51 protein-coding genes (1 of these 51 cut by a window edge) are annotated in these 56,416 nt (G+C 69.0%); 29 read left to right on the plus strand and 22 right to left on the minus strand.

What is annotated here, in order from left to right; genetic code table 11:
• Positions 1-277: 277 nt before the first annotated feature.
• The 4 genes from AC2DFQ_RS08115 to AC2DFQ_RS08130 all read left to right on the plus strand — a co-directional run bounded on the left by AC2DFQ_RS08115 (position 278) and on the right by AC2DFQ_RS08130 (position 3,798).
• Positions 278-949 carry a glutathione S-transferase family protein gene (locus tag AC2DFQ_RS08115; protein WP_484510229.1) on the plus strand — a complete coding sequence of 224 codons (672 nt, stop codon included), beginning with the start codon at positions 278-280 and terminating at the stop codon, positions 947-949.
• A 36-nt stretch (positions 950-985) separates the two neighbouring features.
• Positions 986-1,960 carry a glutathione synthase gene (gene gshB, locus AC2DFQ_RS08120; RefSeq protein ID WP_484533547.1) on the plus strand — a complete coding sequence of 325 codons (975 nt, stop codon included), beginning with the start codon at positions 986-988 and terminating at the stop codon, positions 1,958-1,960.
• Positions 1,961-1,966: 6 nt separating this feature from the next.
• Positions 1,967-2,899, plus strand: coding sequence for an AraC family transcriptional regulator (locus tag AC2DFQ_RS08125; RefSeq protein WP_484510231.1), 933 nt, complete (start codon positions 1,967-1,969; stop codon positions 2,897-2,899).
• Positions 2,900-3,048: 149 nt separating this feature from the next.
• The gene (locus AC2DFQ_RS08130; RefSeq protein WP_484510232.1) at positions 3,049-3,798 is read left to right on the plus strand and encodes an SDR family oxidoreductase; all 750 of its coding nucleotides are present in this window, start codon (positions 3,049-3,051) and stop codon (positions 3,796-3,798) included.
• 21 nt (positions 3,799-3,819) lie between these two features.
• Here the strand turns inward: AC2DFQ_RS08130 and AC2DFQ_RS08135 are convergent, their stop codons facing one another.
• Together AC2DFQ_RS08135 and AC2DFQ_RS08140 are read right to left on the minus strand one after the other, a co-directional pair.
• On the minus strand, positions 3,820-4,779 hold the full coding sequence (locus tag AC2DFQ_RS08135; RefSeq protein WP_484510233.1) for a helix-turn-helix domain-containing protein: 960 nt from the start codon (positions 4,777-4,779) through the stop codon (positions 3,820-3,822).
• Complete coding sequence (locus tag AC2DFQ_RS08140) at positions 4,776-5,918, minus strand: LLM class flavin-dependent oxidoreductase (RefSeq protein WP_484510234.1); 1,143 nt, start codon at positions 5,916-5,918, stop codon at positions 4,776-4,778. Before AC2DFQ_RS08140 ends, AC2DFQ_RS08135 begins: the two co-directional genes overlap by 4 nt.
• A gap of 153 nt (positions 5,919-6,071) precedes the next feature.
• Here AC2DFQ_RS08140 and AC2DFQ_RS08145 point away from each other — a divergent pair, with 153 nt between their 5' ends.
• The 4 genes from AC2DFQ_RS08145 to AC2DFQ_RS08160 are packed head-to-tail and all read left to right on the plus strand — an operon-like array spanning position 6,072 to position 9,620.
• Positions 6,072-6,926, plus strand: a complete 855-nt coding sequence (locus tag AC2DFQ_RS08145; RefSeq protein ID WP_484533548.1) for an IclR family transcriptional regulator — start codon at positions 6,072-6,074, stop codon at positions 6,924-6,926.
• A 46-nt stretch (positions 6,927-6,972) separates the two neighbouring features.
• Positions 6,973-7,497, plus strand: coding sequence for a flavin reductase family protein (locus AC2DFQ_RS08150; protein ID WP_484510236.1), 525 nt, complete (start codon positions 6,973-6,975; stop codon positions 7,495-7,497).
• 3 nt (positions 7,498-7,500) lie between these two features.
• Positions 7,501-8,646: a zinc-binding dehydrogenase gene (locus tag AC2DFQ_RS08155; protein ID WP_484533549.1), complete on the plus strand. Its 1,146-nt coding sequence runs from the start codon at positions 7,501-7,503 to the stop codon at positions 8,644-8,646.
• A complete protein-coding gene (locus AC2DFQ_RS08160) occupies positions 8,643-9,620 on the plus strand; it encodes a substrate-binding domain-containing protein (protein ID WP_484510238.1) in 978 nt (325 codons plus the stop codon). Before AC2DFQ_RS08155 ends, AC2DFQ_RS08160 begins: the two co-directional genes overlap by 4 nt.
• A 4-nt stretch (positions 9,621-9,624) precedes the next feature.
• On the opposite strand, the gene AC2DFQ_RS08165 is transcribed toward AC2DFQ_RS08160, so the two are convergent.
• Entirely contained in the window at positions 9,625-10,848 is a 1,224-nt protein-coding gene (locus AC2DFQ_RS08165; protein WP_484533550.1) for an MFS transporter, read from the minus strand.
• Between the two features lie 145 nt (positions 10,849-10,993).
• On the opposite strand from AC2DFQ_RS08165, the gene AC2DFQ_RS08170 reads away from it, so the two are divergent.
• From AC2DFQ_RS08170 to AC2DFQ_RS08190, 5 genes are all read left to right on the plus strand, one after another.
• On the plus strand, positions 10,994-11,842 hold the full coding sequence (locus AC2DFQ_RS08170; RefSeq protein WP_484533551.1) for an ABC transporter permease: 849 nt from the start codon (positions 10,994-10,996) through the stop codon (positions 11,840-11,842).
• Positions 11,839-12,648, plus strand: coding sequence for an ABC transporter permease (locus AC2DFQ_RS08175; RefSeq protein ID WP_484533552.1), 810 nt, complete (start codon positions 11,839-11,841; stop codon positions 12,646-12,648). Before AC2DFQ_RS08170 ends, AC2DFQ_RS08175 begins: the two co-directional genes overlap by 4 nt.
• The gene (locus tag AC2DFQ_RS08180; RefSeq protein WP_484510242.1) at positions 12,641-13,441 is read left to right on the plus strand and encodes an ABC transporter ATP-binding protein; all 801 of its coding nucleotides are present in this window, start codon (positions 12,641-12,643) and stop codon (positions 13,439-13,441) included. Before AC2DFQ_RS08175 ends, AC2DFQ_RS08180 begins: the two co-directional genes overlap by 8 nt.
• Before the next feature lie 26 nt (positions 13,442-13,467).
• On the plus strand, positions 13,468-14,451 hold the full coding sequence (locus tag AC2DFQ_RS08185; RefSeq protein WP_484510243.1) for an ABC transporter substrate-binding protein: 984 nt from the start codon (positions 13,468-13,470) through the stop codon (positions 14,449-14,451).
• A gap of 61 nt (positions 14,452-14,512) precedes the next feature.
• A complete protein-coding gene (locus AC2DFQ_RS08190; protein WP_484510244.1) occupies positions 14,513-16,000 on the plus strand; it encodes an aldehyde dehydrogenase family protein in 1,488 nt (495 codons plus the stop codon).
• An 89-nt stretch (positions 16,001-16,089) separates the two neighbouring features.
• Here the strand turns inward: AC2DFQ_RS08190 and AC2DFQ_RS08195 are convergent, their stop codons facing one another.
• Both AC2DFQ_RS08195 and AC2DFQ_RS08200 read right to left on the minus strand, forming a co-directional pair.
• The gene (locus tag AC2DFQ_RS08195) at positions 16,090-16,983 is read right to left on the minus strand and encodes a fumarylacetoacetate hydrolase family protein (protein ID WP_484510245.1); all 894 of its coding nucleotides are present in this window, start codon (positions 16,981-16,983) and stop codon (positions 16,090-16,092) included.
• A 4-nt stretch (positions 16,984-16,987) separates the two neighbouring features.
• Entirely contained in the window at positions 16,988-18,175 is a 1,188-nt protein-coding gene (locus AC2DFQ_RS08200) for an FAD-dependent oxidoreductase (RefSeq protein WP_484510246.1), read from the minus strand.
• A gap of 398 nt (positions 18,176-18,573) precedes the next feature.
• On the opposite strand from AC2DFQ_RS08200, the gene AC2DFQ_RS08205 reads away from it, so the two are divergent.
• Genes AC2DFQ_RS08205 through AC2DFQ_RS08245 form a run of 9 tightly spaced genes read left to right on the plus strand, consistent with a single transcriptional unit; the run spans position 18,574 to position 28,880 of the window.
• On the plus strand, positions 18,574-19,413 hold the full coding sequence (locus AC2DFQ_RS08205; protein ID WP_484533553.1) for an SDR family NAD(P)-dependent oxidoreductase: 840 nt from the start codon (positions 18,574-18,576) through the stop codon (positions 19,411-19,413).
• Positions 19,406-20,269, plus strand: a complete 864-nt coding sequence (locus AC2DFQ_RS08210; RefSeq protein WP_484510248.1) for an alpha/beta fold hydrolase — start codon at positions 19,406-19,408, stop codon at positions 20,267-20,269. The genes AC2DFQ_RS08205 and AC2DFQ_RS08210 overlap by 8 nt, the downstream gene beginning before the upstream one ends.
• Positions 20,270-20,271: 2 nt before the next feature.
• Entirely contained in the window at positions 20,272-21,222 is a 951-nt protein-coding gene (locus AC2DFQ_RS08215) for an ABC transporter permease (RefSeq protein ID WP_484510249.1), read from the plus strand.
• A complete protein-coding gene (locus AC2DFQ_RS08220; RefSeq protein ID WP_484510250.1) occupies positions 21,219-22,103 on the plus strand; it encodes an ABC transporter permease in 885 nt (294 codons plus the stop codon). Before AC2DFQ_RS08215 ends, AC2DFQ_RS08220 begins: the two co-directional genes overlap by 4 nt.
• Positions 22,096-23,760 carry a dipeptide ABC transporter ATP-binding protein gene (locus tag AC2DFQ_RS08225; RefSeq protein ID WP_484533554.1) on the plus strand — a complete coding sequence of 555 codons (1,665 nt, stop codon included), beginning with the start codon at positions 22,096-22,098 and terminating at the stop codon, positions 23,758-23,760. The genes AC2DFQ_RS08220 and AC2DFQ_RS08225 overlap by 8 nt, the downstream gene beginning before the upstream one ends.
• Positions 23,757-25,352 (plus strand): ABC transporter substrate-binding protein, encoded by a 1,596-nt coding sequence (locus AC2DFQ_RS08230; protein WP_484510252.1) that lies wholly within the window; start codon positions 23,757-23,759, stop codon positions 25,350-25,352. The genes AC2DFQ_RS08225 and AC2DFQ_RS08230 overlap by 4 nt, the downstream gene beginning before the upstream one ends.
• A complete protein-coding gene (locus AC2DFQ_RS08235) occupies positions 25,337-26,398 on the plus strand; it encodes a ketopantoate reductase family protein (protein WP_484533555.1) in 1,062 nt (353 codons plus the stop codon). The genes AC2DFQ_RS08230 and AC2DFQ_RS08235 overlap by 16 nt, the downstream gene beginning before the upstream one ends.
• Positions 26,399-26,410: 12 nt before the next feature.
• Complete coding sequence (locus AC2DFQ_RS08240) at positions 26,411-27,667, plus strand: dipeptidase (protein WP_484533556.1); 1,257 nt, start codon at positions 26,411-26,413, stop codon at positions 27,665-27,667.
• A 25-nt stretch (positions 27,668-27,692) separates the two neighbouring features.
• Positions 27,693-28,880 carry an LLM class flavin-dependent oxidoreductase gene (locus tag AC2DFQ_RS08245; protein WP_484533557.1) on the plus strand — a complete coding sequence of 396 codons (1,188 nt, stop codon included), beginning with the start codon at positions 27,693-27,695 and terminating at the stop codon, positions 28,878-28,880.
• 84 nt (positions 28,881-28,964) lie between these two features.
• On the opposite strand, the gene AC2DFQ_RS08250 is transcribed toward AC2DFQ_RS08245, so the two are convergent.
• The 3 genes from AC2DFQ_RS08250 to AC2DFQ_RS08260 form a co-directional block, all read right to left on the minus strand.
• On the minus strand, positions 28,965-29,888 hold the full coding sequence (locus AC2DFQ_RS08250; protein ID WP_484533558.1) for a MarR family winged helix-turn-helix transcriptional regulator: 924 nt from the start codon (positions 29,886-29,888) through the stop codon (positions 28,965-28,967).
• A 99-nt stretch (positions 29,889-29,987) separates the two neighbouring features.
• Entirely contained in the window at positions 29,988-30,887 is a 900-nt protein-coding gene (locus tag AC2DFQ_RS08255) for an SDR family oxidoreductase (RefSeq protein WP_484533559.1), read from the minus strand.
• A 1-nt stretch (position 30,888) separates the two neighbouring features.
• On the minus strand, positions 30,889-31,620 hold the full coding sequence (locus AC2DFQ_RS08260; RefSeq protein WP_484510258.1) for an SDR family oxidoreductase: 732 nt from the start codon (positions 31,618-31,620) through the stop codon (positions 30,889-30,891).
• Positions 31,621-31,733: 113 nt separating this feature from the next.
• Here AC2DFQ_RS08260 and AC2DFQ_RS08265 point away from each other — a divergent pair, with 113 nt between their 5' ends.
• The 4 genes from AC2DFQ_RS08265 (at position 31,734) to AC2DFQ_RS08280 (ending at position 34,838) form a co-directional block, all read left to right on the plus strand.
• Positions 31,734-32,423, plus strand: a complete 690-nt coding sequence (locus AC2DFQ_RS08265) for a TetR/AcrR family transcriptional regulator (RefSeq protein ID WP_484533560.1) — start codon at positions 31,734-31,736, stop codon at positions 32,421-32,423.
• A gap of 95 nt (positions 32,424-32,518) precedes the next feature.
• Positions 32,519-33,619 carry a cupin domain-containing protein gene (locus tag AC2DFQ_RS08270; protein WP_484533561.1) on the plus strand — a complete coding sequence of 367 codons (1,101 nt, stop codon included), beginning with the start codon at positions 32,519-32,521 and terminating at the stop codon, positions 33,617-33,619.
• Positions 33,616-34,146 (plus strand): maleylpyruvate isomerase N-terminal domain-containing protein, encoded by a 531-nt coding sequence (locus AC2DFQ_RS08275; protein WP_484533562.1) that lies wholly within the window; start codon positions 33,616-33,618, stop codon positions 34,144-34,146. Before AC2DFQ_RS08270 ends, AC2DFQ_RS08275 begins: the two co-directional genes overlap by 4 nt.
• Positions 34,143-34,838 carry a polysaccharide deacetylase family protein gene (locus AC2DFQ_RS08280; protein WP_484533563.1) on the plus strand — a complete coding sequence of 232 codons (696 nt, stop codon included), beginning with the start codon at positions 34,143-34,145 and terminating at the stop codon, positions 34,836-34,838. Before AC2DFQ_RS08275 ends, AC2DFQ_RS08280 begins: the two co-directional genes overlap by 4 nt.
• A 19-nt stretch (positions 34,839-34,857) precedes the next feature.
• Here the strand turns inward: AC2DFQ_RS08280 and AC2DFQ_RS08285 are convergent, their stop codons facing one another.
• Together AC2DFQ_RS08285 and AC2DFQ_RS08290 are read right to left on the minus strand one after the other, a co-directional pair.
• On the minus strand, positions 34,858-35,379 hold the full coding sequence (locus tag AC2DFQ_RS08285) for a hypothetical protein (protein WP_484533564.1): 522 nt from the start codon (positions 35,377-35,379) through the stop codon (positions 34,858-34,860).
• A gap of 162 nt (positions 35,380-35,541) precedes the next feature.
• The gene (locus AC2DFQ_RS08290) at positions 35,542-36,873 is read right to left on the minus strand and encodes an alpha-amylase family glycosyl hydrolase (protein WP_484533565.1); all 1,332 of its coding nucleotides are present in this window, start codon (positions 36,871-36,873) and stop codon (positions 35,542-35,544) included.
• Between the two features lie 241 nt (positions 36,874-37,114).
• On the opposite strand from AC2DFQ_RS08290, the gene AC2DFQ_RS08295 reads away from it, so the two are divergent.
• Positions 37,115-38,065: a manganese catalase family protein gene (locus AC2DFQ_RS08295; protein WP_484510265.1), complete on the plus strand. Its 951-nt coding sequence runs from the start codon at positions 37,115-37,117 to the stop codon at positions 38,063-38,065.
• A 43-nt stretch (positions 38,066-38,108) separates the two neighbouring features.
• Here the strand turns inward: AC2DFQ_RS08295 and AC2DFQ_RS08300 are convergent, their stop codons facing one another.
• Positions 38,109-38,666: a TetR/AcrR family transcriptional regulator gene (locus AC2DFQ_RS08300; protein WP_484533566.1), complete on the minus strand. Its 558-nt coding sequence runs from the start codon at positions 38,664-38,666 to the stop codon at positions 38,109-38,111.
• Positions 38,667-38,771: 105 nt separating this feature from the next.
• Here AC2DFQ_RS08300 and AC2DFQ_RS08305 point away from each other — a divergent pair, with 105 nt between their 5' ends.
• Positions 38,772-39,647 carry an alpha/beta fold hydrolase gene (locus tag AC2DFQ_RS08305; RefSeq protein ID WP_484533567.1) on the plus strand — a complete coding sequence of 292 codons (876 nt, stop codon included), beginning with the start codon at positions 38,772-38,774 and terminating at the stop codon, positions 39,645-39,647.
• Between the two features lie 83 nt (positions 39,648-39,730).
• Positions 39,731-40,861, plus strand: a complete 1,131-nt coding sequence (locus AC2DFQ_RS08310; protein WP_484533568.1) for a glycosyltransferase — start codon at positions 39,731-39,733, stop codon at positions 40,859-40,861.
• 26 nt (positions 40,862-40,887) lie between these two features.
• Here AC2DFQ_RS08310 and AC2DFQ_RS08315 read toward each other — a convergent pair whose 3' ends face one another.
• The 11 genes from AC2DFQ_RS08315 to AC2DFQ_RS08365 all read right to left on the minus strand — a co-directional run.
• Positions 40,888-42,516, minus strand: a complete 1,629-nt coding sequence (locus AC2DFQ_RS08315; RefSeq protein WP_484533569.1) for a PucR family transcriptional regulator — start codon at positions 42,514-42,516, stop codon at positions 40,888-40,890.
• A gap of 17 nt (positions 42,517-42,533) precedes the next feature.
• Complete coding sequence (gene menC, locus AC2DFQ_RS08320; RefSeq protein ID WP_484510270.1) at positions 42,534-43,640, minus strand: o-succinylbenzoate synthase; 1,107 nt, start codon at positions 43,638-43,640, stop codon at positions 42,534-42,536.
• Positions 43,637-44,449 carry a GNAT family N-acetyltransferase gene (locus AC2DFQ_RS08325; protein ID WP_484533570.1) on the minus strand — a complete coding sequence of 271 codons (813 nt, stop codon included), beginning with the start codon at positions 44,447-44,449 and terminating at the stop codon, positions 43,637-43,639. The genes menC and AC2DFQ_RS08325 overlap by 4 nt, the downstream gene beginning before the upstream one ends.
• Positions 44,437-45,585: a M20/M25/M40 family metallo-hydrolase gene (locus AC2DFQ_RS08330; RefSeq protein WP_484533571.1), complete on the minus strand. Its 1,149-nt coding sequence runs from the start codon at positions 45,583-45,585 to the stop codon at positions 44,437-44,439. Before AC2DFQ_RS08330 ends, AC2DFQ_RS08325 begins: the two co-directional genes overlap by 13 nt.
• Positions 45,585-48,947, minus strand: coding sequence for a serine hydrolase (locus tag AC2DFQ_RS08335; protein WP_484533572.1), 3,363 nt, complete (start codon positions 48,945-48,947; stop codon positions 45,585-45,587). The genes AC2DFQ_RS08330 and AC2DFQ_RS08335 overlap by 1 nt, the downstream gene beginning before the upstream one ends.
• Positions 48,948-48,967: 20 nt before the next feature.
• Complete coding sequence (locus tag AC2DFQ_RS08340; RefSeq protein WP_484510274.1) at positions 48,968-49,717, minus strand: ABC transporter ATP-binding protein; 750 nt, start codon at positions 49,715-49,717, stop codon at positions 48,968-48,970.
• Entirely contained in the window at positions 49,714-51,528 is a 1,815-nt protein-coding gene (locus AC2DFQ_RS08345; RefSeq protein ID WP_484510275.1) for a dipeptide/oligopeptide/nickel ABC transporter permease/ATP-binding protein, read from the minus strand. The genes AC2DFQ_RS08340 and AC2DFQ_RS08345 overlap by 4 nt, the downstream gene beginning before the upstream one ends.
• Entirely contained in the window at positions 51,528-52,523 is a 996-nt protein-coding gene (locus tag AC2DFQ_RS08350; RefSeq protein WP_484533573.1) for an ABC transporter permease, read from the minus strand. Before AC2DFQ_RS08350 ends, AC2DFQ_RS08345 begins: the two co-directional genes overlap by 1 nt.
• A 34-nt stretch (positions 52,524-52,557) precedes the next feature.
• A complete protein-coding gene (locus AC2DFQ_RS08355; protein WP_484533574.1) occupies positions 52,558-54,144 on the minus strand; it encodes an ABC transporter substrate-binding protein in 1,587 nt (528 codons plus the stop codon).
• Positions 54,141-55,583 carry a serine hydrolase domain-containing protein gene (locus AC2DFQ_RS08360; protein WP_484533575.1) on the minus strand — a complete coding sequence of 481 codons (1,443 nt, stop codon included), beginning with the start codon at positions 55,581-55,583 and terminating at the stop codon, positions 54,141-54,143. Before AC2DFQ_RS08360 ends, AC2DFQ_RS08355 begins: the two co-directional genes overlap by 4 nt.
• A gap of 241 nt (positions 55,584-55,824) precedes the next feature.
• Positions 55,825-56,416, minus strand: the 3' portion of a protein-coding gene (locus AC2DFQ_RS08365; RefSeq protein ID WP_484510279.1) for an SDR family NAD(P)-dependent oxidoreductase. It continues 146 nt past the right edge of the window; 592 of the gene's 738 nt are visible here — the last part of the coding sequence; its start codon lies off the right edge, out of view — the gene reads right to left on this strand; its stop codon occupies positions 55,825-55,827.

A 56,416-nucleotide genomic window follows, 5' to 3' on the forward strand; every position in this document is an offset into this window, starting at 1 on the left:
CCTCCAGATACCGTCCGCGAACTGAGCGCCTTCCGGTCGCTCGTGTCAGAACGTCAACAACCTTCTGGCCAGCAACATCTAGCTCCTCCAAGTCGTGACGGTGCGGGGCGGGCCGCCGGCGGATGATCCGCCACCGGGCGGACGTTCGCGCAACAGACGCGAACGTCCGCGCATGGTGGCCCGGCGGCCGCCGCCATAGCGTCGAAAGCTCGACGTCGCGCACGGACCGAGCCGGCGTCACCGATCCGACGCCGTAACGCTCCGAGGAGAATCACGCATGATCTTGTACGACGCCAACGCACCGGGACCGAACCCCACGACCGTGCGACTGTTCGCCCACGAACGCGGCGGGCTCGACTTCGACGTGGTCACGATCGATCTCGTCGGCCTCGAGAATCGCAAGCGCCCGTACCTCACCGAGGTGAACGCGCGAGGAGAGGTTCCCGCACTCCGCCTCGACGATGGAAGCGTCATCACCGAGATCACGGCGATCTGCGGCTACTTCGATGAGGTCGCGCAGGGCGGACGGCGGCTGTTCGGAGACACACCGCAAGAGCGAGCGGTGATCCACATGTGGACCCGACGGGCGTATCTCGACGTCGTCCTCCCGTTTGTGAACCATTGGCGGGGCAGCGAAGCGGCCGAGAACGCCTACCGCGGTCACCGCATCCTTCAGCCCGAAGCGAGGCGGAGCAACCGGCTGCTGGCCGAACGCGGACTCAATCAGTTCGACCAGGACCTCGAAGGAAAGAGCTTCCTCGCGGGCGATGACATCACGATGGCCGACATCATCCTGTACGCCTTCATGGCGACCAACATCGAGGGTGAGGGTACCGAGTGGCTCAACGTGCCACAGCGACCCAGCGTCGCCGCCTGGTACGAGCGCATGGCCGGTCGGGAGGCGAGCGGGAAGATGCTGGTCTCCCTCCCTGCGCACTTCCAGAACTGAACCGTCGATTCCACCGCTGGGCGCCCGGGGGTTGTCATGCGATTCGTCTTCATCATCGACCCGATCGAGGGGCTGGCCCCACACCATGACACGAGCGTGGCCCTCATGGAGGCGGCTCAACGGTTCGGCGCCGAGGTGTGGACGGCCGGTGCAGCCGATCTGGTCATCGACGGCACGCGAGCGGCAGCCTGGGCGCGACCGGTTCGGGTAGTTCCGGCCCAGCGACAGGACGGCCGCTGGGTGGTTGCGGCGGACTGGTGGCAGGCCGGCGAGGTGGAACGGATCGATCTGGGCCCCGGCGTGGCCGTCCTGATGCGCCTGGACCCGCCCGTGGACAGCGCGTACCTGCGGGCGACGTTCGTTCTCGACGTCGCCGTTCGCGGGGGTGCGCTCGTGATCAACGACCCGCGTGGGCTCCGCGAGGGGAACGAGAAGCTCCTGGCGCTGGCGGTGCCGGACCTCACCCCGGACACGATCGTCACGGCCAACGGCCGCGATATCCGCGCCGCGCTGGAGAAATGGGACCTGGCGGTGGCCAAGCCGCTGGACGGGGCGGGCGGGCGGGGCATCATCATGCTGCGCAGAGGCGACCCGGGAGGAGCTGCGCTCATCGACCTCGTGACCGACCAGGGGACACGTCAGGTCGTCGTCCAGGAGTATCTGGCCGGAGCGGCGGAGGGCGACAAGCGGATCGTCCTGCTGGACGGTGAACCGATCGGAGCGATCAACCGCCGCGCGTCCGGGGAGGACTTCCGATCCAACCTCGCGCTGGGCGGGGTTGCGGAGGAGACGTCGGTCACGCCCTCCGATCGGGAGATCTGCCGTCGCCTCCGGCCGGAGCTTCGGCGACTCGGACTCGCCCTGGTCGGGATCGATGTCATCGCCGGGCACCTCACCGAAGTCAACGTCACCAGTCCGACCGGGCTCCGCGAGGTCGAACTGCTGACCGACGAGCGGCCCAGCGAGCGCGTCGTCGGGTGGATCGCCGCCGCGGTGGAGGACGCGGGATAATGAAAAATGCTCTCCGACCGCGTGTCAGAAGTGCTCGACCTGGTACGAGTGCGCGCGACCCTCTCGGGGGCGTTCGCGGTGGACAACAGTTGGATGACCCGTGCGACGCTCTGCGATCAACTGAAGATCATCGGCGTGGTTCAAGGGCGCCTCACCCTGCGGACGAACGGCGCGGAGCCCCTCGAGCTGGAAGCGGGGGACGTGGCCGTCCTCAATGGCCGAGAGTGGTTGGAACTGGAAGGCGGGGTGGGTTCGGGGCCGGTACGCGAGGTCGCGCCCCCTGAGGGTTACGACGAGCACCTCGACCTCGATGGGAGCGGATCGGACATCGTGTTGGGCGGTCACATCGAGCTCGACCGAGCCGGCCGGGCCTTGCTGTCCGAAGCGCTTCCGACACTGGGGTGCCTCCGGGGGAGCCTCCCACACGCCCGGAACATGCGTCACAGTCTCAGGCTGCTCTTCGAAGAATCCTCCGATGCCAGCGCAGGTGCTTCCTTCGCCGCACGTCAATACAGCGAGTTGCTGCTGCTCGAGATCATCCGTGCGTCCGCGCAGATGGCACATCTGCCCCCCGGATGGCTCCGCGCCCTGGCGGATGACCAACTTCATCCTGTGCTCGCGGCGATACACGCCCACCCTGACAAGCAGTGGACCCTGGATGATCTCGCCCAGGCTGCGCGGATGTCGAGAACCACCCTCGCCGAGCGCTTCCGCGCTGTCGCCGGTGTTCCCCCGCACGCGTACCTGACCCGGTGGCGCATGCTGCTGGCGCGTCGCGCGCTGACCGAGGAGGGTGCCACTGTCGCAGCTCTCGCAGCCCGGTTCGGCTACGGCTCCGAGAGCTCTTTCTCCCACGCCTTCAAGCGCGAGGTGGGGGAATCGCCGCAGCGTTACCGGATGCGGGCGAGCAGAGCGACGTCCGCGCAGGGCGTCGCGTGACGCGAAGCGGCACCGGAGCACATCTCGGTATGACCGGCGCTGCCAGGCGCCCCGCTTGATCCGGGGCGTCACGCCGGGAGCAATATTCCGACGGAATCCCCGCAAGAGCCGGGCGGTGTCGTGCGCGTCCTCATTCGTATCGTTCACGCATGAGCACACTTACAGGCAAGACCGTCATCATCACCGGAGGCGCTAACAATCTGGGCGGCGCGATAGCTCGCCGGATCGGAGAGGAGGGCGCGAACGTCGTCATCCACTACAACAGTGAGGCGACAGCCGGGGCCGCGGAAGAGACCGCGGGAGCCGTCGAGGCTTCGGGTGGTGCCGGGGTGGTCGTCCAGGGCGACCTGACGGATTCTGCGCAGGTGGATCGCGTCTTCGCCACCGCTCTGGATACGTACGGAAGCCTCTACGCGGTGGTCAACACCGCTGGCCGTGCGGTGGGCACGAACATGACGTCGTTCGAGGAGAAGGACGCCGACGAGATGATCGCCGTCAACACCAAGGCCGCGTTTCTCGTGCTCCGCGCCGCGGCGCGGCAGGTCGAAGAGGGCGGCAGGATCCTGAACACCGTGACTTCTCTGGTCGCCGGGTTCACGCCCCTCTACTCGGTGTACGCCGGAACCAAGGCATCCAACGAGCACTACGTCCGGGCGCTCGCGAAGGAATTGGCCGGCCGGAGGATCTCGGTCAACAACGTCGCGCCGGGGCCGATGGATACCTCCTTCTTCTGGAACGCCGCGCATGAAGGCGAAGCCGAACTGGTCAGCAGCCTGGTGATGGAGGGCCGGCTCACGCGCATCGAGGACGTCGTCCCGTGGTTCCACTTCCTGTTGACCGATGGCCGGTGGGCCAGCGGCCAGACGTTCTTCGTGAACGGCGGATTCACAACGAGGTGATGGACCTCGCGTCCTCGCCTCCTACCCGGACGCCACGGCGGAGCCCTGCGCGTCCGGGTCGGCCGCAGGGGTCGTCCGGAACTCCCGTCGGAACACGCTGGGCGTCACACCGTAGCGCCGGCGGAACGCCGCCGTGAAATGCGAGGGCGTGGCGAATCCTGCACGCACCGCGACCGCGGCGACGCTCTCATCCGTCTGGCGCAACGCCGCGCAGGCGGCGGACAGGCGGCTGTCCAGCACGTACTGCCACGGCGTCTGCCCGACGGCGCGACGGAACGCGCGGGAGAAGTGATACACGCTGAGCCCGGCGATCGTCGCGAGGTCGCTGAGCGAGATCGGGGCGCCGGGGTCGGTTCTGATGTACTCGATCACGGCGCTGAAGTCGGAGGCTTGTGGTCCCGGCTCCTGCAGGCGCCTGGTGCTGTGGCGAGCGAGAATGTGGACGGCCATGAACCGGGCGGCCGACTCGGCGTAGAGAGCATCGGCTCCCTCACGAGCTGCTCGATCGAGTGCGCGGACACAGGCCTCCAGGAGCGGGTCGTTCGTCGCGAGAAGATCGGGTAGCTCGTCCGCGGAGAACGCCGTGTCGCCTCCCAGCGGTTCAGCGAAAAGCCCTTGGGGGAACTCGGCGTGTATCGTCCGCAGCCCGAGGGGGAGCGCGGACGTCCAGCGCAGGTGGGGCGCCCGGCCCGCGGGGGTCATGCCCAACCTTCCGGGCACGTAGAACGCGCGGCGGTTGAACGGAGTGAGCGACTGGATGGACGCCTCCCCCTGGGTGACGAGGACGACCTTGAAGCGATCGGAAGCCTCGAGGCGCGCATCTTCCGCGTTCGGGGGGTGAGCGAACTCCGCAACGCGCACATCGCGCCACGAGGCGTGGCCGTCGCTCGTGAACAGCCGCGTCTCCCAATCGGCAGGGGACTCGGAGGATCGCAGTGGACGCCCCTTCGCGTCGTCGGAGCGGGGAGTGGACAGCGTCACCGCAAGCCGGCCTGGACCAGGAGCGGGTACACCTCTTCGTGAAATCGCCCCATGTCCTGGACGTACCGCGGCCACGACAGCAGGATGCCATCCACGCCGGTCGTCGACAGCGCCGCGAGCGTATCGACGATGTGCTCGGTATCTCCCACGATCGGGTAGCCCGCCCATCCGGCGATGAAGTGGAACTGCATCTCCCGCAACGTCTCCGGCGCAAAAGACGTGCTCGTCGCGATCATGTTGGTCACGAGATTGTTCGCGGCGACCCAGTCGCCCTTCTGGTTCACGTAGTAGTCGAGGTAGGAGCGGGCGTCGGCATCCGTGTCGCCGTGCACCACGTACGCGTTGATCCACACCTGGATCTCGCGGCCGTATTCCTCTCGCGCGAGACGCTTGAAGTCGTCCACCTTCGCCTTGATGCCCTCGATGGAGTGCTGCCCGATGTCGGTGCTGACAAAGGCGACGTCGCAGTTGCGCGCCCCGAAGTGCCGCCCCGCCGACGAGCTGCCGGCGTTCATGAGGACGGGGTGCGGGTCTTGAACGGGCCGCGGCTTCAGGAGGGCATCGGTGACGGTGAAGTGCTGTCCTTCGAAACTGAACGGCTCGTCGCGCGTCCACAGATTGCGGACGATGTCCACCCACTCCTGAGCGACCTCATAGCGCTGGTCATGGGGAAGCAGCGGGGCGCCGAACATCTCGATCTCCGGTGCGTTCCACCCCGTGACGATGTTCAGCGCGAATCGCCCCCCGGAGATGTGGTCGATCGTGGTGGCCTGCTTGGCCGCCATCACCGGGTGAATCGTCGGCACGTGCGACGTGACGAACACCCCCGCACGCTCGGTGGAGGCGGACACGCCCGCCGCCCACGTGAAGCACTCGAACCCTGCGCCGTTGAAGTCGGTCTCGCCGCCGAATCCGCGCCACCGGCCGACGGGAACGAGCGCCTCGAACTCCATCGCGTCTCCGAGCCGGGCCAGTTCGACCGTGCTGTCCCAGTCCGCTTCCAAGACACCCTCAGCGGTGGAGATCGCACATCCGCCGCTGAGATTCGTCGAGAACGTCCCCAGCTTCAGGGCTCGGTCGTTCACGACCGGATGCTTCGCCGCGCGCAACTGCTCGCTCCTGCTATCGGTTCTCGCCATCGTGTCCTCCTCGACCGCGGGGAAAATATAAGACGTATACGGACGGTTACCGTAGCATTCGGAGTGCAGGTATGGGAAAGAGAATTTTCCCGCCTCACTCCGTATACGCATTTTTGTCTCGCGGATCGTGCGGGAGACGCCTACGATCCCCCCATGACCAACGATGGCCCGGGGGTGCTCAAATCCGTCGACAACGCCCTCCGCCTCCTTCACCTCCTGCGGGATCAGGGACACATCGGCGTCGTGGAGGCTGCGGCCGCCCTCGAGGTATCGACGTCGGCCAGTCACCGGCTGCTCACCAGCCTCGTGCGGCGCGGGTTCGCTCTCCAGGACGAAAGCAGGGTGTACACGCCCGGCCCCGCCCTGACCCTCACAGCGAGCGAACACCCGCTGCTCTCGCTGCGCGACGCTGTCCTGCCTGACATGGCGCGGTTCGCCTCGGATATCGGGGAGACGATGAGTCTCGGCATCCTGGTCGAGACGCGGTGGCGTGTCGTCGCGACGGTCGAGGCCAGTCGTCGCTTGCGCGTCAGCGATCAGGAGGGCATGGTTCTGCCCGCGCGTCTCACAGCAGGGGGCAAGGCCGCTCTCTCTCAGTTCGACGACGCGGCCGTCGTCGACAGGTATCGCCGCGACCGGCACGAGCGGGCGGGAAGCGAGGATCTGCGACGCCTCCTCTCGGAGCTCAACGTGGTGCGTGAGCGGGGTGTCGCCATCAACCACGGCGACGCGGAGGAGGGGATCTCAGCCGTCGCCGTCCCGCTGTCGTCGCTGGGCGCGGGCACCCCGGCGGCGCTCGCCGTCGTGCTGCCGAGCATCCGGTTCTCGCCCGGCTCCACCGCCGATCTCGCCGCAAAGCTCGGTGAAGTCCTCGCCCACGCGGGGCCGGCGCTGGACCGGGTCGCCCGAGTGGCGGCGCGCACCCGCCACCCCGACGGGGTCGAAGAGGGAACTTTGCCGCATGGCGGGAAGCTCCTCGACGCCGGCGGGCCGAGGAGGTCACGCTGAGCGCGAGCAGGCGAAGGGCGAGATCACGTAGGCGAAAGGCGAGATGATGGCACCGCGAAAGAGCACGGAGTTCCACACGATCTTCGACGACGGCCGGCTCAGACGGGTCTTCGCGCAATTTCCCTCGGGCTTGGCGGCGGTCTGCGCCGAGGTCGACGCACAGGTGACCGGATTCGTCGTCGCCTCGCTTCAAGTGGGGATCTCGCTGGATCCGCCCCTGGTGGCATTCGCCGTGATGCGGGAATCCCGCACCTGGCCGCAGCTACGTGCGGCGGAGCGTCTCGGGATCTCCGTTCTCTCGCAGTCGCAGAGCCCCATCGTGCGTCAGCTCGCGTCCAAGTCGGGGGATCGTTTCGCCGGCGTCGAGTACGAGGTGCTCGAGGGCGGCGGCGCGGTGGTGCTGGATGGTTCGATCGCGACCTTCAACACGTCCCTGGAGCACGAGCACGAGGCCGGTGATCACCTCCTGATCGTCCTGCGCATCCACGGCCTGGACGTCGAAGAAGACCTTGATCCCCTGATCTTCCATCGCTCCTCCTTCCACGCGCTGAGCCCTCTCGACTTCGCCTGAGCCATGAGCTTCGCCACCAGTGCGGCCGCGCTCCTCGTGGAGTACGGCCGGCCCGTCGAGGTCTCCGAACTCGAGGTCCCCGACCCCGAGCCCACGGCCGTCATCGTCGAAGTGCTCGCAACCACCATGTGCGGAACCGACGTGCACATCCATGCGGGCGACTTCGACGGCGGCGCATCCCACCTTCCGGTGCTCCTCGGACACGAGATCATCGGGCGCGTCGTCGCCATCGGATCGGCCGGTCGGTGGGATGTGGCAGGCGGCCGCGTGCGTGTCGGTGACCGGATCGCCTGGTCCTACGCATGGTGCGGCGAGTGCTACTGGTGCGCGATCGCCAAGCAGCCGACGTTATGCGCCCGGGCGCGCCAGTACGGATGGGGTCCTGCCGATGTGTTCCCCTTCGTCACGGGGGGCTACAGCCGCTACGCGTACGTCATGCCCGCGTGCCGAATCGTGCGCGTCCCCGACGCGCTCCCCGACGCCGTTGCGGCGTCACTGACCTGCGCGTTCCGCACGGTCGTGCACGCGTTCGAGCGGGCCGGGGGAGTCGAACCGCTCGACCGCGTCCTCGTCCAAGGCAGCGGAGCGGTGGGGCTGTACGCACTCGCCTACGCCCTGGGCAGCGGCGCACGCGAAGTCGCCGTCATCGGCGCGCCCCGCCGCCGATTGGACATCGCGACCTCGTGGGGGGCGGTGGAGACCCTCGATCTCGAATCGTCGTCGGCACAGGAGCGGGCGGAATGGGTGCGCGAGTGGACCGACGGTCGCGGCGCCGACCTGGTCGTCGAGGCGGCGGGGAGCAGGTTCGCCGTCGAGGAAGGGCTGGGTCTCGTCCGTCGAGGCGGGCGCTACCTCGTGGTCGGTCAGACCGATCCGGTTCCCGCCCAGATCCCGGCGACGCGGATCAACCTCGATCAGATCACTCTCGTGGGCTCCGTCAGCGCCGACGTTTCGCACTACTGGCGCGCCTTCGACTTCGCCGTCACCCACGCGGACAGGTTCGACTTCTCCGCCCTGCTGGGGTCGGAGTACGGTCTCAACGAGGTGGACGACGCGTTGTCGGCGATCCGCTCGGGCGCGGAGATCAAGCCGGTCATCGTCCCGGGTCGTTCGGCCGTCCACGCCGACCCTGCAGGAGGAAGCGAATGATCGAGATCTCCGTGGCGGCGAATGCGACCGACCGCATCGCCGCGATCGCGGACGGTCGCGTGCGCGTTCCGGGTGTCAACCTCACCACCCTCCTCCTGCCCGTGGAGGAGATCTTCCTGCGGGCGTTCCGGTCGGCGGAGTTCGACGTCACCGAACTGTCACTGTCGTCGTACGCCGTCTCCGTCGACCGGGGCGAGGCCGCCTATGTCGCTCTGCCGGCGTTTCCGTCGCGAGCGTTCCGGCACAACGGAATCTGGGTGGGAGAGGATGCCGGCATCCGTGAGCCGGCGGATCTGGCCGGAAAGATCGTCGGGGTCCCCGAGTACCAGATGACGGCGGCCGTGTGGATCCGCGGAATGCTGGAGGACGAGTACGGGGTCCCGCACGACAGCGTCTCGTACCGCACCGGGGGCCTTCGAGCCCACGGCCGGTCGGAGAAGATCCCGGTGGCACCCCCCGGCGTGGAGATCGCCCCGCTCGCTCGCGGATCGCTGTCAGAAGCCCTGGCGGACGGGACGATCGATGCTCTGTACTCGCCGTATCCGCCTACGGGTGCCGGCGAGGGACGGATGCGGCGGTTGTGGGCGGACCCGTCCACGGTCGAGGCGGACTACTTCCGGCGAACCTCGATCTTCCCGATCATGCACGTCTTCGCGGTGCGCAAGGACGTGGCCGAGCGCCACCGATGGCTCCCCGGCGCGCTTCAGGATGCGTTCGAGAGTGCGAAGAACCTCGCGCTCGGGGCCCTCGGCTCGGGCGGGTCGCTCGCGGTGGCTCTGCCCTTCGCCTTCAGTGAGGCAGATCGGACGCGCGACGTGATGGGCGAGGACTACTGGCCGTATGGCGTGGAGGCCAACCGCGGAGTGCTGGAAACGGCCACCCGGTATCTGCATCGTCAGGGTTTGACGGGCCGGCAGCTGTCGCTCGAGGAGCTCTTCCCCACCATCGGCGGATCGGCTCGCGCCATCATCTGACGCATCAGTAGTGGCGGGGGAGCCGGCGGTCGGCCACCGTGAGCACGAGCGCCGCCGCTGCGCAGGCGATCATCGCGTACGCGAGGACGTGCAAGCCGGCCGTCGTCGGAGTATCGCCGTACGCGCTGCCGATCAGCCACGCGGAAGTGGCAGCGCCGGCGTACATGAAGGTGCGGCCGATGCCGGCCACGCGTCCGGTCTTGCCCGCGGGGGCCTGGAGGTACAGAGAGTTCTGGGTCGCGCCGAAGCCGAGGCCCTGAGCGAGCCCGAGAACGGTCGACGCGACCAGCACCACCCAGAGCGGTGAATCGTCGTGCAGGAGCGAGAGGACGAGGGACCCGACGATCGCACTGACCGTCGCCAGGATGAGGAGCACCCGGATGCGGCGAACGCGCGCGAGCGCGAAGCCGCAGCCGATGGATGCGAGGGCGAAAGGTAGCTGTACGAGCCCGCTCGCCGCGACGTCCAGACCGTACGGGCCCTGTATCCACGGGACGAATCCGAAGACGAACGTGTACACGCCGGTGAAGATCAGCACGATGCGTGCGTAGGTGCGTGCCAGGGGCGCCCACGCGCGCTCGCCCTGCGGCGCGGGCGCATCGAGGGGGGACCGGTCGCTCGCGATGGGGGGATGCGAGCGAGCTCTCCGCCAGTCCGGTGGCAACCACCGCCATGCCATCAGGCATCCGATCGCAGCCAGCGGGATGTTCGCCCAGAAGATCGACTGCCAGCCGAAGACCAGGATGAGCGGCCCGGCCACCGTCGGTCCGACGGCCGTCGCCACCAGTGCCGACACCGAGACGGTGGCCAGCGCCGCAGGCGGCGCCGGCCGCTCCGATCGCTCGGCCTGCTGGGCGATCATCGCGAGGGCCGAGGGGATGGCCGCGGAGGTACCCACCCCCAGAAGGGCTCGCGCGGTGACCGCCGCCTCCAGCGTGGGCCAGATGGTGGGGATCACCGCCCCCGCGATCACGGTCGCCAGCCCGGCGACATAGACCCGTCTCGGCCCGATGCGATCTGCGAGGGCTCCCAGGGTGGGCAGCGCGATCGCCGAGGCGACGTACAACGAGATGACCAGCCAGACCGTGGAGCGCAGCGGCACGTCGAGTGCGGTTGCCACCGGCTGGAGGGCAACGGCCACCATCGTCGAGTTCAGCGGGTTCAGCGCCGGCCCGATGGTGAGCGCAGCGAGAAAGCGGGCGTCGAACGGCTTACGGGGCGAGCCCATGTCATCCTCTCTGGCCGGCATCCACTACGTACACGGATCAAATACCCGATCCTTGGTGGTCAGCAACCCCCTGGGGCTTGACGCATCCAGCAGGATGCTGCATAGTCTAATGCTACGTGTACGGAGTAACTTCGAGGAGGAAGTGATGAGTCCCGCTGATGTGATCGAGAGGCGGTCGCCGGATGCGGCGCCGACCGAGCAGGTCGCGTCGCGCACCGTTCCGCGGGGCCTCATCGCCGTCCTCAAGGGCGCGGGCGGATTCGTCTGCGCGGCTCTTCTGTGGGAGCTGCTTCGCGTTCTGAACATCCTTCCCCCGGCCTATGTGCCGTCGATCGCGGACATCGCCCGCGCCTTCGGTGAGGGCTTCGCGAACGGAACCTGGGCGCGGGTGCTTGCGCCGACGCTGTTCGCCTGGCTCGGGGGTCTTCTCGCGGCGATCGTCCTCGGCGTCGTCTGGGGATCGGTGGCGGGAGCCTCGTCGTGGGTGCGCGCCGGCTCGAGCGTCGTGATCAGCTTCCTGCGTACCGTGCCCGCGATCGCGCTCGTTCCGGTCGCCGTCCTCGCGTTCGGGCTGCGGCCGGCGATGGTGCTCTCGCTCGTCGTCTTCGGATGCGTGTGGCCCGTCCTCTTCAACACGCTCTACGCGTTTCGCGAGCTGCCGGAGCAGTACGCCGAGACCGCGCGGGTGCTGGGGTACAACCGACTGCACATCTTCTTCCGTGTGTCGATGGTCGCCGTCCTCCCGGGCGTGGTGACGGGCATCAGGGTGGCAGCCGGAATCGGCCTGGTGATCACCGTGTCCACCGAGCTGATCGTCGGCAGCGCGGGGCTGGGGGGCTTCATCCTGCAGTCCCGGGGGAGTGCCCAGGTGGCCGCGGGATATGCGGGCATCGTATGGGGAGGTCTGCTCGGAGTCGCGGTGACGGGACTCATCGGTGTGATCCAGCATCGCGCCCTGGGCTGGAGCCCCGACAACCGGAAGGTCGAATCATGACGACGGCGTCCGTCCCGCGGCGATCGGGTGTCATCGGCATCCGGGGGCTCAAGCTCGGCATCGGATGGTTGGTCCTGGCCGCGCTGCTCATCCTGTGGCAGGTCGCGGCGACCGTCTCGGCGACATCCTCGACGACGACGTTCACACGCGCGCTCGAGTCGATGATCGGGTATCTCACGGGGCCGTCCCTGGTCGAGGATGTCCTCCCCTCGATCGTCCGCGTGATCGTCGGGTTCGCCATCGCGGGAGTCCTGGGCGTGGTCGTCGGACTCATTCTGGGGAGCCTTCGTCGCCTCGACGCGTGGGTGCATCCCCTCATCTCCTTCATGAGATCGATCCCGCCCGCGTTGATCGTGCCCGTCGCGCTGCTCGTCCTGGGTCTCGGTCCGCAGCTGGTCATCTCCGTGATCGTCTTCGGTGCATTCTGGCCCGTGCTCCTCAACACCTTCGACGGCGCTCGTCGCATCGATCCGATGTACCTGGAGGTCGCGCGCGCAGCCCGCACGCCCTACGGGGTGCGCCTTTCCCGTGTCATTCTTCCCGCATGCCTCCCCACGATCATGGCCGGCCTGCGGACCGCCTTGAGCATCTCGCTCATCCTGATGGTCGTCTCGGAGGTGCTGGCATCCAGCGAAGGGCTGGGCTACCGGATGAACTTCGCCCAGCAGACCTTCGACGTCAGCGGAACGTACGGGGCCGTCCTGCTCCTCGCGTTGCTGGGGTGGATCTTCGACACCATCTTCGTCGCCGTCGAACGTCGTGTTCTGAAATGGCACCCGGCCTTCCAAGGAGGAAACCTTGCCTAATCCTGTCGCCCTTCACGCCGACGGTCTCGTGAAGGCCTTCGGCGGCCGCAAAGTCATCGACGGCCTCGACCTGCACATCGCCGAAGGAGAGTTCGGCGTCGTCCTCGGTCCATCCGGAGCGGGAAAGACCACACTGCTGCGCTGTCTCTCGGGGCTCATGGCCCCCTCGTCGGGGTCCGTGACGATCGACGGGCGTCCCGTGCAGGGTGTGCCCGCCGACGTCGCGGTGGTCTTTCAGGAGTACAACCGCAGCCTGTACCCCTGGATGACCCTCGAAGAGAACGTCCGGTTCGCGCTGCACGGGGTCCCTCGGCCGGCCGCCGGCGAGCGAGCGAGGCACGCCCTCGACCGGGTCGGGCTCACGGATTCGATGTCGCTCTACCCCTGGCAGGTGTCCGGGGGGATGCAGCAGCGGTGCGCGATCGCCAGAGCGCTGGCAGCCGAGGCAGGCCTGGTCATCATGGACGAGCCGTTCGCGTCCGTCGATGCGCTGACGAAGATCCACCTCGAGCAGCTGCTCCTGGACATCTGGACAGAGACCCCCTTCACGTGCGTCTTCGTCACGCACGACATCGAGGAGGCCGTCTATCTCGCCGATCGACTCTTCGTGCTCTCGCCGCGGCCCAGTCGGCTGCGCAAAGAGTTCGTCGTCGATCTGCCGCGGCCGCGCAACCAGCTCACGACCAAGGTTCTGCCCCGGTTCCAACAGATCCGGGAAGAAGCCTTCCAGCTGATCGAGGGCGTCAGCGCTGCGCCCTCCGACGACACCGGCTCCCCGCAGCGCATCGCCTGAATATCACTCGAAGAGGAGTAGGCCGTATGAACATCTCGTCTCGCGGGCGTTGGACGTCCGCCGCACTCGCCGTCCCCGTACTCGTCGCCATAACCGCATGCGCTGCATCCGAGCCGGCGCCCAGCGGCGGCGACGGGGAGTCCGCGCTCGCGCCCATCGTCGTGGGCGCAGCCCCGGCCGCCGACATCACAGCCCCCTACGTGGCCCTTGAACAGGGATTCTTCGATGAGGTGGGCCTGGACGTGACGGTGGAGACGCTCGCCGGCGGCTCCGCGCTCGTTCCTGCTCTGGAGTCCGGCTCGATGCAGATCGGAAACGTGAACCTGCTGTCCCTGCTCCAGGGGCTGGAGCAGGGACTCGACCTCACCTGCCTGAACGGCATCTTCAAGGGGACGGATACGCAGAGCGTGCTCCTCGCCCCGGATGCGGCGGACGAGATCCGCAGCGGCGCCGATCTGGAAGGGCGCACGGTAGCCGTGAACACGCTCGGCAATATCGCCCAGCTCGTCGTGGAGGCCTGGGCGGCCGAGGATGGCGCGGACCCGTCGCGCATCGAGTTCGTCGCACTCGGCTTCGCGGAGCATCGCGCGGCCCTGGAGTCGGGCCAGGTCGACGCCGCTCTGGCTGCGGAGCCGTTCAACAGCCAGATGAAGAGCGCCGGGCTTCCGGTGCTGGAGGCGGACCCGATCGCGGCGATCGGCGATGACCCCACCTTCGCCTGCTGGACCGCCAAGCGGACCTGGCTCGACGAGCATCCCCGCGAGGCGCAAGCGTGGCGAGAGGCCATGCTCATGGTGGACGAGTACCTCGCGGAGAACCCGGACTCGCTTCGCCAGACGGTGGTGACCGCTTTGAACTTCCCGGAGGCGGATGCCGAGACCTTCACCCTTCCCACCATCAGTTCCGAGATGTCGCCGGACGACTTCGAGATCTGGATGGGACCGGCCGTCGAGTACGGCTTCCTGCGCGGCGACGTGGACGTCTCGCGTGCGGCGGAGCTCGAGGAATGAGCGTCCGTCCGAGACGGGCCCGCCCGTGCTTATTCGATGGCCCGACCGAGTGGATGCACAGATGACCGATCACACCGAGAACACGCGTGAGCAGAACGAGGCCCGCGCCCAGCGTCTCCTGAGCCGGGACTGGCGGCTTCTTGTCGGCGGCGAACGAGTGGCGGCCGGTTCGGGCAAGACCTTCGAGGTCACCAGCCCGTACTCCGGCGGGCTCATCGCCGAGGTGCCCGACGCCTCGCGGGACGACGTCAACCGGGCGATCGACGCCGCGCTGGCCGCCGCCCCCGCGTGGGGGCGGATCCCGGCGCCCCGCCGGGCCCGCTACGTCGAGGATTTCGCGGATGCGATCGAAGAGCGCGCGCACGATTTCGGGGTCCTGGACGCCATCGACGGCGGAGCGCCCATCGGGATCATGCTCCAGGACGTTCAGCTCGCCCTCGACAGCCTTCGCTTCTACGCCGGGCTCGCCATGGAGTCGAAGGGACAGACGGTGCCGGCCAGTGCGAACCTGCACTTCACCGAGCTGCAGCCCTACGGGGTCGTGGGGAAGATCATCCCCTTCAATCACCCGTTCATGTTCGCCGCGTCCAAGCTGGCGGCCCCGCTGGTGGCGGGCAATGCCGTCGTGCTCAAGCCGGCCGAAGCCACTCCGCTGTCCGCGCTGGTGATGGCCGACCTCGCCGCAGAGATCTTTCCGCCGGGGGTCGTCAACATCGTCGTCGGGGACGGCCCGGACGCGGGCGACGCCCTCGTGCGACACCCTCAGGTGCGCCGGATCGGCTTCACCGGGAGCGAGAAAGTGGGACGGTCGATCCAGCGTGCTGCAGCCGAGGTGGCGGTCAAGCACATCACTCTCGAACTCGGGGGCAAGAACGCGCTCATCGCCTTCTCCGACGCCGACCCGAACGCCGTGGCCGACGCGGCCATCCGGGGGATGAACTTCACGTGGTCGGGGCAGTCCTGCGGCTCGACGTCGCGGCTGCTCGTCCACGATGACATCGCGGATGCGGTGATCGAAGGCGTCCGTGAACGCCTGGGCGACCGGCAGTACGTGTCGCCCCTTGACCCCGCGAGCGTGCAGGGCACGATCGTGAACCAGCGTCAGTACGACCGGGTGCTCGGCTACATCGACGGCGCCGTGGACGACGGTGCGCGGGTTCTCACCGGGGGAGGGCGTCCGTCGGCCGCCTCGCACGGGCTCTTCATCGAACCGACGTTCCTCGATGTCGACCCCGCCTCGAGGGTCGCTACGGAGGAGATCTTCGGCCCCGTGGTGTCGGTGATCCGCTGGACCGACCCCGTCGAGGCGGTCCGCATCGCGAACAGCGTCGAGTACGGGCTCACCGGCAGCGTCTTCACGAACGATGTGACGACGGCTCTGCGGACGGCCCGAGAGCTGGAGACGGGATTCGTCTGGATCAACGGCGCCGGACCCCACTTCCTCGGGCTCCCCTACGGGGGCTGGAAGAACTCCGGCGTGGGTCGGGAGGAGAGCATCGAGGAGCTCTTGAGCTACTCGCAGTCGAAGTCGGTGACGGTCTTCCTCTGACGAGGGCGGACTGCCGAGACGCAAAGGGTGAGCGGTGCAGCATCGGCTGCACCGCTCACCCTTTGCTCCGCCTGCGCCAGGCGGCCGTGCTAGCGGGAGCGCACGGGAGTCACGGTCTCGGGAGGCTTGGGCCCCCGCTGGGCGCCCCGGGTCGGGCAGGGGACCGCGCCGTCGTCGGACACGACGGCGGAGAGGTCGCCGAGGCCGGAGACGGTCACACGGATGACATCACCGGAACGCACCTGCCCGACTCCCGCCGGCGTGCCCGTCGCCACGATGTCGCCCGGCTGGAGCGTCATGACCGAGGAGGCGTAGGCCAGGACCGCTTCCACCCCCCAGATGAGGTCGGCCAGATCCGCATCCTGCCGGATCTCGTCGTTCACCCATGTCCGCAGGCGCATCCGGTCCCACGGCCCCGCCTCGTCGGGGGTCACCAGGAAGGGACCGACCGGGGTGAAGGTGTCGAACGACTTCCGTACCGACCGGTCTTCCCCGCCCCTCATCGTCATGTCGAGGAGGATCGTGAAGCCCGCCACATACCGCAGCGCGTCGGCGCGCTGGACATGCCGGGCGGGCGCGCCGATGACGAAGGCGAGCTCGCCCTCCTGGTCGAAGCGGCGGTCGGTGTACGGGAGCCGCACGATGCCACCCGAGGCCAGAGTCGACGCGGGGGACTTGAGGAAGACCCCCAGCGCGTCGATATGGGCGTCCTCCTGCATCTCCGCCTTGTGATCGAAGTAGTTCACGGGCGCTGCGACGATCTTCGAGGGATCGGGAACGATCGCCTCGATCTCCACGTCCGCGAGCGCCAGCCGCTCCCCGCCGTCCGGGACGGCGCGCAGGTCGCCGCCATGGGCGAGCAGCAGGCTTCGCATCGGGCTCATGCCGGGCGTCGCCTGGACGTCGAGCGCGATGATCGAGTCACCGTCCACGCGGCCCACGCGGCGAGAGCCGTCCCGGTCGCGGAAACTGACAAGCTTCATTTCGTCATCCCTTCAGGCCCGCCGGCGACGGGTCCTCGTAGAGCCAAGCGACGTCGGTGTAGTCGTCGGATCGGCGCGTCTGGAAGAAGCGATTGCGCAGGGCGATCGCCATGGGGTCGTCGGTGTGCCACGAGCGGCCCCACGGCCGCGCCACACGCTGGCACCGCGTCGCGCGGGGAACCCGCACCGCGTCGTAGCGGGCGAGGGCGTCGCGAGGATCGTCCGCCGAGCCGCCCAGCTGTGCGGCGAGCTCCAGTCCATCCTCCAGCGCCTGGCAGGCGCCCTGCCCGAGGTATTGCAGCATCGGATGCGCGGCGTCGCCGATCAGGACGACGCGCTCTCCGACGAAGCTGTCGATCGGGTCCTTGTCGAAGTTGGGGTACGCCCGGGCCTGAGCCACGATCGGAAGGGCGCGCCGGACCGCGGCGCAGGTCCCCGAGAATCGCTCCAGCAGTTCCTCGGGGCTTCCCCAGTCGTCCCGACCATCGGCATGACGGTGGCTGCGGAAGACCGCGACCTGGTTGTAGAGCTCACCGCGTCGGACGGGGTACTGCATGAGGTGGAGGTCTGGGCCCACCCACAGGAGGACGTCGTCGACCCGATCCTCGTAGGGCAGCTCGGAGACCGGAACGGTGCCGCGATACGCGACGTACCCGCTGAAGACCGGCTCATCGACACGGATGAGGGTCCGCACGACGGATCGAAGGCCGTCGGCACCCACGAGGAGCTTCGCCCGGTACACCTGACCGTCGGAGCAGGCGACGTGCGCCGACGTCTCCGATGTCTCGACGGCTACGACTTCCTTGCCGGTGAGCAGCTCGATCCGCTCGTGCTGCATGCACGCATTGAGGAGAACGGTCAGCACGTCGTTGCGGTGGAGTACGAGATAGGGATAACCGAACCGAGCCACCATCGGCTCCTGGAAATCGATCCGTGTGAGCTCGTCGCCGGTGAGCGCGTCGGAGATCCGACCGACCTGGGGGAAGACGGCGAGGTCGGTGATCTCATCGAGCACTCCCAATCGGTCCAGGGCGCGAACGGCGTTGGGACCCACCTGGAGGCCGGCCCCCACCTCGCGGAATTCGGGGGCGCGTTCGAGGACCCGCACGCTCAGGCCGGCACGGGCGAGCGCAAGGGCGGTCCCCATCCCGCCGATCCCACCCCCGACGACGACGACATCGGTATCGCGCATCTATCGACCTCCATTAGTACGTATACGGAGAACTGTAGGTGCTCCCGTCCGTCGAACGCAAGCGTCGAAGTGATCGCTGAGGAAGGAGCCGAGTCCCTGCGGTGCGGTCCCGGCTCCTGGTTCAGATCATCCGTGTGCACTGCTTATATGGCTCTCTTCGGAGCACGGCCGCACCCCTACTGGCTCTCCACGGCATATGCGTTAGGGACGACGCCACAAACGTGGGGTGGACAAAATGAGACGTATACGTAATATTGGTGCAACACCGGCAGGCTAGTCTCCCCTTCAGGGCACCAGCCGGGGAGCCGGCGCTCGACGAAGACGTGTCCCAGGCACTGCCGGCCGCTTAGGCGGATCCTTACCCGAATAGTCCGTATACGTACTAGGAGTCCTCTGTCGTGAATGATCAGACCGGCGCATCCCGAACGGTTCTCGTGACCGGAGCAGCCGACGGCATCGGATTCGCCGTGGCGCAACACTTCGCCGCGACCGGCCAGACCGTCGTCATGTGCGACATCGCGCGCGATCGCTTGGCGGCCTCGGCGGACCGCATCCGCGAGCAGGGCGGTCACGTCGTCCCGGTAGCCATGAACGTCGCGTCGGAAGAGAGCGTGTCGGAGGCCTTCGCCCAGGCGCTCGAGGTGACCGGGCGGATCGACGTGGTCGTCAGCAACGTCGGCATCGCCGGGGGGACCCCTGTGGTCGAGATGGAGCTCGCAGAATGGCGACGCGTGACGGAGCCGAACCTCACCGGTACGTTCCTGGTCACCCGCGCGGCGGCCCGACAGATGATCGCCCAGGGCGGCGGGGGAAAGATCTGCTGCGTCACCAGCCTTTCCGCGCGGTCGGCCCGGATGGGCGCCGCCCATTACTGCGCCTCGAAAGCCGGGCTCGAGCAGCTCGCCCGCGTCCTGAGCATGGAACTCGGACCCCACCACATCAACGTCAACCTCGTCTCGCCCGGTTTCGTGAATCACGGATACCGCGAGGGCCTGGGCGAGTGGGTCACCCCCGAGTACGCCGCGGCGATCGAGCGGTCGATCCCCTGGGGCAGGACGGCGCTGGCCACAGACGTCGTCGAGGCCATCGACTTCCTGTGCTCGGACCGCGCCGATTACATCACCGGGGCGCTGCTGTCGGTGGACGGCGGCGGGGGAGCGGGGCGGTACTCGCTGCCCATCACAGACACGTCCGACACCGTCGGCGCAGCGATCGAGGAGGAGAAGGCGAATGCCTGAATGGAAGTACATCGACATCGATGGCATCAACACGCGCTACAAGGACGAGGGGGACGGCGACCCGATCGTCCTCTTCCACGGTGGCGAGTTCGGTGCCGGCGGGGCTGACACCTGGCGCGACGAGATCTTCGACGTGCTGGTGGGAGCCGGGCATCGGCTCGTCGTGGTCGACCGGCTGGGGCAGGGACTCACCGACAACCCCCGCACCGACGACGAGTACCGCATGTCGGCGGTCGTACGCCACGCAACGCGGTTCATCGAGACGCTCGGCATCTCCGGGGCGACCATCGGCGGACAGTCTCGCGGTGCGTTCGTCGCGTCGCGCATCGCGAAGGAATCACCCGGTCTCTGCACGCGACTGGTCATCATCAACAGTGCGTCGATCTCGGTGCGCTACCCGGCCGAGCAGGTACCGGGGACGGCGACGTACCGCGTCTACAAGGAACTCATGACCGGCAACGTCATGGAGGACCTCAAGATCATGTCGGTCACGACCGAGCACCTCACCGACGAGTGGATGGCCAACCGGGCGGAGATCGCGGCGCTGCCGAAATCGAAAGAGGCCAAGGAGGCGTTCCGCCGGGTCAACGACGAGATGTTCGCCGAGTTCGAGATCCTCAAGACCGATGTCCTGAAATGGATCATCGGCGGTGGCCACCGCAAGCCGACGATCATCATCTGGGGCGTCGGGGACCCCACGACCACCTCCGCCGATGCGCTCGATCTGTGGGACGTGATGCGTCCACACGTCGACACCCTCCGGCTTCACATGATCAACCGCGCCGGGCACTGGCCCCACCGGGAGTACCCGGTGGAGGTCGCGGAGGAGATCCGCGACTTCATCCGCCGGAGCTGACCATGGCGCGCTATGTCGTCAGCCGGCTGCTGCAAGCCGTCTTCGTGGTGTGGGCTGCCTTCACCGTCGCGTTCTTCGTCCTCTACTGGATGCCGGGGGATGCCGTGCTCGCCCGGATCGGGGGCGGTGGCGAAGGGGCCGACCTGAGCCCCGAGGACATCGCGGCTCTCCAGGCCGAGTACGGCCTCGATCAGCCCGTGCTCGTGCAGTACGTGACGGCCCTGGCGCGGCTGGTGGTGGGCAACCTCGGCACCTCGGTGCGCACGGGAACACCCGTCGTCGAGGTGATCGGCGACGCCCTGCCGCACACCCTCGCACTGGCGACGTTCGCCCTGGTCCTGGGGGCGCTGGTCGGCGCGGGAGTGGCCCTGCTGGCCTCGTACACGCGCGTGCGCTGGCTGCGGAGCATCCTCACGTCCGTGCCCTCCGTCGGAATCGCCCTGCCGACCTTCTGGGTCGGGCTCCTGCTGATCTTCTTCTTCTCGTTCCAGTTGCGGATGCTGCCGGCCGGGGGCAACGCGGGCTTCACCTCGCTGATCCTCCCGGCGGTGACCCTGGCCCTCCCCACCAGTGCGGTCGTGGGCCAGATCCTCCTCAAGAGCATGGATGCCGCGCTCCAGGAGCCGTACATCGCCACGGCCCGGGCCAAAGGCGTCGGGCGCACGGGGGTGCACTTCCGTCACGCGCTGCGCAACGCTCTGCTCCCGGTCCTCACGATGCTGGGGCTCCTCACCGGCAACCTCATCGCCGGGTCCGTGGCCGTGGAGACCGTCTTCTCCCGAAGCGGGATCGGCAGGGTGACCGTGGAAGCGGTCGATCTGCAGGACCTGCCCCTCATCCTCGGCCTGGTGGTCACCGGCGCGAGCATCTTCGTCGTCGTCAACCTCGCGGTCGACCTTGCCTACCCTCTCATCGACCCTCGGGTCCGTCTGACGCGAAAGGTCGCGCGATGACTCTCACCGGACTGGGTGTGGACGCCATCGAGGCGGAGTTCACACCACCCCGCACGCCGGCGGCCGGTGTCCGCCGGCTGAGGTTCCGCCTCAAATGGGGGATCATCCTGCCGGCGATCGTGGTGCTCCTGGCACTCCTCGCCGCCGTGCTCCCGGGCCTTTTCACCCAGGTCGGGCCGGAGTTGGCGGTGCCCACCGACCGGCTCCTCCCGCCGAGCTGGGCGCATCCGCTGGGAACGGACCAGATCGGGCGCGACCTGTACTCGCGCGTCGTCTACGGCGCCGCCGCCTCTCTGGGAAGCGCCGCGATCGCGGTCGCCCTGGCGGTCGTCCTGGGTTCGCTCATCGGCCTCCTCAGCGGCTTCCTGGGCGGATGGGTGGACGCCGTCCTGATGCGCATCGTCGAGGTGGTGCTCGCGATCCCCTCGATCCTGCTCGCGCTGGCGCTGGTGTCCGCCCTCGGTTTCGGCACGGTCAACGTGGCGATCGCGGTCGGGCTCGTCGCCACGGCGGCATTCGCCCGCCTCATGCGGTCCGAAGTGCTCCGCGTGCGCGATGCCGCGTTCATCGAAGCCGCCCGTTCCGCGGGCATCCGCCGCTCCGGTGTGCTGTTCCGGCACGTCCTCCCCAACTCGTGGGGAACGGTGATCGCCCTCAGCACGCTGGAGTTCGGGCACGCGCTGCTGTCGATCTCGACGCTGAGCTTCCTCGGGTTCGGTACGCCGCCCCCCGCGCCGGAGTGGGGATCGCTCGTCGCGGCCGGCCGGGGATTCCTCGCAACGGCGTGGTGGATGTCGGCGATGCCCGGCCTCGTGATCGCCATCGTCGTCCTGGCCATGAACCGCCTGGGACACGCTATCGACCGGAGCAACGATGACTGAGCCCCTGCTGAGTGTCCGTGATCTGCACATCGGCTACGGGAGTGGGCACGCCCACCGTACGGTCGTGCACGGAGTCGATTTCGACATCGCCCGAGGCGAAGTCGTGGCCCTCGTCGGCGAGTCCGGTTCGGGGAAGAGCACCGTGGCACAGTCCCTCATCCAGCTCCTCCCGCGGGGCGGCCGGGTCGAGTCCGGCCAGGTGAACTTCCTGGGCGAGGATCTCGTCCGCGCGGGGGAAACCCGGATGCGAGCACTGCGCGGAAGGTCGATCGGCCTGGTACCCCAGGACCCGATGATGTCGCTGAACCCGGTGCGCCGGATCGGCGATCAGGTCGCGGAGGCGCTGCTCGCGCATGGCGGGGTGACGCGCGCCCAGGCCCACCAGCGCGCAGTCGAACTCCTCGAGCACTCCGGATTGAGCGAGCCCGCCGCGCGCGCCCGTCAGTATCCGCATCAGCTGTCCGGCGGGATGCGTCAACGGGTGCTGATCGCGATCGCCTTCGCCTGCCGGCCGCCGCTCATCATCGCCGACGAGCCGACGAGCGCGCTGGATGTGACCGTTCAGAAACGCATCCTCGACCACATCGATGAGATCCGGAAGGAGAACGACACCACGATCCTCATCATCACCCACGACCTCGCGGTGGCTGCCGACCGGGCCGATCGGGTGATCGTGATGTCGGAGGGCCGCATCGTCGAGAGCGGCCCTGTGGGCCAGGTTCTCGCTGCTCCTCGCGCCGAGTACACCCGCAGGCTGGTCGCGGCGGCCCCCGGGCTCACGAGCCCGCGTCTGCCGCAGCCCCTCCCCGAGGATGCCGCGCAGGTGCTGTCGGCCAAGGGACTGCGGAAGGAGTTCCGCCTCCCGAGTGCGGGGGCGGGCTCGTCGACGCTGGTCGCGGTGGACGACGTCGGCTTCGACATCCGTCGGGGGGAGACGTACGCCATCGTCGGCGAGTCGGGCTCGGGCAAGTCCACCGTGGCGCGCCTGGTGATGGGGCTCGAGACGCCGACGCGCGGAGAAGCGCTGCTGTACCCGCGGAACTCCGGCGGCGCCGTCGCGCACGGCCGCGACCGCCTCCGTTCGGTGCAGATGGTGTACCAGAGCCCGTTCGGGTCTCTGGATCCGCGTTACACCGTCGGTCGTTCCATCGCCGAGCCGATGGCCGGGTTCCGGGTGGGCTCGCGGGCGGAGCGGCAAGGCCGCGTGCGCGAGCTCCTGGACCAGGTCGGCCTCAGCGCTGACCTGGCCGGACGGCTTCCGCACGCGCTCTCGGGCGGTCAGCGGCAGCGGGTCGCCATCGCCCGCGCGCTCGCGCTGCGCCCGGACCTCGTGATCTGCGACGAGGCCGTCTCGGCCCTGGACGTGTCGATACAGGCTCAGATCCTCTCCCTCCTGCAGCGCCTTCAAGCCGAACTGGGCGTCAGCTACCTCTTCATCTCCCACGACCTCGCCGTCGTCAGGCAGGTCGCGCACGTCGTGGGCGTGATGAGGCAGGGACGCATGGTCGAGTCCGGCCCCGCGGAAAGGCTGTTCGCCGCCCCGCAGCATCCCTACACGCAGGAGCTCTTGGGCGCCATCCCCGGTCGCCGCGTCGCCGGGCTCCCTCACCTCCCTCCCGATAGCACCGATTCCACCTTCGAGAAAGCAGCACAATGAACGCTCAGAATCCGAAACGGGCCACGCGGGCCGTGGCCGTGGCCGCCGCGGCGGCTTTCGTGCTCGCCGGGTGCGCCGCGCCCTCGGCCACCAGTACCCCGCCGCCACAGGAGGCCGTCGCCGGCGGCAAGCTGGTCATCGGGACACCGCCGGACGGCGGGTGCATCGATCCACAGCAGGTGCAGCAGCGCGCCGTCCTGTCGATCACGCGCCAGTTCACCGACTCGCTCGTCTTCCAGGACCCGGATTCGCTGGAATTCCAGCCCTGGCTCGCGGAGTCGTGGGAGATCTCCGAAGACGGCACCACCTACACGTTCTCCCTCCGTGACGATGTGACTTTCTCCGACGGCACCTCCTTGACGGCCGACACCGTCGTCGCCAATTTCGAGTCGATCATCGCGATGGGCGCTCGTGCGATCATCGCCGGACCCTACCTGCGGGGCTACGTGGGGTCGGAGGCCGTTGACGACACGACTGTCGAGGTGACCTTCGAGGCCGCCAACGCGCAATTCCTGCAGGCGGCGTCGACGCCGTCGCTGGCAATCGTCTCGGACGCCACGACGCAGCTGACCCCCGATGAGCGCTGCCAGGGCGAGTTGGTGGGAAGCGGTCCGTTCGTCCTCGAGGACTTCCGCACCGCGCAGGGCGTGACGCTCACCCAGCGCGAGGACGAGTACGCGTGGGCGCCCGACGCCTTGGACGGCGGTGGGCCGTATCTGGACGGGGTCGACTTCCAGATGATCCCCGACACGAGCGTGCGAGCGGGCAGCCTCGTATCCGCACAGCTGGATGTGGCGAACGAACTGCAGCCGCAGGACGTGCAGCAGGTCGAAGCGGCGGGACTCCCCGTCGTATCCCGACCGAACCCTGGGTTCCCGAACAGCCTCTTCATCAACCCCGACCGCGCCCCCCTGGACGACCCCGCCATCCGCGAGGCCATGCAGATCGGGTTCGACCGTGAGGAGGCGGTCACCACCACGCTGACCGACCAGGATCTTCCGGCCACCGACGCGCTGTCATCCACGACGCCCGGGTACAGCGACCACAGCGACCTGCTCGAGTATGACCTGGACCGCGCCAACGAGCTGCTCGATGACGCCGGCTGGGACGTCGGCGCCGACGGCATCCGAGTGCGCGACGGTCAGCGCGCCGAAGTGAGCGTCATGTACTACACGCCCATCTACCTCGCCTACGTCCCGCTGCTGGAGCTCATGCGCCAGCAGTACGCCGAGATCGGGATCGACTTCATCCTCGAACCGGTGCCGACGGCAACCGGTCAGGAACGCCAGATCGCGTGGGACTTCGACGTCCGGATGTCGGGGCAGACGCGCGCCGATCCGGCGGTTCTGCGCTCGCAGACCTCGGATGCGGACCCCGAAGTGAATGAGCTGCTCCTCGCCCAGGCCGCCGAGGTCGTGCCGGACGCGCGACTGGCCATCGTCGAGCAGGCCACTGCGCGACTGCTCGAGACGGCTCTGGTCATCCCCATCCACGAACTCGCACTGCCGATGTCGCACGCGACGACGGTGCAGGGCCTGGCTCTGGACGCGACCAACGGCCTGCTGCTGGTTGACACGTGGAAGCAGAACTGATCGGCGCGGCGACGGTGCATCCGCGTTCCGACGACGGGTATCTCGTCGTCGGGGCGGGGGCGATCGGATGCACCGTCGCCGCGCATCTCATCCGCGAGGGTCACTCGGTGACCCTCGCGGAGCGGGATGACCTGCACCGCGCGAGCCTCGCAGAGCGCGGCATCCTCTTCGCGGAGGAGGGGGACGTCGCGCACCTCCGCACCGGGATCCGGCCCGCAGCCGTCCTGGCCCCCGACGAGGTGCACGGGAGATTCCGTCGTGTGCTGCTGTGTGTGAAGACGCAGGACACCGTGACGGCGTCGGCCACCGTTCGCGAGCACCTTCACGAGGACGGCTTCGTCGTGTCGTGTCAGAACGGCGACAACGAGGCTGTGCTGATCGACTTACTGGGCGCCGATCGCGTCGTCGGGGCGTTCGTCAACATCGCCGCGGATGTCGTCGGTCCCGGCATCGTGCGCCCCGGCGGGGTCAGCGAGCTGGTCGTCGGCGAACTGGACGGCACGATCACCGACCGATTGAGGTCCTTCCACGCGGACGCGCCCGGCCTGGTGGCGATCTCGACCAACGTCCAGGGGGCGATCTGGTCGAAGCGGGCGCTCGCCGCGATGTACACCGCGACCGCGCTCGCCGATGACGACACCGACCGCCTGATCGACGACCACCGCCCCCTCATGCGCCGGTTGGCCGGTGAAGTCGTCGCGATAGCCCACCGCCGTGGGGTGGTGCTGGAGGATCTGGGCTACTTCGCGCCGGCGCGTCTCGTCGAAGACGACGACGCGGCCACGCAGGAGCTGGACCGGCTCATCCACTGGCAGCAGGGCATCGCCAAGAAACGCGTCGGACCGTTTCGGGACATCGCCATTCGCCGCCGCCGCACCGAGGCCCATTCCGAACTCGCTGATCTCGCGGCGGCCGGGCGCGAGGCGGGCTCCGCCACCCCGACCTTGGAGCTGCTCGACCGCATGCTCGGCGAGCTCGAGGACCGCAGCCGAGCCTTCACCCCGTCCAACCTCGTCGAGCTGTATCGCTCGGCGCTCACACGATAAGGATCACCGTTCATGAGCCAGGGCCTTCCGTCCCGCGTTCCCCCCCGATACTCGGGTTACCGGTCGTGGGGTTACCTCACACCGGGCGCCGACTTCCGCCAGCACGACCTCGTCTCCCAGCGCAACCGGGTCGAGGAGTACGTCGTGCCGCTGGAGGGCGAGCAGCAACAGCGCCTGTCGCGCCTGTTCGACGAGAACATCGTGATCAGCCTGCACGACCATGTCACCGCCTTCCCCGCGGCGACCGAGGAGATCCCCGAGTACATCCGCAGCGGCCGCGTCGAGACCGCCTATGAGGGTCTGCGGTTGTCGGGCATGGATGTCGTCTTCGACAACCTCGCCGGCCCCACCGGGTGCATCACGAGCGCGCACGGCTGGAAGTGGTCCGACACCGTCATCGACATCGGGCTCCGGCTGGCCGACCTCGCCAAGCAGGACTATGTCACCCTCGCCCTCAGCGTGGACGACATCCTCTCCGCACGCGCCACCGGGCGCGTGGCGATGGTGCTCGGACTCGAATCGGCGACCCCGATCGAGAACGAGCTGGATCGCCTCGACATGCTGTACGGCTTCGGGATACGGCAGATGGGACTCGTCTACAACGATGCGAACACCCTCGGAAGCGGGTTGAAGGAGCCCCACGACGGGGGCCTCACCCGCTTCGGACGGCGTGCCCTCGAACGGATGAACAAGCTCGGCATCATGGTGGACATCTCCCATGCCGGCGACCGGACGAGCCTGGAGGCCGTGGATCTGTCCGCCACGCCGGTCGTGATCACTCATGCGGGAGCCCGTGGGGTGTGGCCGTCGGAGCGGATGAAGCCGGACGAGGTGCTGACCGCCGTCGCCGCGCGCGGGGGTCTGATCGGCATCGAAGCAGCGCCGACGTCGACCGTGTCGCCTCGCCGTCCCGGTCAGGACATCGAATCGGTCATGGATCACTTCGACTACTGCGTCGACCTCATGGGGATCGATCACGTGACGTTCGGACCCGACACGATCTATGCCGATCACACCGCCTTCCACGAGGTGATGCCCGACGTCTTCCCCCGCACTCAGCCGCATCCGTCACCCGGCGACGATCCCCTCAGCCGCATCGGGGTCGAGAACCCCACGACAGCCCGGGTCGACTACGTCCAGGGGGTGGAGAACCCGACCGAGGCGATGCGGAACCTCACGTCGATGCTCATCGTCCGGGGGTATACGGACGAGGACATCGTGAAGGTGCTCGGCGGGAACACGCTGCGCGTGCTGCAGCAGATCTGGTGAATCCGACAATGAACGAGGAGAAGAAATGACCCGCGAACTGGCGAGGGGCCGGCGGGAGCCGAAGCCCCGACGTATCGACGACAAGCTGCGATTCGGCATGATGTGGCCGAACTCTCCCTCCCCGGGGGTGACTTCGAGAGCCGTCGCGGAAGCCAACCCCGACATCCTGGACGTGGGCGCCCACATCGAGCTCGCCAAGACCGCGGAGCAGGCGGGCCTCGATTTCGTCTTCTTCGCCGACGGCTACACCCACCACGGGCAGGACAATGCGCGGGTCGGCCACGGCGAACCGTGCATCTCAGCCCCGGTCTGGGCGCCCATCGTCATGACGGCCACCGAGCGGATCGGCGTCGTCACGACCATGCACGCCCGCTACCTCTCGCCGGTCGTGCTCGCACGCCTCGGCGCGAACCTGGATGTCATCAGCGGTGGACGCTGGGGCTGGAACATCGTGCCCGGCGCCAAGGGCTCCGAGGCGAGCCTGTTCGGCATCGACGCGGGCGAGCACGATGAGCGGTATGCGGTCGTGGAGGAGACCCTCGCCGCGGTCCGTGCGCTGTGGGCGGCCGGGGGTGAGCCGATCGATTTCGACGGCACCTACTACCACTTGAAGGGGATCCCACGGGGCCCCTATCCGGTGCAGGAGTCGCCCGTGATCTTCAACGCGGGGGTGTCCGAGGCGGGGCAGAAGTTCGTCGCCTCGCACGCCGACTACGCCTTCTTCTCGGTCGTCGACGATCTCGATCGCACAAAGGCGACCGTGGCGCAATTGGATGAGCGGGCGGCCGCCGCTGGGCGCGGCCCCGGCGAGGTGAGCGGCGCCGGCGCGATCGGCGTCGTGCTGGACACCACGTCGGAAGGGGCGCGCGCCAAGTACGAGTGGTTGCGCGATTCGCTCGACATGGATGCGGCGCGGGGGTGGGCGCGCACGTTCCTGACCGGTAGTCAGACGTACCAGCAGAACTTCGAGACCGAACTCGACGCGGCGGCGCGGCGAATCGGCATCGCCGCGGGCAGTCGCGTGCTGGTCGGCGACCCCCGGGAGGTCGCCGACCAGATCCGCGAGATCCACGAGTACACCGGCCTGCGCGTGTTCATGTTCGCCACGATGCTCTGGCAGCCGTCGGAGGTCGCCCTGCTGGGGGAGGTCTTCGCGCATCTCGAGTCGGATGGGCTGTGGGAGACGCCGGAGTCGCGCGGCTGGTCTTGGTGAGCGCCTGACCGCGTGCGCCGCCCGTCTCATGAGACGGGCGGCGCACCTGCGGCCTGTTCCGCGAGCGACGCCGGGTCAGTACACCTAGCGGCGGTACGCGATGATCGCGAGCTGCCGGAGGAACTCGGAGTGTTCCGAGTGGGGCAGGGGGTCCAACAGGCGCTGCTGCACGTCGGCAACACGCGGAAGCAGGTCGCTGACGATGGACTCGGCCGTGTCGGAAAGCCCGAGCAGCCGGCGGCGGCCGTCTCTGGCATCCCGCGTGCGCGTCACCCATCCGCGCTGGGCCAGCCGGTCGACGAGATCGGCCGCAGTGGACTTGTCCAGCGCCGCCTGCTCCCCGAGCTCCCTTTGGCTGATGCCCGGATTCTGAGCCAGGACGAACAGCACGGCGTACTGCGGGCCGGTCAACTCTCGGTCGAACACTTCGGCCCAGATCGCCGTGTGCCATTGTTGGGCGCGACGGATCAGGTGTCCCGGAACGTCCAGGCGCAGAACGAGCGACGAATCGTGGTTCTCGGCGAGCCCCTGGACCGCATCCAGCCGCGCGACGATGCGCAGGTTCTCGATGAATCCGCCTCGTTCGTCCTCTGCGAGCGGCTCCACGAGCCGGTCCTGCACCCGTTGGGCGGCAGGGGTGAGGTGATCGAATGCGATCGCGGCCGCCGGGGACAGCTGCAGCAGGTTGCGTCGCGCGTCGGCCGGGTCACGCTGTCTGAGGATCCACCGGCGGCGTTCCAGGCGCGCAATCACGTCGGCGGCCGATGACTTGTCCAGGGATGCCAGTTCGCTGAGGTTCTTCTGATCGATCTGCGGCCACACCGCGAGGACGGACAGCACCGCGTACTGAGGGCTCGTCAGCTCGGGGTCGACTTCTTCCGCCCACAGCTGATTGTGGACCGCCTGACTGCGGCGGATGAGATACCCGCCGATGCGATCCAGCGAGACCCCACCCACGAGGACGCCTGACCCCCTGCCACCGCCATAGGACACGTGTTCCCCTTTCATCAGCGACACCCTATGCTAGTCGATGTTCCGCATACGGAGCATCTCGCTGAGGAGAAGGCGAGGGGTGCGCGGGACGTTCCGCCCCGCGCACCCCGTCTCCTACTGCCGAGCGGTGCTCCGAGGATGCAGAACGTCGGCCAGTCCCATCCGGCGCAACAGGCGCTCCCGCTGGGCCGTGGCGACGGCCGTCACCGGGACATCTCCGAAGTCGGAGAAGTCCACCGACGAGCGGTACGGCCGTGAGCCGTGCGGCAGGGAAACGATCCGCACGATCTCGTCCGCGACGGCCTGAACGTCCTGGACGACGCCCGGTGCGAACAGGGATTCCGTGACGGCGCCGTTCGCGCTGACCGCGTCGGCGACGAGGTCGTAGGCGTCCGTGATCGCGGTGTCCTCCGGGTGGGAGGCATGCGGAAAATGATCCGTCCCCACCGTGAACGGGCCGGGCATCAGGATGGACGTCTCGATGCCGTAGCGCGCCACCTCGACGGCGATGGATTCGGCGAACGAATCCATCGCCGCCTTCGCCGCCGTGTACGGAGCAAGGAAGGGCGGCACGACCCGCGACGTGCCCGACCCGACCCACAACAGCAGACCCTGCCCCTGCGCGCGCATCTGGGGGAGCACCGCCCGGTTGACCCGGAGTGCGCCCACGGCGTTCGTATCGAACGCCGCGAGGACTTGCTCAGGGGTGAACGCCTCGGTGACCCCGAAATACAGATGGGCCGCATTGTGGATCATGACGTCGAGTCGGCCCTGGTCGCGGACGATCGCGTCGACGGCCTCCTGCGCCGACTTGTCGTCGAGGACGTCCAGGTCCACCGGATGCAGATCAGCGGAGTGCTCCTGGCCGAACTGACGCAGTTCCTCGGCCTTCTCCGCGTTGCGCCCCTGCGGATCCCGCACCCCCGCGTATACCGTGTGTCCGGCTCGGGCGAGGGATTCCGCCGCGAGATGCCCGATCCCGCTCCCGGCGCCGGTGATGAGGATGACGGCCATCTCAGACCATCCCGCCGTTGACGTACACCGTCTGGCCGTTGATCCAGCGACCCTTGCCGGCGATGAGTGAGACCACCTCGGCGATGTCTTCCGGGCGACCGAGCCGCTCCATCGGGTTCATCTTCGACATACGCTCGATGGTCTCCTCGTCCTTGCCTTCCAGGAACAGCGCCGTCGCGGTCGGACCGGGTGCCACGGCATTGACGGTGATGTCCCGGCCACGCAACTCCTTCGCCAGCACGAGGCTGATCGCGTCGACCGCCGCCTTGGAGGCGGCATAGGCCGCGTACGTGGGCAACGCCAGGAGCCTCACCGAGGTGGACAGGTTGATGATGGCGCCGCCGGCGCGAACCCGGCGGGCTGCCTGCTGGCTCACCACGAAGGTTCCGCGGATATTGGTGCGGTGCATCCGGTCCAAGTCGGCGAGGTCGAAATCGACAACCTGCTTGAGAATCATCAGGCCCGCGGAGTTCACGACGACATCGACGCCGCCCCACGCCTCCTCGACCTCGTCGAACGCACGCTGAATCGCGTTCTCATCGGCGACATCGGCGCGGATGCTTCTCGCGCGTCCGCCCGAGGCGACGATGGAGTCCACCGTCGCCTGTGCTTCTGCCTCATTGCCGGCATAGACCACGGCGACGGCCAGGCCGTCAGCGGCCAGGCGCTCGGAGATCGCTCGCCCGATGCCGCGCGAGCCGCCCGTGACGATCGCGGTGCGCTGGTCATTCATAATCTCTCCCTCTATCGATGCCCTCATCCGATTCGCGAGGTAACGCTGGTAACGATAAACCGATACCGGCGATAGCGCAACCAGTGATAATAAAAAAGCGTTACCATTGATTCATGCCGAAAGCCTCAGAGCACCGTCAGAACGTCATCGCGGCTGCCGCTCGCCTCCTCGTGGAGGGCGGCCTGGATGCGGTCACGACTCGTTCGGTGAGCGCGGCGGCCAACGTCCAGCCGCCGACCATCTACCGCCTTTTCGGCGACATGCGGGGCCTCCTGGATGACGTGGTCCGGGACGGGTTCGAGCGCTACTTCACCCAGAAACGGGGCCTCGAGCGTACGGATGACCCCCTCGCCGACCTCGCCCACGGGTGGGAGCTCCACGTCGGCTTCGGGCTCGCGTACCCGGATCAGTATCGGCTGATGTACGGCATGGCGCCCTCCATCCGGCTGGGCGACGTCCGAGCGGAAGCGGATGAGATCCTCCGGGGGCTCGTCGGTGCGGCTGCCAGGGCGGGGCTGCTGATCGTCGAGCCCGAGGAGGCAGCGCGGACGATCCATGCCGCGGGGGTGGGGGTCACCCTTCAGCTCATCGAGGACGGAGTGGTCGACCCGTTGGCGCCGTTGTCCGTCCGCACCCGTGATGCGGTGTTCTCGGCGATCACAGCGCCGGAGCCGATCGGCGACTGCGACACCGCGCAGCTGGCGATCACCCTCCGGGCAGCCCTGAGCGGCGACGCATCCGGGCTGTCGGCCGGGGAGGCGCTGCTGCTCGACGAACTCCTCCTCCGGCTCTCGGGCACCTGACGCCGCGCTCGCGGTGCGATTTCCCTCTCCGTGGGACGACGCGCCCGTATCGGGGCCGGGTCGCCGTAGCGTTCCGGGGGACGAGGAGGTTCCTGATGACCGACACGAAGAACGAGCAACTCCAGAACGCCGTGCTCGACGACACTCCCGAACTGCGTGAGCTCTACCGCGACTTCGAGTCGAACAATCTCAGCCCGCTCTGGACGCAGACGTCCGACGTCCTCAGCTTTCACCCGCAGTCGCGTGCGGTCGCCGAGGTCTGGCGGTGGGGCACCCTCTATCCTTTGGCAGCGCGCTCGGGTGACCTCGTCCCCGTGGGCCGCGGCGGAGAGCGCCGGGCGATCGCCCTCGCCAACCCCGGGCTGGGCGGCGCACCCTACGCCACCCCCACGCTCTGGGCGGCGATCCAGTACCTGGGCGGACATGAAACGGCCCCCGAACACCGCCACTCCCAGAACGCGTTCCGCTTCGTCGTCGAAGGCGAGGGCGTGTGGACGGTGGTCAACGGCGACCCGGTCGCGATGCGCCGCGGCGACTTCCTGTTGACGCCCGGCTGGAATTTTCACGGACACCACAACGACACCGCGCAACCGATGGCGTGGATCGACGGTCTCGACGTGCCCTTCTCCGACTACATCGATGTCGGGTTCTTCGAGTACGGCACCGAGCGGGTCACGGATGAAGCCAATCCCGCCCTCTCCCGTTCGGAGCGGCTGTGGGCGTACCCGGGACTGCGGCCCCTGAGCGGATTGAGCGACACCGTCAGCAGCCCGATCGCGGCATACCGCTGGGAGTACACCGACCGCGCGCTGGCCGAGCAGCTGCGCCTGGAGGACGAGGGATACCCCGCCACCCTGAACTACGGGCATGCCGCGCTGCGCTACGTCAATCCCACGACCGGCGGCGACGTGATGCCGACCATCCGCGCGGAGATGCACCGGCTGCGACCCGGAGTGCAGACGCCCGTGCAGCAGGACGTCGGGTCGTCCGTGTGGCAGGTGTTCGAGGGCACCGGCCGTGTCGTCCTCGAGGGGACGCCCTACGACCTCGAGCCGGGGGACCTCTTCGTCGTACCGTCGTGGATCCCCTGGCAACTGCAGGCCGAGACGTCGTTCGACCTCTTCCGGTTCTCCGACTTCCCCATCATCGAGCGGCTCGGGTTCGATCGCACGCGTATCCAACCCGCACAACCATGAGCATCGAAGCCGGTGGTGGCCGGCCCGCGGAGGACCTGCTGTGGGCCTATCGCGGAACCGCGGTCTTCTTGCGATCCATCGCCCGTCTGAGCGACGTGCAGCTCTTCGAGGTCGGCGATGGCGGGCGGCGATCCCGGGTCATCGCCGACATGAGCTATCGCGCACGGGGGTACGCGCGGCTGGCGGAAGAGATCCGCGAGGGTCGCGCGAAGCCCGTGGGATTCGACGATGCGGAGTTCGCCGCGGCCGTGGACGAAGGGGAGAGCCTGCCGGCGCGCGCGCTCCGCCATCTGGCGGAGCACTCCGCGATCCACCTCAGGGTGGAATGGCGGGACCTGCCCGAGGATCGATGGGATATCGAAGGCGTGGGGCTGGACGGCGTCGCGCTCTCTCCCCGCCGCGCCGTCCGGGACAGGACGCGCGAAGTCTGGCGCGCGAGCCGCGAGCACAGCGCTGGAGGGCTCTTCGCGCGCATCCCCGACGAGGTGGCGAGGATGGCGGAGAACGCCCTCGCACCGGGGCCGTGAGCGACACCCTCCGCCGTGTTGTCCTGACGTTCGACAACGGCCCCGACGACGAGGTGACACCCGATGTCCTGAATGCGCTCCGACGCGCTGATGTGCGAGCGATCTTCTTCGTGGTCGGCTCGCGCATCACCGGCCGCACCGAGAAGCACGTCCGCAGCGCGCACGGCGACGGCCACCTGATCGGCAACCACACGTGGTCGCATTCGCGCCCACTCGGCGACATGTCCGCGCAGGACGCGGTCGATGAGATCCGCCGAACCGGAGACCTCTTGCACGGGCTGACCGGCGAGCCGCCGCTCTTCCGGCCTGTCGGCGGGGGCGAAGGAGGGGTGATCGATCGGCGCCTGCTCAACCGTGAATCGGTCGACCTCCTCCGCCGTGAGCGCTACACCCTGGCCCTGTGGAACGTGCTGCCACGGGACTGGATCGACCCGGATGGATGGGTGGAGAGGGCACTGGCTGCCTGCGAGCAGACAGACCACGCCTGCGTCGTCCTCCACGACATCCCCGGGGCCGCACGCGCGTTGCTGCCGTCATTCCTCGAGCGTCTCCGCGACAGCGGCTTCGCATTCGTCCAGGACCTTCCCCGCTCCTGCACCCCGATCATCGGCGGCTGGGCAACGGGCGATCTCGGCGCTCTCGTGTCCGAGGGTGACAGCGGGACGACCGGGCGGGGGGAGCGGGACGCCTGAGCGACGGCCTGCCCCGCGGTCAGGACGACAGCAGCGCGATCAGCTGCGCCTTGCTGAAGCGTGAGAATCCCCGGTGGCCCGCGGCGCGAGCACGATCGCGAAGCTGAACGACGGTGAGGGAGTCGAGGTCGGTCGTCGGCAGTGTGGCTCGGAGGGCTTCGGCCAGGAGAGGCGCCGGCGCCGCCGACTCGCCGACGGCCTCGTCCGCGCGCTCCGGCACGACGGCGGCGGGTTCCGCGGGCCGTCGGCCGGGGGCAGCCGTGCGCTGAGCCTTCGCGGCGAGCCTGGCTTGTGCTTTGCCGGCGGCCTTGTCCACGCGGGCGGTCGCGGCGACCGCCTTCTTCACCGCCTTGCGCGGGTGGCGAGCGACCTTCTTCTTCGAGACGCGGGAGGCATCCTTCGCTTCGTCCGCCAGAGAGCGGAGCTTCTTCGCGGCCTTCCTCGGCAAGGACTTGCTGAGGCGCTTCGCTTCCTTCGCGGCCGCGGCCGCGGCATCCAGCGCCGCGCCGACGGCCTTCTCGGCCTTGGTGTTCTTCGTCATGGGGAACCTTCGCAATCCTCGGGATCGGGCCGCTCGCGAGAGGCACGTCCGTGAAGGGGTAACGCTACAGGGGCAAGCGCGGCGGTTGAAAGGCGTCGCCGCCGACGTCGCGGCGCCGGGGCCTCATCCGCCCGCGTCTGGCTCGGGTGCCTGATCGTACCGCTAGCTGAGGACTGCCCATCCGTGGGGTGGGAGGAGTACCTCGCCGCCGCGGATGGCGCCGTCCCCCAGCTCCACGGTCATCGCGCCACCGGCGCTCACGCGCGCCGCGTCGTCGCCGACGTTGAGTGCGGTCACGATCGCCTCGTCGTCCACGGCCGAACGCAGCACCAGGGTGGTGTTGGCGCGCTCGACGATGTCGGTGTGCGCGCGGTGGAGCCACGGGCGTCGGCGCCGGAGGGCGACGAGCGCTTCGGTGGTCTCCAGTGCACGTCGCGCCCGCGATTCCAGGTCCTCGCGCCGCGGGGGGTGGGCGGGGAACTCGGGGCGGATGGCGTCGTCCCCGTCCAGGCGCTCTTCCTTGGTGCCGTGGTAGGCGTATTCGTCGCCGGCGTAGACCGAAGGGGTACCGGCGACGGTGAACAGGACGGCGAGGGCATGCGGGAGGTGTCGGTCGCCGACGGCCGTGGCGATCCTGGTCACGTCATGGTTACCGACGAAGGTGCTCGGGATGAAGGTCTGCAGGAGCTCGTCGTGCCGTCCGATGGCATGGGCGAGCTCGAACAGGTTGAGCTCGGCGATGCCGTGCCAGATGCCCTGCCACAGCTCGTACTGCGTCAGGGAGTCGATCGTTGACTCGGTGACGATCGCCACCTGGTCGCCGTGGATCACCTCGCCGGTGAACCACGCGTGCGGGAACCGTTCGCGAACGCGAGGGAGCACACGCCCCCAGAAGCGGGGTGCGACGGCGTACGCCGCATCCAGGCGCCACCCGTCGATGCCTCGTTCCAGCCAGTGCTCCATCACCTCGACGACCAGATCCTCGACCGCCGGTGAGTTGTGGTCCAGCGCAACGAGATGCTCGTGACCTTCGAAAACATCCGCGTCCACCGGATCGCCCGGCGCCCAGCCGTCCCAGCGGACCGAGAACAGATTCGCGGTAGGGGCGTCCGGGCCATCGTGCTCGAGGAGGACGAAGGCGGGATGCTCGCGGCCGACGTGATTGAACACGCCGTCCAGCAGCACCCGAACGCCTTTCGCGTGCGCGGCGTCGATCAGCGCGACCAGGTCGGCTTCGTCGCCGAGCCGGGGATCCACCCGGAAGTAGTCGGTCGTGTCGTATCCGTGGGTGGTGGAGGCGAAGACCGGGCCGAGCTGCAGCCCGTTCAGACCCAGACCGATCAGATGATCCAGCCAGGCCGCTATCCGGCCCAGGCGGTGGGAGAGTTCTCGGTCCCCGTCGCCGCTGGGGCGTATCGATGCTCCGACGAATCCGAGCGGGTAGACGTGCCACCACATCACGTGCTCAACCCATTCCACACGCGAAGACTGCATGACAGCAGGCTAGGCGACGGCGCTGGCTTCGCCGCTCACGTGCCTGGTCGATCCTGACGCAGCACCAGCAGCTTCGGGCGTCGCACGTCGGGGGGTCGTCACAGCCGTCGAGGACACCGACAAATCGAGACTCATCGCAGATGTAGGTCGGAGGGTACTCGGCACCCGGCGGAAAGGCGAGAGGGTCTCGGTTATGTGTCGATGCGACGAGGCTGAGAGGACCAACCGCTTCGGAGGCCTCATGTACTTTCACGTTCAGCAACTGATCAACGAAATCGAGCAGGACGAGCCGGATCCCGCGGCCGCAAACGCCCTCCAGGAGGGCCTTGGCGGGCAGTTCGGTGAGATGCGCACGATGATGCAGTACCTCTTCCAGAGCATCAACTTCCGCGGCCCGTCCGCAAAGCCGTACAAGGACCTGATCCAGGGCATCGGCACCGAGGAGATCAGCCACGTCGAGCTCATCGGCACGACCATCTCGCGTCTGCTCGATGGGTCGCCCCGGTACAACGGCAAGCTCACCGACCCGCTCGACAAGCCGGGCGCCGGCGGGTCGATTCCGCTGGAGATCGCCAAGCACGAGAGCAACATCCACCACTACCTCGTGGGCGCTCAGGGAGCGCTGCCCGTGGATGCCGCCGGCAACCCGTGGATGGGCAGCTACGTCTACAACTCGGGCAACCTCGTGCTCGACCTGCTCTACAACCTGATGCTGGAGTCCACCGGGCGCCTGCAGAAGTGCCGCCTGTACGAGATGACCGACAACAAGACCGCTCGCAGCACGATCGCGTACCTCATCGTGCGCGACCAGGCTCACGAGAACGCGTACGCCAAGGCGCTGGAGACCCTCGGGGTCAACTGGCGTACGTCGCTTCCCATCCCCAAGACCAACGCGGAGAAGTTCCCCGAGGTGGCTCGTCTGCTGGAGATGGGGCTGCAGAGCAAGCAGTTCTCCTTCGACCTGACGAACCTGTCCGAGGCGGGGAAGATCTTCCAGGGCATGTCGCCGTCGAACGACGGAACCCAGCTCGACGCGAGCGAGCAGGCTCCCGTCGGCGTGCCGATGACCATCGCCCCGGAGCGCTTCGAGGAGTTCTCTCCGGGAGCCGACACCGAGCTGCAGGAGCTCATCGAAGCCACCGCAGCCATGGAGATGGCGGACATCGACCGCACCTTCGGCGAAATGAGCTGAGAGCTCCGCAAGCGCCCGCCGCGTGAGCGGCGGGCGCTTCCGCTCAGCGGTGCAGACCCGCCAGCAGCATGCGGGTGTACCGATCCGCGGCTTCGAGTGGATCGCCGGGAGCCCCGGCGCGCACGGCGTGCGCCAGCCCACAGGCCAGGGGTACCACATCGCCGTAGGCGAGGTCATCCCGGATGTCCCCGGCGCGTTTGGCGCGGTCCAAAAGCTCAGCCCCCACCTCGCGGAGCCGCGCCTTGAGCCGCGTCGTCTCTTCGAGCTCGTCGTGCACAGCCGCATTCACGGGGGGCAACGACGCGTCGATGATCTGCGCGCGCACGATGCTGGACAAGAAGCTCGCGAATGCCGACCCCGGCTCATCATCGTGAAGAGCTCCCTCGCCCGCTGCGATGAGTTCGGCGAGCCGAGGCTGCGCGACTGCTTCGAGCAGGGACGTGGTCGTGGGGAAGTTGCGGTAGGTCGTCCCGACTCCGACACCTGCCCGCTTGGCGACATCGTTCAAGACCAGGGGCTGCCCTTCGTCCACCATCGCCCGCGCGGCGCGCAGGATCTGGTCGCGGTTGTGCGCCGCGTCGCGCCGAAGAGCCGTCACCATACCGAAAGCGTAACTGGACAAACTATCCACTCGACCCCTAGGTTCGATCTGGATAAAGATTCCACTTACGGATCGGAGTACGACGTGACGTTTACGGTTGACCATGTGGGCAATCTGCCCGCCGGATTCGAGGAGACCTTCGCCAGTCACACGCTGGACCTGGACGGGGTGAGCATCCACGCCGTTGTCGGCGGGCAGGGACCCGCCCTGCTCCTTCTGCCGGCCTGGCCCCAGTTCTGGTACGGCTGGCGACTGATGATGCCTGCTCTCGCCGAGCACTACACCGTCGTGGCGGCAGACCTCCGCGGCGTCGGGGCCAGTGCCAAGCCGCGCGATGGTTACGACGGCGCCACGCTGGCGGAGGACATGGCCGCCCTCATGACGGCGCTCGGGCACGACACGTTCGCCGTCGCCGGCTACGACCTGGGCATGATCGTCGCGTATGCGCTGGCCGCCGCCCATCCGCATCGGGTGACGAAGCTGGTGCTGGCGGAGGCGATTCTTCCCGGGCTGAGTCCGTCGCCGCCGCTGTTCATGGACAAGCCCACCAACGAGTTCCTCTGGCACTTCGCCTTCAACCGCCTCGGCGACATCAACGAGCAGATGGTGCGGGGGCGGGAGGAGGTGTACTTCGGCCACCAGTTCGCGTCGAAGGCCGCCTCGCCCGATGCCATCGCCCCGCACGCGGTGGAGTTGTACGTGAACGCGCTGCGCGACCCGGCCGCTCTCCGGGCGAGCTTCGAGTTCTACCGATCGGACGCCACCACGGAACAGATCATCGCGTGGCAGCAGCGCGGGCGACTCTCGATGCCGGTCCTCGCTGTGGGTGGGCAGTACGCGAGCGGAGCCTCGGTGGCGGAAGTGGCGAGCATGGTGGCCGCCGACGTCACGGAATTGGTCATCCCCGGGTCGGGTCACTTCGTGCCGGAGGAGGCGCCGGAGACGTTCACCGCAGCGCTGCTCGGCTTCCTCGCAGCCTGATCGCGCCGGCCGCGGCTGGGGTTATGCCCAATGTTCCGCCGCCCGCAGCTGATGCGTCCCGTGTGACCGGTACCATCGCTGCGATGAAGCTACTGATCAGTGTCACCCCCGCTCTGGGTCACCTCATCCCCCTCGTCCCGTTTGCTCGAGCGGCCCTCCGGGCCGGCCACGACGTCGCTGTGCTGTCCGGGCCCGATCTCGAACCGATGGTGCGGGCCGAACTCCCCGGCGCGGACTTCGTCACCGCGGGTCCTTCCGCGCCGGTGATCGTCGGCGCCATCGCCGAGGAGGGCGTGGACTTGAACAACGTCACGCCCCACGATGAGGGCGTCGTGTTCGGCAAGATCATGCCGCGACTGCGCCTGGACGAATCTCTCGTCGGCGCGCGGGAGTGGGCTCCGGATGCCGTCGTGAGCGAGTCGTACGACGCGATCGGCCCGATTCTCGCGTCCTCCCTGGAGATCCCCTGGGTTCAGTTCGGTATCGGTCCCGGCGCGCTCGCCGAGAACCGCGAAGAGGTGCGGGCCCAGGCCGCGCCGTTCGCCGAGGCTCTGGGGCTGACCCTGGAGTCGCCCCGGGCGTACGTCGACTCCTCCCCTCGCTCGTTGAAGCCTGCCGGCTGGTCGATCGACGTGCCGGTCGTCCCGATCCGTTCGGAGCCGTTCAGCAGCGAGAACGGCCCCGGGACAGTCCCCTCGCTCGACGGATCATCGCGATCGGCGCTGGTCAGCCTCGGCACGGTTTTCTCCGACCCCGCGATTCTCGAGAGCGTCGTCCGTGCGGTGATCCGAACGGGTGTCGAGGTCCTCGTCACCGAAGGGCTCCTGCTCTCGCAGGCGGCCGCCGGCTCGTCGTTCCTCGCGGACGAACCAGGCGTTCATGTCGTGGGGTTCGAGCCGCTGGCCGACCTGCTCGGCCCGGTGGATGCGGTGGTGTCCGCGGGCGGATCGGGCACCGTGCTCGGAGCGGCCGCTGCGGGAAAACCGCTCGTTCTGTTCCCGCAGGGCGCGGACCAGTTCGGCGTGAGCGAGGCCGCCCGCTCGGCGGGGATCGCGGTCGTCGTGGACGATATCGATCAGATTCCGTCCGCATTGACCACGGCACTCGAAGACCCGGCGATCACTCACGCCGTCCAGGCGGTCCGAAGCGAGATCGCCGCGATGCCCTCGCCCGCCGACACCGTCGATGAGGTCACCGGCCTGCTCGCGAGGTGAGTGCGCCCGATGCCGTGCTCGCGGCATCAGTCGCGGCGGATGCGCAGCTGCAGCATCGCTGAGAACCGTACGTCGGGGTCGGACAGGTCGATCTGTCCGACCTCGGCGACGCGGCGCAGGCGATAGCGGAAGGTGTTCGGATGGCTGAACGTGGCTGCGGCGGCTGCGGGGACATCCCCGAAGCTGTCCAGCCACGCGGAAAGCGTGCTCACCAGCTGCGCGCTGTTGCGCCGGTCGTACGCGACGAGCCGCGCCAGGAAGCCGGTGATCTCGTCGCCGCGGGCGGCGAGCAGATCACGCAACTCGAGCACGAGCGATTCGGTTTCCACATCCGCCATTCGCGCGACCCGGCTGACGCCGGGCCGTTCGGTGAGAACGCGGAGCACCGTCCGCGCCTGAGCCCGCGACCGCGCGATGCCGGCGATGTCGTCGGCGGCGTGCCCGATCGCGATGACCGCCGGGATGCGGGTCTGCACGCGCTGCAGGAAGTCCTCGGCCAGCGCCGCCGATCGCTGCTCGGCCGCGAAGTCGGCGACGGGGATGATGCCGTAGGCGGTGTCGGCGACGAAAGCGACGGCGGCGCCGGGCTGCACCGCCGAGAGATGCATCGCGAGAGCATCCACCAGTCGCTCGCGGTGCGCGATGAGTTCCTGGTCGACTCGCACCCCTCCTGACGCGTTCGTGTCGGGCAGGGCGGCGGCTGCGATCACGCACACGCGCTTGCCGGCCAGGCCGAGCCGGCTGAGCGCGTCACGCGCCTCGGGGCCGCCCTCGATCGCCCTGCTGACGAGCTCGGCCCGCAAGCGCCGCTCCGCATCCGCGCCCGCGCGCACGCGGAGGAGGTGAAGGGCGACGAGTTTCTCCGCCTCGCGGAGCGTCGCGTCCCGTTCCGCCGTGACCGGACCGTCCATCGCCGCCCAGATCGACCCGAGCACCTCGCCGCCGGCGCGGACCGCGATCGCCACCCGCTGCGTCGTGACCCCTTCGCCCAGGTGCACGGGATCGACGACGACGACCTGATCGTTGCGGTAGAGGTCACGGAAGACCCCCAGTTCGGCCAGGGCGCTGGCGTAGCGATCGGGAACCTGCCGGCCGATGATCGTCTCGATCCGCGACGCGTCGGCCTCGTCCTGCCGGCCCGAGAACGCCAGGACGCGGGATGACCGGTCTTCGATCGTGATCGGCGCATCCAGGAGCGCGGCGATCGCGTTCGCGACGGCGAAGAGATCTCCGGCCGGGATGCCCTCGAGCGACTCCGACTGCGTATGCCCGATGTCCTCCTCGGCGAGCAGCGACCGCAGGAGCGCGGCCAGCTGCGTCCAGGTCGCTCCGCGGGCAAGCCCCAGGATCGCCACCCCCGCGCCATCCGCCGCCGCGCGCACCTCGTCGGTGACGTCGACGGGGGAGCGCACGATGAGCGCGATCGCGCCCCGATGCCCGACCGTCGTCAGCAGCGGGGGAAGGGCGTCTGCGGTGTGCACCGCGATGCCCAAAACGATCGAGTTCTCCGGGTACACCGGCTCGTCGAACGGGTCGTGGATGACCACGCCGCCGACGGGGTGGTCCGCGTCGATACGGCCGTGGGCGACCTCGAGGAGCGTCACGCCGAGATCGGTCAGCACACGTCCCCAGGTGGATCGGGCTCCCGGGCTCATATCCGGGAGCGTAGCCGTCACACGGGCACCCATTCGACGGCGGTGGTCAGCTCGTCGAGGATCTCCGGAATCGGCGCGACTCCCAGACCCGGTCCCTGGGGCACGGTGAGGTGCCCGTCGACCATGACGAAAGGCTCGGTGATGTCGGTCCGGTAGAACCGGTCGCTGGCCGAGACGTCGCCCGGCAGGGCGAAGCCCGGAAGCGCCGCCAGGGCGACGTTGGCCGCCCGGCCGATTCCCGACTCCACCATCCCGCCGCACCACACCGGTATCCCGTGGGCGGCAGCGAGGTCGTGGATGCGGCGGGCCTCCAGGTACCCGCCCACCCGGCCCGGCTTGATGTTGATGATGCTCGTCGCCCCGAGCCGGATGGCCGCCGCCGCCGTCTGGGCGGAGGTGATGGACTCGTCCAGGCAGATGGGTGTCTTGACGATCCGGGCCAGATCGGCGTGTCCCAGGATGTCGTCCTCCTCGAGGGGCTGCTCGATGAGGAGGAGCCCGAACTCGTCTAGGCGGGCCAGATGCTGCGCGTCGCGCAGCGTGTACGCGGTGTTCGCATCGACCTGCAGGGGCACGTCGTCTCCGAAGCGCTCGCGAACGGCGCGCACGACGTCGATGTCCCAGCCGGGTTCGATCTTCAGCTTGATGCGCACGTAACCCTCATCGAGGTACTCGCCGACCGCATCCAGGAGCCGCGGGATCTCGTCCATGATCCCGACGGACACGCCGCAGGGGACTCTCTCATGCACGGCGCCGAGCTCCCGGGCGAACGAGCGCCCCTCGGCGCGCAGCTCCGCGTCCAGCACGGCCATCTCGAGGGCGGCCTTGGCCATGCGGTGGCCCTTGAACGGTGCGAGGACCTCGCCGACCATCTGAGCACCGGACAGCGTCGCCGCGCCGAGTGCCGGAAGGAAGAATCGCTTGAGGACGTCCACCGCGGCCTCGGTGTACTCGGGCGAGTACACCGGTGTGGGGAGCGTGACGCACTCGCCCCAGCCCTCCGCGGCATCCGTCACCGCCTTCACGAGCAGGATGTCGCGCGAGGTCTGGGTTCCGAACGACGTCCGGAACGGCGAGACGAGCGGCATGGCCACCCGTCGCAGCTCGAAGCCTTCGAGTTTCACGATCGGTCGTCCTCTCCTTGGCGCACGATGTAGCCGTTCGTGCGGTCGAAACCGGTCACCCGCCCGCCGGCATCCAGAAGCGCCGTGAGCCGGTCGCGCACGGTGTGGCGCCACCAGTGGGCGAGCGCCCGGTCTTCCCGCCGGATCTGTGCGATATCAGGCGGCACGGCCACCGACACCGTTCCCGCGGCGGTGGCGTCGACCCGCTGGGGCGAGCCTGCGGCGGCGGCGATGGTCTCCTCGCTCCGCAGGTGCCACCGGACGAGGAGACGGTCGGTCTCATCGTCGTTGTTGACCCCGTCCGCGATCTCGCCGTAGAAGTTCGGCAGGTATTCCACCGGCACGGCGCCGAGCTTGACGATGTTGAAGTACGCGTTCCGCGACACGAGCGGGTCGAACGTCCACTCGATCACGTCGATCGCGCGCCGCAGCGCCCACGCGCGCTGATGCAGCTTCAGGGCGTACCCGACCGATCGCCCCGCGTGCGCCGGTGAGACGCCGGCGATGTGACTGTGCAGCGCGTGACGCTCGGGGGTGCCGTGGAACGCGATCGCGACGCCGACGAGATCATCGCCGGCGTACGCGCCGGCGATGTAGTTGCCCGCCTTGCCGAGCGCGCGCAGCAGCTCGGGGGGCACGGGGGGGTTCTCGGCGCTGCGCGCCCAGATGTCCGACAGCAGCCGCACCGATGCCGCCTGATCGGCGATCGACGTGAGCTCCCGGACGGTGACGGCCGCGCTGTGCGCGGCGCGCTCCGCGTCCTGCACAGCTGCCGCCACCAGCGGATCGGCCTGGGTCACCTGTGCCATGGTTCTTCCTTCCTTGCGATCTCCGCGATCAGCTCGACGAGCAGCCGCGTGCGAGGGACGAGCTCGCCGATGAGGACGTGTTCGTCCTCGGCGTGCGCTCCGCCCCCGACAGCGCCGAGCCCGTCGAGCGTGGGGATACCGATACCGGCGGTGAAGTTGCCGTCGCTGGCGCCCCCCACTGACACGCCCTCCAACGCGGCGAGTCCCAGCCGGGCGGCGATCTCGTTCGCCTGCGCGAACAGTCCCGTCGACAGGGCAGCTTCCAGCGGTGGCCGGTTGATTCCGCCGAGGAGGCGGATGCTGGTGCCGCGGGTGACCGGGGCGTAGGCGCGCAGCGCCCTGTCCACCCGAGCCAGCTCGGCGGCCGTCCGCGCGCGGACGTCGATGGCCAGGCGTGCCCGCGCCGGGACCGTGTTCGTGGTGGTCCCCGACTCCGCCACCGTGGGCGTGACCGTCGTACCCGCTGCGGCGTCCGCCAGTGCCGCGGCGGCGAGGGTCACGTGGGCCAGTTCCAGCGTGGTGTTCGCACCGTTCTCCGGCTCCAGCCCGGCGTGCGCGGCGCGGCCGGCCACCTCCACCTCGTAGAGCGCCACTCCCTTGCGCTCGATCTTCAGTGCGCCGTCGGCCGAGGCCTCCAGCACTAGGGTGGCCCGCGCGCCACGCGCTTCGGCCTCGATCAGCGCGCGGGAACTCGGTGAGCCGAGTTCCTCGTCCCCGGTGACGAGGACGGTGACGCCGTCCCGGTCGTCGAGGGAGGCCACGGCGTGCAGCGCCATGGCCAGGCCCGCTTTCATGTCGAAGCATCCCGGGCCGGTCAGTACCCCGTCGCGCACCGCGAAGGGATGCCGCTCGATGGTCCCGATCGGCCACACCGTGTCGTGATGGGCCAGGACCAGAACCCTCGTCGCGGCACCGAATCGCCACACCACGTGCGAGCGACCGTCGAGCACCACCCGCTCCGGGGCGTCCCCGAGCAGGTCATGCCCGATGCGAGCGACCAGATCCGCCGAGGAGGCGACGGCGCCCAGGTCCGACGAGGGCGACTCGCACTCGATGAGCTGCCGGAGGCTACCGAGGATCGCTCCCTCGCTCAGGAGCGGAGGAACCGTACGGCTCAGCGACGAGCATGCGTCCATCACGCGCCGCTCGCGACCTTCGGCGTCGCCCGGGCGCCGAAGTGCAGGTACTGCTCGCCGCCGTCCAGCGCGTAGAAGGTGGCCGTCATCCACGTCTGGGTCCCGGGCTCCCGCAACGCGTACACGCCCTCGCGCAGCGGGGTGAGCGCGTACTCGTCGACCGGGTCGGCCACGACAGCGGCGAGAGGACCGAGGACGGTCGTTCGCAGCATCGGGCCGTCCGGGCCGACGAGCACCTCGTCGCGAACGGATTCGCGCTCGTAGACGCCCAGGTACGGGGTGATGTCGACGTCGACCGGCTCTGCGGGCGGCTGGACGGGATGCTGCATCTCGATGCCCGCGAGCTCTGCGAAGATCTCGCGGTAGAGGTCCTGATACAGATCCCGCGCGTGTCCGCCGTTGGTCAGCAGGGTCACCGCGAGGCCGGACTCCTGATGGATCCGCAAGAATGCCGCCTGGCCGATCGTGTTCCCGTCGTGGCCGTACAGGCGGGTCCCGTTCCAGCCGAACCGGATCCAGCCGAGCCCCCACGAGTCGCCGAGCACCTGCTTGTCGGGCACCTCGGCGTGGAAGGCCTGCATGTCGGCCACGGCCTCTCGGCTGAGCAGGCGCTCGCCGTCGGCGCCCAGGCCGCCGGAGAGGTGAAGGCGCGCGAAGGCCAGCACGTCAGCGGCGCGAGCGGTGATGAGCCCGGCGGGGCCGAGCGAGCGGGGGAGCTGCCACGCGGGCGTGACGACCTGCTCGCCGTCGGCGTCGACGTGTCCGACGGCGGCGGCGTGGAGGATGGCCTCCTCGGGGAGCGTGACCGTGTGCGTGAGGCCGAGCGGGGTGAAGAGCAGGTCCTTCATGGCCGTGTCCCACACCGTGCCGGTCACGACCTCGATGATGCGGCCGAGCAGGCTGAACCCCGAGTTGCAGTACGACCAGGTGGCCCCCAGGGGGTGGTTCTGCGCGGCGTCGGCGAGCAGCTCCACGTACTTCTCCAGGCAGTCGTCGCCGCGGCCGGTGTCGGTGAAGATGTCACCGTCGATTCCGCTGGTGTGCGTGAGCAGGTGCCGGATGGTGACCCCCCGGGTGAGCTCGTCGTTCACGAGGCGGACATCCGGCAGAAGCTCGTGCACGGGCGTGTCCAGCGTGAAACGCCCCTGCTCGATGAGTCGCAGGATGACCGTCGCGGTCCAGACCTTCGAGATCGACCCGATCTGGAAGACCGAATCCGCGCTCACGCGGGCGGACCCGGCGGGAAGGTTCTTGTTGAGCGTGCCCGTACCGACGACCACGAGGTCGTCGGTACCGTCGGGCGAGTGCCGCAGAATCCCGAGTTGCGCTCCCGGCACACCGTGACGCTCGGCGAGCACGTCCAGCCGCCGCTGCCAGTGGGCGGCGTCGACGGGCGCGGGCCGGGCGCCGGAGGCGGAGCCGGCGTAGCGCTCCACCCACTCGACCACGCGCCGCGCGTAGTCCACCCGGTGGCTGGGCGTGCCCAGCAGCGGGAAGACGTGACTGCCGCCGGGGTAGATCACCAGCTGCGTGGGCACGCCGCGCTCTCGGAGGGCGTAGTGCCACTGCTGAGCCTGACCCAGCGGGCACCGCAGGTCCTTCTCACCGTGCAGGACGAGCGTGGGGGTCGTGACCCGGTCGACGGCGGTGAGGGGCGACATCTCCGCGAGCCGGTCGCGCCCGACCGAGTCCCACGGCATGACACCGATCTCGTGCAGGTTCAGCAGGTGCGCGTCATCGCTCGAGCCGCCCATGCTCACGAGGTCTGACACGACACCGCCGGCGACCGCAGCGGCGAACCGGTCGTCATGCCCGGTGAGGTATGCGGTCATGTAGCCGCCGTAGCTGTATCCCGTCACCGCGAGGCGCTTCGGATCGGCCAGCCCCTCGGCGACGAGCTCGTCGACCGGCTCGAGGAAGTCCCGTGAGTCCGCCGTGCCCCACGCGCCGTAGACCGCCTTCCAGAACTCCGCACCGTACCCGTCGCTCCCGCGCGGGTTGATCAGCAGGATGGTCCAGCCGCGCGCGGCGAGTTCCTGGTGGAAGACGTGCATCTCGTCGACGGCGGCATTCCACGCGTTGTGCGGGCCGCCGTGGATGTCCACGAGCAGCGGAGACGGCCCCTGCGTGGCGGGGTCACGGACGAGCCACCCCTGCACCACCGTGCCGTCGCTGATGGTGAAATCGCGCGATTCCCGGGCGAACAGCTCGGCGCCGTCGGGGGCGGAGCCGTGCGCGGTCACGACGGTGGATGCGCCGCCGGCCAGGTCGAGCCGGACGATCTCACCGAACGAGGTCGGAGTCCCCACGGCGATCGCCGCCGAGCCGCCCGCGACCGAGAGCCCGCTGACGACCTCGCCGTCCGAGCCGTACAGGTGGCGGGGCGACCCGCCGGTGAGCGGCACCGCGTACAGGTGCGTGCACCCGCGATCCCGCACGGCGAACACGACGTCGCCGAAGGCGGTGACCTGCGGGAGGGCGCCGGGGTAGGCGGGTGCGCCGGGCATGACGTTGCGGTCGAGGGATGCCGACAGGGCGGTCAGCGAGCCGGAACCGAGGTCGACGGCGTACAGACCGGCGAGCCCTTCCGGATCGCCCGTCCACCCGACCACGAGCAGACCGGTTCCGTCCGGCGTGTACGACACCGTGCCCGCATACCCGTCGGCGAATGCCACGACGCGGGGGGTCGCCGCCGGGTCCGAGGGGGAGAGGACGTGCACCGCCGACCGGTAGGTGAGGTCATCCACGCCGGCCGGGCGGGTCGTGTACGCGATGGCCGATCCGTCGGGCGACCACGCGGGGCTCCCGGCGTCAGCATCCCCGTCGGTGAGCTGGGTGACCTCGCCGGTGGCGAGGTCGAGGAGGTGGAGCTGGGCCCGTACCCCGCGGACGAACCACGCACCGTCGACGAAGTAGTCGATGCCGTCGGTCACGAGGGGGGAGCCGCTGCGGGCCGCCCGCGTCTGGTCGCTGTCATCCGGGCCGGCCTCGGGATCGACCGGCGCGGAGAAGGCGATCTTCGCTCCGTCCGGGCTCCAGACGGCAGCGCCCGCCCCGAGCGGGAGGTGCGTGCGCTGCTGCGGCTCGCCGCCGGCGAACGGCAGGGTCCACAGCTGTCCGTCGCGCAGGAACGCCAGCGTCGCGCCGTCGGGGGAGAAGGCCGGGGCCGCGTCGCTGCTCCCGTGCGTCAGCGCGCGGGCCTCGCCGCCCCCATCAGCGACCCACAGCGCACTGGTCGCGCGGTCGTTCTCGACGTCCACGCCCCCCAGGACGTACGCGACGCGGCTGCCGTCGGGTGCGAGCGCGGGCTGGCTCGGGATGGTGAGCGCGAGCGTGTCGTCGATGCGCATTCTGCGGGTCACAGGGTGCTCCTTGGCGAAGTTCAGGGGGTGAATCGGATGGGGCTCGGGATGGCGGCCAGGAGCTCGCGGGTGTACGCGTCGTGCGGATCGCCGAGCACCTCGGCGGTCGGTCCCTCCTCGACGAGACGCCCGTCGTGCATGACGGCCACGCGGGACGCGACGTAGCGCACCACGGCGAGGTTGTGGGAGATGAACAGCATCGACAGGCCCAGTTCCCCCTGGAGCTCGCGGATGAGGTTGAGGATGGCGCCCTGGATGAGGACGTCCAGCGACGAGGTGATCTCATCCGCGATCAGCACACGCGGGCGGCCCGCGAGTGCGCGGGCGATCGCGACCCGTTGCCGTTGGCCGCCGGAGAGGCGGGCGGGGTAGGTCTCGGCGCGTTCGGGTTCCAGGTGCACGAGCTTCAGCAGGCGCGCGGTCTCGGCGGCGCGCTCCTTGCGGCTCATGCCTGCTGGCATGATCTCCGCGATGCTGGCGCCCAGGGTCATCCGGGGGTCCAGCGATGAGTACGGGTCCTGGAACACCATCTGCAGGGGGCGCGGTCCGCGGGAGGGGACGGGCTGCCCGCCGACGGTGATGCTGCCGGAGTGCACCGGGACGAGCCCGACGGCTGCACGCGCGAGGGTCGACTTCCCCGAGCCCGATTCGCCCACGACGCCCACCACCGATCCCTCCGGGACGGTGAAGGACACGTCCTCGACGGCGGTCATGGCCTTCCGGCCGATGCCGTAGCGCACGGTGACACTGTCGAAACGGAGTTCGCTCATGTGGTGGTCACTCCCGCGTTCTCCCGGGGTTCGTCGCCGACCGCGAGGTCGGCCGCGGGGGTGATCGTGCCGGTGGTGGCTGCTTTATCGGGCGCCGTGGCGAGCGGGCGGTCCAGGGGGGTGGCCATGTGCGGGACGGCGGCGAGCAGGGCACGGGTATAGGGGTGGGTCGCCCGGTCGAGGTCGGCCGCGGGGAGTTCTTCGATGATCTGGCCGGCGTACATGACCAGTACGCGATCGCACAGTTCGGCCACCACGGAGATGTCGTGGCTGATGAAGAGGATGGACGCGCCGTTCTCGTCGCGGATCAACCGCAGCAGATCCAGAACCTGCCGCTGCACGGTCACATCCAGCGCCGTGGTCGGCTCGTCAGCGACGATCAGTCGCGGCGTGACCATGAGGCCCATCCCGATCATGGCGCGCTGCCGCATGCCGCCGGAGAATTCGTAGGGGTACTGCCGCACGCGCCGCTCGGGGTCGGAGATGCGCACCGCCGCCATGCGGTCGGCCGCGAGCCGGCGCGCGGCCCGCCTGCTCAGCCCGGCGTGTTCCCTGGCGACCTCGGCCAGCTGATCGCCCATCCGCATCGTCGGGTTGAAGGAGGACATCGGGTCCTGGAACACCATTGCCAGGGAGGTGCCCAGCAGTCGTCGGAGTCGCCCCTTGGGTGTGGTGAGCAGGTCGGTTCCCAGGAACCGCAGGGTGGATGCCTCGATCTGGCATGGTTCGGGAACCAGCTGGGCGACGGCCAGGGCGGTCATCGTCTTCCCCGACCCGGACTCGCCGACGATGCCGACGATCTCCCCTGTGCCGATGGAGAAGCTCACTCCTCGCACCGCCTGCACGGGTTCCTTCACGCCGGGGAGAGTCACCCGGAGATCTACGACCTCGAGCACCGCATCCTCGTGCTTGTCCGTGTGCGCGGCCGTCGGCGGTGCGGGGGAGGGGCGGAGCTTCCGGCGTCGCCATCCGCTCGTGCCGAGGAACAGCTCGTCACCGACTCCGAGGGTGCGTGCGGCGGACTCGCCCGTGAGGTTGAACGCGAGACCTGCGATCACGACGGCGGCGCCGGGGATGAGGGCGGCGAGCGGGTTGATGTAGATGCCGCGGACGCCGTCCATCATCAGCCGGCCCCAGTCGTACTCCGGAGGCTGGACACCCAGGCCGAGGAAGGACAGGCCGGCGAAGGCGAGCAGTGCACCGCCCGCGGCGATGGTCGCGTTGACGATGAGCGGTTCGCCGATGTTGGGGAGGACATGGCGGACGAGCACGCGGAACCGGCCGACCCCGCCCACGCGGGCCGCTGCGACGAAGTCTCGTGCCTCGATGCCGGAGATGAGGTTCTGGCAGAGCCGCGCGAACGACGGCGCGCCCGCCAGGCCGATCGCGAACACGGCGGCGACGGAGTTGCTGCCGAAGATCGCGGCGAAGAACAGCGCGAGCAGAAGTCCGGGGAAGGCGACGGCGATGCCGGTGAACCAGGTCACCGGGCGCCCGAGGACCCGGCCCAGGAGCAGGGGAGCGACGCCGAGCACGAGGCCTGCCGTCACCGCGACGGTGGTGGCGAGCAGGGCGAGAACGACCGAGAGGCGTGTGGCGACCAGGGTGCGCAGCAGCAGATCGCGTCCGAGGTTGTCTGTTCCGACCCAGTGCTCGGCGGAGGGTCCGGCCAGCAGATCGCCGGTGTCGGTGACGTCGGCCTGCGCGCCCCACAGCACCGGCGCGAGAACGGCGACGGCGACCACGAGGGTCAGAAGCGCGAGGGCGGTGGCGCCCAGCGGGGTTCGCAGCATCTTCCGGAGCGTGCGCATCAGCTCTCCGCCACTGTCGATTGCGGGTTCAGCACGGCCAGTGCCACATCGACCGCCGTGTTGACCAGCAGCACGCCGATTCCGTAGACGAGCACCGTGCCCTGTACGAGCGGGTAGTCCTTGGTCTGGATGGAGCTGACGATGGTGGTGCCCAGCCCCGGCCACGCGAAGACGGTCTCGACGAGAACGGTGCCCGCCACGAGCCCGCTGAGCAGCAGTCCGCCGACCGTGAGCGTGGCCGTCACGGCGTTGGGGAGCACGTGGCGGAGGTTCACGCGCCAGGCCGGGAGACGTTTGGCGTGCGCGGTGCGGACGAAGTCGGTCTCGAGCACGGCGAGGACTTCGACCCGCACGATCCGCGCCAGCACGGCGGCGGGCCCCAGCGCGAGGGCGAGCACCGGCAGGATGTAGGACGCCGGCCCCTCGCGCCCCGCGACCGGCAGCCAGCCCAGTTGCACACCGAACACCGCCACGAGCGCCACGGCGAGAAGGAACTCCGGGATACTGCCGAGGAAGACGCTCGTCGACGTGAAGCCCAGCTCCAGGCCGCGCCCCCGGCCGCGCCGCGTCGCGATCGCGACGGCCACGCCGATCGGGATCGCGATCAGCATGGCCAGGACGAAGGCCAGGACAGCAAGCAGAGCGGTGGCCGGTAACCGCTGCGCGATCGTCTGGGCGACCGGCAGTTGGGATCCGATCGACACCCCGAGCTGGCCGGTGAACAGCCCGCCGATGTAGTCCAGATACTGCTGCCACAGCGGGTCGTTCAGTCCGAGGGACTCCCGCCGCGCGGCCACGACCTCCGCGGAGGCGTTCGGGCCCATGGCCGCGCGGATGGGGTCACCGGGGACCAGGTGGATCATCAGGAACGCCGCGGTGATGAGAACCCACAGCGAGACCAGCAGGCGGCCCGTGCGCCGCACCGCGAAGCGGACCCACCGATGGTCGGCGGTGTTGCGCGCGGATTCCGCCAGCCGGACGGTCGCCGTGGTCATCAGTTCGTTCCTTCAGGTCGCGGGCGCGTCCGGGTCAGCCGAGCAGTCGGATGGTGGTCGGCTGCGGCTCCCCGAACCAGGTGAACTCGGCGCCGTTCCCGAACATCCGGATGGGGTTGTTGGCGAAGGGCACGACGTCGGCGGCCTGGAACAGCGCCGTCTCGGCCTCCTGCCACTTCGGGCAGCTGTCCGAGCCCTGGAGCTGCAGCGCTTCGGCGATCGCCGCCTGGTACTCGGCGTTGTCGATGCTCGCGAAGTTCGTTCCCTCGGGGGCAGGTGCCCCGGAGAGGAAGCCCATCATCTGGTCGGGGTTGTTGACGTTGACCGAGACCCACGCCACGTCCCAGTCTCCGGTGCTGAAGAGGGCTTCGATCAGGACGGTGTCGTCCTGCTGGCGGCCTTCGACCTCGACGCCGATCTCCTGCCAGGCGCTCATGACGAGCTCCGCCGCTGCCGCGGCCGAGGCGCCGAACGCGTTGTCGTAGAGGAACAGCAGGCTCAGCCGCGTGCCGTCCTTGACGCGGACGCCGTCAGACCCCGGCACCCAGCCCGCAGCGTCGAGCGCTGCCGCAGCGGCATCCACGTCGTGCGCCGGAAGGGATCCGCTGACGGAGTCGTAGGAGCATCCACCCGGTTGCACCACGGCGAGGCTCGTCGCGGGGCCGCCATTGCCGGCGGTCATCACCGAGCCCAGCTCCTCCAGGTCGATCGACTGCGTGAGGGCCATGCGCACGGCGGGGTCGCTCGTGGGGTGGCCTTCGGCCTGGTTGTACCACTGCTCGCCCGACAGCTCCACGGCGTCCTGTGAGAACAGGTCCTGAGCCAGGACGCGGTCCACGTCGGGTCCGACGATCTGGGCGGCGTTGACTTCGCCCGACAGCAGCAGGTTCGCGGCCGTGGTCTCGTCGGTGACGACACGCACGTTGACGGTCGCCGGGATTCCCGGCTCGTCCACGGTGGCGCCATCCGGACCCCACGTGTACTCGTCGCGCACCTCGAAGGTGTAGTGGTCGTTGGGAACAGCCTCGGTGAGGACATACGGTCCGGTGCCGAGGGTCGAGTCGGCCAGAACCGTGCGGTCTTCCAGGCCCGCGTCGCAGATCATGGGGATGCTCGCCAGACCCTGCAGCAGGAAGGGCGCCGGATCGGTCAGGGTCATGGTGACGGTGTCGCCCTCGGCCGCCGAGGTGACGCCGAACGGGAGGAAGGCCCCCAGCAGCGCGCTCTGATTCTCCGGGGTGCCGATGAAGTTGAGGTTGGCGGCCGCCGTCTCCGCGGTGAAGTCCGACCCGTCGCTGCAGACGATCCCGTCGCGGATCGTCAGCGTGGCGGTGAGCCCGTCGACGTTCCAGTCGGACGCGAGCTGGCTGAGGATCTCGCCATCCGCGTCCACGCTCACGAGGGAGTCGTAGGCGAACTTGCTGAGCGCGAACAACGCGCTGCCGGCGGACATCTGCGGGTCGAGCGCGCCGGGGTCGGCGGGCAGGATCTGGGTGAATGTGCCGCCCTCGACGGGGGCGCCGTCGTCGGAGCCGCCTCCGCCTCCGGTACATCCGGCGAGGGTGAGCGCGAGTGCGCCCGCAGCGGCGACGGCTGCGATGGCAGTGCGAGTGGATGTCATTGCGATTCCTCCTGGGCGGCGAACGGGCGGGTGGCGCGTGGTGGGGCGTCATTGTGGGTCGAGCGGGGGATGGCTCGGCCGTAGTGCATGTAGGTGGGGCGGCCCTCGGCGTCGGGGTCGAGGAAGGCGAAGACCGGGTGCAGGCCCCCGGTCGATTCGCGCAGGATGAGGGAGTTGGCGTTGAGGGCCACCAGCTCGTCGCGGGATGCGGCCTTCAGATCCGCGAGCACCCCTTTGGGGCGCTGCTCGAGCCAGACGCGTCCGGCGTCGTCCTGGGACACGACCATGTCGACGATCGTGTTCGAGTACGTCCCCACGAACGGGGTCGCGTCGACGTCGACGTGCTCGGCGGAGGGTGTCGGCGAAGCGGGCAGGTCCGCCCCGGCGAATTCGCGCAGCAGCGGGCCGGCGATGTCGTGGAACAGCCCCATGCCGTCGCCGCCGTTGGTGAGCAGGGTGACCGCCACCCCCGCCTCGGGAACCAGGCGGAGGAAGGAGGCCTGACCGATCGTGTTGCCGTCGTGCCCGATGACCCGCGGGGCGCCCTCGGCGTAGATCTCCCAGCCGAGCCCCCACGCGACGCCCATTCCGGCCAGGGTGGGCAGGGCGACCTCGGTGCGCTGCATCGCCGCCACCGAGGCCGGGGAGACGACGGCGGTCCCGTCGCTCCCCGCGGAGCCGCCGTTGAGGTGCATGAGCGCGAAACCGGCGAGGTCGCGCGCGGTCATGGCGAGCATCGATCCGGCCGGCCCGTTCGACCGGGCGAGGGCCCAGAGCGGCGCGGGGGTCTCCACGCCGTCCGCACCGGGTCCGACATGACCGACGGCGACGCGATGGAGGATCGCCTCGTACGGGCTGGGGGACACGCGCTCGAGCCCGAGCGGTGTGGCGATGCGGTCGAGCACCGCCTGGTCCCACGTCGTTTCGCGCAGGCGCTCGACGAGGCGGCCGAGAACGATGTATCCGGCGTTGTTGTACGAGAAGTAGGCGCCGGGCGGGAAGATCTGGGCGACGTCGGACAGCGTGTCGACGTACGCGGCGATGGCGTCGTCGCCGCGCCCGGTGTCGGTCAGGATGTCGCCCTCGAAGCCGGCGCGGTGGCTGAGCAGCTGGCGGACCGTGATCTGCGCGGTGGCGGCCTCGTCGGCGATCGCGAACTCGGGCAGGTACGTGACGACGGGTTCGTCGAGGCCCACGAGTCCGTCATCGACCAGCTGCATCACCAGTGTCGCCGTCCACACCTTGGTGATGGAACCGATCTGGAAGACCGAGTCGGTCGTCGCCTCCACGTCCGTCGCGGTGCTGAGCACCCCCGTCGCCGCGTCGATGATCTGACCGTCCACGACGACGGCGATCGAGGCGCCGGGAACCCCACGTGCTGCCGCGCGCGCGGCGAACTCGGTCTGTAAGACGTCGGCGATGCTCGCGAGGCTGCGCATGGCCTCACTTTAGGAAGGACTCGGCGGCCTCATTCTGTCCGTGCGGACAGAAAAGCGGCCGCGTGTTCGTCCGAGCGACCCAATTCGCCTCCGGGGCCCTTCCGTCTTCCGCCGCCCGCGGCTGCCGTCCGGCGCCGGGCGCGTTCAAAACTCAGGAGATCCGGCATCGGGGGCGGTGGGGGCGGCCCTGTGCGCGGCGTGTCTCCTGAGTTTTGAACGGCCAAGGTGAGGGCCGCCGCCACTACCGAATGGGCCCGAGGCTGAACCCCCCGTCGACGACCACCTCCGAGGCGGTGGCGAAGCTCGCTTTGTCCGAGGCCATGAACGTCACGAAGTCGACGATCTCCGGGAGCGTCGCTTGACGGGGGATGGCGAATCGCCCGGTGGGGACGAGTTCCGATCCGTCGGGCGCATAGGCCAGCGGAGTGGGGACGATTCCTGGATGCACGGCATTGACGCGGATGTTGTCGACGGCGAGTTCGGACGCTGCTGCGCGCATCAGGCCGCGCAGCGCCCACTTGCTGCTGCTGTAGGCGACGAGGTTCGGGGAGGGTGACAACCCGGCGATGGAGTTCATCTGGATCACGACGCCACCGCCGCGCTTGCGCATGGACGGCGCAGCCGCCCGGATGCCGAGGAGCGCACCGAGGACGTTCGTGTCGAACACCCGGCCCCACTCCACCAGATCGATCGACTCCGTGCTGCCGATGCGCAGGTAGGCGGCGTTGTTGACGAGCACGTCGATGGGTCCCAGCTCGGCTTCCGTCTTCGCCACCGCATCGGCCCAGTCCGACTCGCTCGTGACGTCGAGGGCCACTCCGATCGCGCGGCCG

This window comes from Microbacterium sp. Z11_20 (assembly GCF_057197605.1).

Coding starts and splice junctions, on each gene's coding strand:
- AC2DFQ_RS08115 (WP_484510229.1), top strand. CDS start 278: ATGATCTTGTACGACGCCAACGCACCGGGACCGAACCCCACGACCGTG.
- gshB (WP_484533547.1), top strand. CDS start 986: ATGCGATTCGTCTTCATCATCGACCCGATCGAGGGGCTGGCCCCACAC.
- AC2DFQ_RS08125 (WP_484510231.1), top strand. CDS start 1,967: ATGCTCTCCGACCGCGTGTCAGAAGTGCTCGACCTGGTACGAGTGCGC.
- AC2DFQ_RS08130 (WP_484510232.1), top strand. CDS start 3,049: ATGAGCACACTTACAGGCAAGACCGTCATCATCACCGGAGGCGCTAAC.
- AC2DFQ_RS08140 (WP_484510234.1), bottom strand. CDS start 5,918: ATGGCGAGAACCGATAGCAGGAGCGAGCAGTTGCGCGCGGCGAAGCAT.
- AC2DFQ_RS08145 (WP_484533548.1), top strand. CDS start 6,072: ATGACCAACGATGGCCCGGGGGTGCTCAAATCCGTCGACAACGCCCTC.
- AC2DFQ_RS08150 (WP_484510236.1), top strand. CDS start 6,973: ATGGCACCGCGAAAGAGCACGGAGTTCCACACGATCTTCGACGACGGC.
- AC2DFQ_RS08155 (WP_484533549.1), top strand. CDS start 7,501: ATGAGCTTCGCCACCAGTGCGGCCGCGCTCCTCGTGGAGTACGGCCGG.
- AC2DFQ_RS08160 (WP_484510238.1), top strand. CDS start 8,643: ATGATCGAGATCTCCGTGGCGGCGAATGCGACCGACCGCATCGCCGCG.
- AC2DFQ_RS08165 (WP_484533550.1), bottom strand. CDS start 10,848: ATGGGCTCGCCCCGTAAGCCGTTCGACGCCCGCTTTCTCGCTGCGCTC.
- AC2DFQ_RS08170 (WP_484533551.1), top strand. CDS start 10,994: ATGAGTCCCGCTGATGTGATCGAGAGGCGGTCGCCGGATGCGGCGCCG.
- AC2DFQ_RS08175 (WP_484533552.1), top strand. CDS start 11,839: ATGACGACGGCGTCCGTCCCGCGGCGATCGGGTGTCATCGGCATCCGG.
- AC2DFQ_RS08185 (WP_484510243.1), top strand. CDS start 13,468: ATGAACATCTCGTCTCGCGGGCGTTGGACGTCCGCCGCACTCGCCGTC.
- AC2DFQ_RS08190 (WP_484510244.1), top strand. CDS start 14,513: ATGACCGATCACACCGAGAACACGCGTGAGCAGAACGAGGCCCGCGCC.
- AC2DFQ_RS08195 (WP_484510245.1), bottom strand. CDS start 16,983: ATGAAGCTTGTCAGTTTCCGCGACCGGGACGGCTCTCGCCGCGTGGGC.
- AC2DFQ_RS08200 (WP_484510246.1), bottom strand. CDS start 18,175: ATGCGCGATACCGATGTCGTCGTCGTCGGGGGTGGGATCGGCGGGATG.
- AC2DFQ_RS08210 (WP_484510248.1), top strand. CDS start 19,406: ATGCCTGAATGGAAGTACATCGACATCGATGGCATCAACACGCGCTAC.
- AC2DFQ_RS08215 (WP_484510249.1), top strand. CDS start 20,272: ATGGCGCGCTATGTCGTCAGCCGGCTGCTGCAAGCCGTCTTCGTGGTG.
- AC2DFQ_RS08220 (WP_484510250.1), top strand. CDS start 21,219: ATGACTCTCACCGGACTGGGTGTGGACGCCATCGAGGCGGAGTTCACA.
- AC2DFQ_RS08225 (WP_484533554.1), top strand. CDS start 22,096: ATGACTGAGCCCCTGCTGAGTGTCCGTGATCTGCACATCGGCTACGGG.
- AC2DFQ_RS08230 (WP_484510252.1), top strand. CDS start 23,757: ATGAACGCTCAGAATCCGAAACGGGCCACGCGGGCCGTGGCCGTGGCC.
- AC2DFQ_RS08240 (WP_484533556.1), top strand. CDS start 26,411: ATGAGCCAGGGCCTTCCGTCCCGCGTTCCCCCCCGATACTCGGGTTAC.
- AC2DFQ_RS08245 (WP_484533557.1), top strand. CDS start 27,693: ATGACCCGCGAACTGGCGAGGGGCCGGCGGGAGCCGAAGCCCCGACGT.
- AC2DFQ_RS08250 (WP_484533558.1), bottom strand. CDS start 29,888: ATGAAAGGGGAACACGTGTCCTATGGCGGTGGCAGGGGGTCAGGCGTC.
- AC2DFQ_RS08255 (WP_484533559.1), bottom strand. CDS start 30,887: ATGGCCGTCATCCTCATCACCGGCGCCGGGAGCGGGATCGGGCATCTC.
- AC2DFQ_RS08260 (WP_484510258.1), bottom strand. CDS start 31,620: ATGAATGACCAGCGCACCGCGATCGTCACGGGCGGCTCGCGCGGCATC.
- AC2DFQ_RS08265 (WP_484533560.1), top strand. CDS start 31,734: ATGCCGAAAGCCTCAGAGCACCGTCAGAACGTCATCGCGGCTGCCGCT.
- AC2DFQ_RS08270 (WP_484533561.1), top strand. CDS start 32,519: ATGACCGACACGAAGAACGAGCAACTCCAGAACGCCGTGCTCGACGAC.
- AC2DFQ_RS08275 (WP_484533562.1), top strand. CDS start 33,616: ATGAGCATCGAAGCCGGTGGTGGCCGGCCCGCGGAGGACCTGCTGTGG.
- AC2DFQ_RS08285 (WP_484533564.1), bottom strand. CDS start 35,379: ATGACGAAGAACACCAAGGCCGAGAAGGCCGTCGGCGCGGCGCTGGAT.
- AC2DFQ_RS08290 (WP_484533565.1), bottom strand. CDS start 36,873: ATGCAGTCTTCGCGTGTGGAATGGGTTGAGCACGTGATGTGGTGGCAC.
- AC2DFQ_RS08295 (WP_484510265.1), top strand. CDS start 37,115: ATGTACTTTCACGTTCAGCAACTGATCAACGAAATCGAGCAGGACGAG.
- AC2DFQ_RS08300 (WP_484533566.1), bottom strand. CDS start 38,666: ATGGTGACGGCTCTTCGGCGCGACGCGGCGCACAACCGCGACCAGATC.
- AC2DFQ_RS08310 (WP_484533568.1), top strand. CDS start 39,731: ATGAAGCTACTGATCAGTGTCACCCCCGCTCTGGGTCACCTCATCCCC.
- AC2DFQ_RS08315 (WP_484533569.1), bottom strand. CDS start 42,516: ATGAGCCCGGGAGCCCGATCCACCTGGGGACGTGTGCTGACCGATCTC.
- AC2DFQ_RS08325 (WP_484533570.1), bottom strand. CDS start 44,449: ATGGCACAGGTGACCCAGGCCGATCCGCTGGTGGCGGCAGCTGTGCAG.
- AC2DFQ_RS08330 (WP_484533571.1), bottom strand. CDS start 45,585: ATGGACGCATGCTCGTCGCTGAGCCGTACGGTTCCTCCGCTCCTGAGC.
- AC2DFQ_RS08340 (WP_484510274.1), bottom strand. CDS start 49,717: ATGAGCGAACTCCGTTTCGACAGTGTCACCGTGCGCTACGGCATCGGC.
- AC2DFQ_RS08345 (WP_484510275.1), bottom strand. CDS start 51,528: ATGCGCACGCTCCGGAAGATGCTGCGAACCCCGCTGGGCGCCACCGCC.
- AC2DFQ_RS08350 (WP_484533573.1), bottom strand. CDS start 52,523: ATGACCACGGCGACCGTCCGGCTGGCGGAATCCGCGCGCAACACCGCC.
- AC2DFQ_RS08355 (WP_484533574.1), bottom strand. CDS start 54,144: ATGACATCCACTCGCACTGCCATCGCAGCCGTCGCCGCTGCGGGCGCA.
- AC2DFQ_RS08360 (WP_484533575.1), bottom strand. CDS start 55,583: ATGCGCAGCCTCGCGAGCATCGCCGACGTCTTACAGACCGAGTTCGCC.